This window comes from Ornithinibacillus bavariensis (assembly GCF_018333235.1).
In the GTDB taxonomy this organism is placed as follows: domain Bacteria; phylum Bacillota; class Bacilli; order Bacillales; family Amphibacillaceae; genus Ornithinibacillus; species Ornithinibacillus bavariensis.
Genome location: NZ_BORP01000005.1, coordinates 57672 through 115342 on the forward strand (window position 1 = coordinate 57672; position 57671 = coordinate 115342).

At 37.5% G+C, this 57671-nt stretch carries 51 protein-coding genes (2 of these 51 cut by a window edge); 18 read left to right on the top strand and 33 right to left on the bottom strand.

Annotation, left to right across the window (positions count from 1 at the left end):
• From KI338_RS12615 to KI338_RS12680, 14 genes are all read right to left on the bottom strand, one after another.
• Positions 1–719, bottom strand: the 5' portion of a protein-coding gene (locus KI338_RS12615; RefSeq protein WP_212921372.1) for an alpha/beta fold hydrolase. It extends 121 nt beyond the left edge of the window; the window shows 719 of its 840 coding nt (coding positions 1–719); the start codon lies at positions 717–719; its stop codon lies beyond the left edge, outside the window.
• A 3-nt stretch (positions 720–722) separates the two neighbouring features.
• Positions 723–1184, bottom strand: a complete 462-nt coding sequence (locus tag KI338_RS12620; RefSeq protein WP_212921373.1) for an NUDIX hydrolase — start codon at positions 1182–1184, stop codon at positions 723–725.
• Positions 1185–1557: 373 nt separating this feature from the next.
• Positions 1558–3216 carry a glycerol-3-phosphate dehydrogenase/oxidase gene (locus KI338_RS12625; RefSeq protein WP_212921374.1) on the bottom strand — a complete coding sequence of 553 codons (1659 nt, stop codon included), beginning with the start codon at positions 3214–3216 and terminating at the stop codon, positions 1558–1560.
• Between the two features lie 276 nt (positions 3217–3492).
• A complete protein-coding gene (gene glpK, locus KI338_RS12630) occupies positions 3493–4983 on the bottom strand; it encodes a glycerol kinase GlpK (RefSeq protein ID WP_212921375.1) in 1491 nt (496 codons plus the stop codon).
• Between the two features lie 42 nt (positions 4984–5025).
• On the bottom strand, positions 5026–5829 hold the full coding sequence (locus KI338_RS12635) for an MIP/aquaporin family protein (protein ID WP_212921376.1): 804 nt from the start codon (positions 5827–5829) through the stop codon (positions 5026–5028).
• 410 nt (positions 5830–6239) lie between these two features.
• Entirely contained in the window at positions 6240–6614 is a 375-nt protein-coding gene (gene dhaM, locus KI338_RS12640; protein ID WP_212921377.1) for a dihydroxyacetone kinase phosphoryl donor subunit DhaM, read from the bottom strand.
• 2 nt (positions 6615–6616) lie between these two features.
• Positions 6617–7237, bottom strand: coding sequence for a dihydroxyacetone kinase subunit DhaL (gene dhaL, locus KI338_RS12645; protein WP_212921378.1), 621 nt, complete (start codon positions 7235–7237; stop codon positions 6617–6619).
• Between the two features lie 15 nt (positions 7238–7252).
• Positions 7253–8248, bottom strand: coding sequence for a dihydroxyacetone kinase subunit DhaK (dhaK, locus tag KI338_RS12650; RefSeq protein ID WP_212921379.1), 996 nt, complete (start codon positions 8246–8248; stop codon positions 7253–7255).
• 181 nt (positions 8249–8429) lie between these two features.
• The gene (locus KI338_RS12655; RefSeq protein ID WP_212921380.1) at positions 8430–8753 is read right to left on the bottom strand and encodes a DUF3870 domain-containing protein; all 324 of its coding nucleotides are present in this window, start codon (positions 8751–8753) and stop codon (positions 8430–8432) included.
• 1 nt (position 8754) lies between these two features.
• A complete protein-coding gene (locus tag KI338_RS12660; RefSeq protein ID WP_212921381.1) occupies positions 8755–9522 on the bottom strand; it encodes an IclR family transcriptional regulator in 768 nt (255 codons plus the stop codon).
• A gap of 64 nt (positions 9523–9586) precedes the next feature.
• Entirely contained in the window at positions 9587–10759 is a 1173-nt protein-coding gene (locus KI338_RS12665) for a saccharopine dehydrogenase family protein (RefSeq protein WP_212921382.1), read from the bottom strand.
• Positions 10760–10857: 98 nt separating this feature from the next.
• Positions 10858–12348 (bottom strand): aldehyde dehydrogenase family protein, encoded by a 1491-nt coding sequence (locus KI338_RS12670; RefSeq protein WP_212921383.1) that lies wholly within the window; start codon positions 12346–12348, stop codon positions 10858–10860.
• 14 nt (positions 12349–12362) lie between these two features.
• Entirely contained in the window at positions 12363–14003 is a 1641-nt protein-coding gene (locus KI338_RS12675; RefSeq protein WP_212921579.1) for a thiamine pyrophosphate-binding protein, read from the bottom strand.
• A gap of 20 nt (positions 14004–14023) precedes the next feature.
• Complete coding sequence (locus KI338_RS12680) at positions 14024–15202, bottom strand: aminotransferase class I/II-fold pyridoxal phosphate-dependent enzyme (protein WP_212921384.1); 1179 nt, start codon at positions 15200–15202, stop codon at positions 14024–14026.
• Positions 15203–15361: 159 nt separating this feature from the next.
• Between KI338_RS12680 and kynU the strand changes: the two genes are divergently transcribed.
• From kynU to kynA, 3 genes are read left to right on the top strand one after another with little or no spacing between them, the layout of a single operon-like run.
• Positions 15362–16633: a kynureninase gene (gene kynU / locus KI338_RS12685; protein WP_212921385.1), complete on the top strand. Its 1272-nt coding sequence runs from the start codon at positions 15362–15364 to the stop codon at positions 16631–16633.
• Positions 16633–17268, top strand: coding sequence for an arylformamidase (kynB, locus tag KI338_RS12690; protein ID WP_212921386.1), 636 nt, complete (start codon positions 16633–16635; stop codon positions 17266–17268). The genes kynU and kynB overlap by 1 nt, the downstream gene beginning before the upstream one ends.
• Positions 17269–18117, top strand: a complete 849-nt coding sequence (kynA, locus tag KI338_RS12695; RefSeq protein WP_212921387.1) for a tryptophan 2,3-dioxygenase — start codon at positions 17269–17271, stop codon at positions 18115–18117. It begins immediately after the preceding gene.
• Between the two features lie 35 nt (positions 18118–18152).
• Here kynA and KI338_RS12700 read toward each other — a convergent pair whose 3' ends face one another.
• The 5 genes from KI338_RS12700 to KI338_RS12720 form a co-directional block, all read right to left on the bottom strand.
• Positions 18153–19238, bottom strand: a complete 1086-nt coding sequence (locus KI338_RS12700; RefSeq protein WP_212921388.1) for a DUF5667 domain-containing protein — start codon at positions 19236–19238, stop codon at positions 18153–18155.
• A 141-nt stretch (positions 19239–19379) separates the two neighbouring features.
• Positions 19380–20054 (bottom strand): hypothetical protein, encoded by a 675-nt coding sequence (locus tag KI338_RS12705; protein ID WP_212921389.1) that lies wholly within the window; start codon positions 20052–20054, stop codon positions 19380–19382.
• A 78-nt stretch (positions 20055–20132) separates the two neighbouring features.
• Entirely contained in the window at positions 20133–21185 is a 1053-nt protein-coding gene (locus tag KI338_RS12710; RefSeq protein WP_212921580.1) for a C45 family autoproteolytic acyltransferase/hydrolase, read from the bottom strand.
• A 55-nt stretch (positions 21186–21240) separates the two neighbouring features.
• On the bottom strand, positions 21241–23127 hold the full coding sequence (locus KI338_RS12715) for an ABC-F family ATP-binding cassette domain-containing protein (RefSeq protein ID WP_212921390.1): 1887 nt from the start codon (positions 23125–23127) through the stop codon (positions 21241–21243).
• A 44-nt stretch (positions 23128–23171) separates the two neighbouring features.
• Positions 23172–23351 carry a hypothetical protein gene (locus KI338_RS12720; protein WP_212921391.1) on the bottom strand — a complete coding sequence of 60 codons (180 nt, stop codon included), beginning with the start codon at positions 23349–23351 and terminating at the stop codon, positions 23172–23174.
• A gap of 186 nt (positions 23352–23537) precedes the next feature.
• Between KI338_RS12720 and KI338_RS12725 the strand changes: the two genes are divergently transcribed.
• The gene (locus KI338_RS12725; RefSeq protein WP_212921392.1) at positions 23538–24527 is read left to right on the top strand and encodes a DmpA family aminopeptidase; all 990 of its coding nucleotides are present in this window, start codon (positions 23538–23540) and stop codon (positions 24525–24527) included.
• A gap of 73 nt (positions 24528–24600) precedes the next feature.
• On the opposite strand, the gene KI338_RS12730 is transcribed toward KI338_RS12725, so the two are convergent.
• The 3 genes from KI338_RS12730 to KI338_RS12740 all read right to left on the bottom strand — a co-directional run bounded on the left by KI338_RS12730 (position 24601) and on the right by KI338_RS12740 (position 26552).
• The gene (locus KI338_RS12730; protein ID WP_212921393.1) at positions 24601–25506 is read right to left on the bottom strand and encodes an RluA family pseudouridine synthase; all 906 of its coding nucleotides are present in this window, start codon (positions 25504–25506) and stop codon (positions 24601–24603) included.
• A 10-nt stretch (positions 25507–25516) separates the two neighbouring features.
• A complete protein-coding gene (locus KI338_RS12735; protein ID WP_212921394.1) occupies positions 25517–25747 on the bottom strand; it encodes an excisionase family DNA-binding protein in 231 nt (76 codons plus the stop codon).
• 160 nt (positions 25748–25907) lie between these two features.
• Positions 25908–26552, bottom strand: coding sequence for an N-acetylmuramoyl-L-alanine amidase (locus KI338_RS12740; RefSeq protein WP_244853591.1), 645 nt, complete (start codon positions 26550–26552; stop codon positions 25908–25910).
• A 129-nt stretch (positions 26553–26681) separates the two neighbouring features.
• On the opposite strand from KI338_RS12740, the gene KI338_RS12745 reads away from it, so the two are divergent.
• The 3 genes from KI338_RS12745 to KI338_RS12755 all read left to right on the top strand — a co-directional run bounded on the left by KI338_RS12745 (position 26682) and on the right by KI338_RS12755 (position 30404).
• Entirely contained in the window at positions 26682–27554 is an 873-nt protein-coding gene (locus KI338_RS12745; protein ID WP_212921396.1) for an AAA family ATPase, read from the top strand.
• 84 nt (positions 27555–27638) lie between these two features.
• Positions 27639–29546, top strand: a complete 1908-nt coding sequence (locus tag KI338_RS12750) for a vWA domain-containing protein (RefSeq protein ID WP_212921397.1) — start codon at positions 27639–27641, stop codon at positions 29544–29546.
• 267 nt (positions 29547–29813) lie between these two features.
• Positions 29814–30404, top strand: coding sequence for a hypothetical protein (locus KI338_RS12755; RefSeq protein WP_212921581.1), 591 nt, complete (start codon positions 29814–29816; stop codon positions 30402–30404).
• Positions 30405–30453: 49 nt separating this feature from the next.
• Here the strand turns inward: KI338_RS12755 and pdxR are convergent, their stop codons facing one another.
• Positions 30454–31854 carry a MocR-like pyridoxine biosynthesis transcription factor PdxR gene (pdxR, locus tag KI338_RS12760; RefSeq protein WP_212921398.1) on the bottom strand — a complete coding sequence of 467 codons (1401 nt, stop codon included), beginning with the start codon at positions 31852–31854 and terminating at the stop codon, positions 30454–30456.
• Positions 31855–31976: 122 nt separating this feature from the next.
• Between pdxR and pdxS the strand changes: the two genes are divergently transcribed.
• The 3 genes from pdxS (at position 31977) to KI338_RS12775 (ending at position 35194) form a co-directional block, all read left to right on the top strand.
• Positions 31977–32855, top strand: a complete 879-nt coding sequence (gene pdxS, locus KI338_RS12765) for a pyridoxal 5'-phosphate synthase lyase subunit PdxS (protein ID WP_212921399.1) — start codon at positions 31977–31979, stop codon at positions 32853–32855.
• A 254-nt stretch (positions 32856–33109) separates the two neighbouring features.
• Entirely contained in the window at positions 33110–33493 is a 384-nt protein-coding gene (locus tag KI338_RS12770) for a DUF2500 domain-containing protein (protein ID WP_212921400.1), read from the top strand.
• A gap of 102 nt (positions 33494–33595) precedes the next feature.
• Positions 33596–35194 carry an amidohydrolase gene (locus KI338_RS12775; RefSeq protein WP_212921401.1) on the top strand — a complete coding sequence of 533 codons (1599 nt, stop codon included), beginning with the start codon at positions 33596–33598 and terminating at the stop codon, positions 35192–35194.
• Between the two features lie 351 nt (positions 35195–35545).
• On the opposite strand, the gene KI338_RS12780 is transcribed toward KI338_RS12775, so the two are convergent.
• The 3 genes from KI338_RS12780 to KI338_RS12790 form a co-directional block, all read right to left on the bottom strand.
• On the bottom strand, positions 35546–35965 hold the full coding sequence (locus KI338_RS12780) for a MarR family winged helix-turn-helix transcriptional regulator (protein WP_212921402.1): 420 nt from the start codon (positions 35963–35965) through the stop codon (positions 35546–35548).
• Between the two features lie 144 nt (positions 35966–36109).
• The gene (locus KI338_RS12785; protein ID WP_212921403.1) at positions 36110–36844 is read right to left on the bottom strand and encodes a sulfite exporter TauE/SafE family protein; all 735 of its coding nucleotides are present in this window, start codon (positions 36842–36844) and stop codon (positions 36110–36112) included.
• A gap of 225 nt (positions 36845–37069) precedes the next feature.
• Positions 37070–39103, bottom strand: coding sequence for a catalase (locus KI338_RS12790; RefSeq protein WP_212921404.1), 2034 nt, complete (start codon positions 39101–39103; stop codon positions 37070–37072).
• A gap of 116 nt (positions 39104–39219) precedes the next feature.
• Here KI338_RS12790 and KI338_RS12795 point away from each other — a divergent pair, with 116 nt between their 5' ends.
• The gene (locus tag KI338_RS12795; RefSeq protein WP_212921405.1) at positions 39220–39411 is read left to right on the top strand and encodes a YbxH family protein; all 192 of its coding nucleotides are present in this window, start codon (positions 39220–39222) and stop codon (positions 39409–39411) included.
• Between the two features lie 95 nt (positions 39412–39506).
• On the opposite strand, the gene KI338_RS12800 is transcribed toward KI338_RS12795, so the two are convergent.
• The 4 genes from KI338_RS12800 to KI338_RS12815 all read right to left on the bottom strand — a co-directional run bounded on the left by KI338_RS12800 (position 39507) and on the right by KI338_RS12815 (position 43824).
• Positions 39507–39695: a DUF2187 family protein gene (locus KI338_RS12800; protein ID WP_212921406.1), complete on the bottom strand. Its 189-nt coding sequence runs from the start codon at positions 39693–39695 to the stop codon at positions 39507–39509.
• An 82-nt stretch (positions 39696–39777) separates the two neighbouring features.
• On the bottom strand, positions 39778–40839 hold the full coding sequence (locus KI338_RS12805) for a permease (RefSeq protein ID WP_212921407.1): 1062 nt from the start codon (positions 40837–40839) through the stop codon (positions 39778–39780).
• Positions 40840–40915: 76 nt separating this feature from the next.
• Complete coding sequence (locus tag KI338_RS12810) at positions 40916–41524, bottom strand: cadmium resistance transporter (protein ID WP_212921408.1); 609 nt, start codon at positions 41522–41524, stop codon at positions 40916–40918.
• A 959-nt stretch (positions 41525–42483) separates the two neighbouring features.
• A complete protein-coding gene (locus KI338_RS12815; RefSeq protein ID WP_212921409.1) occupies positions 42484–43824 on the bottom strand; it encodes an amidohydrolase family protein in 1341 nt (446 codons plus the stop codon).
• A 224-nt stretch (positions 43825–44048) separates the two neighbouring features.
• On the opposite strand from KI338_RS12815, the gene KI338_RS12820 reads away from it, so the two are divergent.
• Positions 44049–45182 carry a zinc-dependent alcohol dehydrogenase gene (locus KI338_RS12820; protein WP_212921410.1) on the top strand — a complete coding sequence of 378 codons (1134 nt, stop codon included), beginning with the start codon at positions 44049–44051 and terminating at the stop codon, positions 45180–45182.
• 924 nt (positions 45183–46106) lie between these two features.
• Here KI338_RS12820 and KI338_RS12825 read toward each other — a convergent pair.
• Both KI338_RS12825 and pepV read right to left on the bottom strand, forming a co-directional pair.
• Positions 46107–47906, bottom strand: a complete 1800-nt coding sequence (locus KI338_RS12825; RefSeq protein WP_212921582.1) for a M3 family oligoendopeptidase — start codon at positions 47904–47906, stop codon at positions 46107–46109.
• A 60-nt stretch (positions 47907–47966) separates the two neighbouring features.
• Positions 47967–49376, bottom strand: a complete 1410-nt coding sequence (gene pepV, locus KI338_RS12830; protein ID WP_212921411.1) for a dipeptidase PepV — start codon at positions 49374–49376, stop codon at positions 47967–47969.
• Between the two features lie 243 nt (positions 49377–49619).
• On the opposite strand from pepV, the gene KI338_RS12835 reads away from it, so the two are divergent.
• The 6 genes from KI338_RS12835 (at position 49620) to KI338_RS12860 (ending at position 56857) form a co-directional block, all read left to right on the top strand.
• The gene (locus KI338_RS12835; RefSeq protein WP_212921412.1) at positions 49620–50309 is read left to right on the top strand and encodes a TerC family protein; all 690 of its coding nucleotides are present in this window, start codon (positions 49620–49622) and stop codon (positions 50307–50309) included.
• A 127-nt stretch (positions 50310–50436) separates the two neighbouring features.
• Positions 50437–52269, top strand: coding sequence for an ATP-dependent zinc metalloprotease FtsH (gene ftsH, locus KI338_RS12840; protein WP_212921413.1), 1833 nt, complete (start codon positions 50437–50439; stop codon positions 52267–52269).
• A gap of 129 nt (positions 52270–52398) precedes the next feature.
• Entirely contained in the window at positions 52399–52938 is a 540-nt protein-coding gene (locus tag KI338_RS12845) for a glycerol-3-phosphate responsive antiterminator (protein ID WP_212921414.1), read from the top strand.
• Positions 52939–53025: 87 nt separating this feature from the next.
• Positions 53026–53172 (top strand): hypothetical protein, encoded by a 147-nt coding sequence (locus tag KI338_RS12850; RefSeq protein WP_212921415.1) that lies wholly within the window; start codon positions 53026–53028, stop codon positions 53170–53172.
• A gap of 275 nt (positions 53173–53447) precedes the next feature.
• A complete protein-coding gene (glpK, locus tag KI338_RS12855; protein WP_212921416.1) occupies positions 53448–54938 on the top strand; it encodes a glycerol kinase GlpK in 1491 nt (496 codons plus the stop codon).
• Positions 54939–55195: 257 nt separating this feature from the next.
• Positions 55196–56857, top strand: a complete 1662-nt coding sequence (locus KI338_RS12860) for a glycerol-3-phosphate dehydrogenase/oxidase (RefSeq protein ID WP_212921417.1) — start codon at positions 55196–55198, stop codon at positions 56855–56857.
• A gap of 40 nt (positions 56858–56897) precedes the next feature.
• Here KI338_RS12860 and KI338_RS12865 read toward each other — a convergent pair whose 3' ends face one another.
• A protein-coding gene (locus tag KI338_RS12865) for a serine hydrolase domain-containing protein (RefSeq protein WP_212921418.1) crosses the window boundary here: on the bottom strand, positions 56898–57671 show its 3' portion. 267 nt of this gene lie beyond the right edge of the window; only the last 774 of its 1041 coding nucleotides appear in the window; the start codon falls outside the window, past its right edge; it ends in the stop codon at positions 56898–56900.

A 57671-nucleotide genomic window follows, 5' to 3' on the forward strand; every position in this document is an offset into this window, starting at 1 on the left:
ATTCCGAATTTCATTGGGCATTGTGCGTCATATTTACCCGTATAAATAAAGCTTGGAATTTGGATCTGTTTAATTTCTTCACGAATATCAAAAGTAGGGTATTCTACTTTTCTGAAGTAGTCTAGCCTCGGGCCAACAGTCCTGCCACTATTTGGTTTCTTGTATGCCGCTAACATTTTCTCCTCAGAATAAAAGGACATCAAATCCCATTCATAGCCTAATTTTCTACGAACCTCAAGAGGAGTATTGGGGTTATTAAGTTTATCCATTATTTCTACGATACGCTTAAAATTAGGATTTTTACTACAATAAATCGAGTCTGGATCTTGTCCGTATTTATAGCTTGCAGCCGCCCCTCCAGCAACTATTTTCGTCAATCTGGAAGGACGATTAATCGCATACTTTAAAGCGAGCATACCACCTGCAGAATGTCCCGCGAAGCCCCATTTAGAAATACTAAGGGCTTCTCTAATCGCTTCTAGGTCTAGCACAGCAGCATCCATACTGTATTCACTTTCATCACTTGCTTCTGAAGAGTTACCAGCACCCTTCAGGTTAATTAAATACACTTTATAATACTTGGTGAAGGGATTGGCAAAGGTATTCCCACGCTCATTGAAGGCACTATAATGATGTGTAACAGCAAGTGGCTCTCCTTCCCCTTTTTCAAATAACTCAAAAGTCCCTCTATCTGTCTCTATTAATCTTTTCTCCCACATTTGTTACTCCCCCTTTAATAGTTCTTGTATGTAATCATTAATAATTGGTATATCTGGTGGACTTATGTTTTTAGGAAGGTCGTCAAAACGAAAAAACCGTAAATTGTCCACTTCATTTTCATCCTTAACAAGCTCGCCTTTATAATCAATACACAAATATGCAGGTACAACATTGTATACCTCATCACCATGGGGGTATTTATAGTAGAACGCTTCCCCTGAGTATATGTTAATGAGTTCTAGGTCCTTTGCTGTTAATCCCGTTTCTTCTCTTAACTCTCTTCTTGCCACTTCTTCCAGTGATTCACCCAGCTCCATGGAACCTCCAGCTAATCCCCAGCAATGATTGTCCTTTCGCAGTTGAAGTAATATTCTATTTCGATTGTCAATTAGCAACACACAAGCACCTACCATGATAAATGGGCGTGAACCTACGATCTTTCTTAAATCCTTTATGTATCCCATTTAGATTCCCCTTTTAAGTTCACAGTAATTGGAAGTTGCAATTGATAGATTGTAATATGGTTAACAACTTCTTCAATTTGAATGATTATTTTTTCGTAACTTTTCTATCTTACTCCAATTTATCTCTTATTTTGTTTAGTCTTTCACCTGATTTTTACAATGATATTACATCTTTATATTTTGAGTAATATTCCTTTCGTCGATGTAAAGAAGGCATCATTGGAAATGAATTAATGGAATCATTTATTTTCATGACTGTTACCACCTTTTAGATTATCTATCAATTATTATAACAAAAATTCCAAAATCTCTATAAAATAAAAACGCATAGTAGCAATTACTATGCGTCGTGTATCTCAATATTTTGCTTTGACTATTTCGAATCAACTGGATGTATTGCCTCAAACAATAGCTGGTCTAGTTCCTTGGTGTATTCTGAAACTTGTTCATTCGACCAGTTGAATACTTTTGCCAAATAAGAAATTACTTGATCCTTATGTTCTTTTACCCAATTTATATTAAAAAACAATGCTCCAGTACGTCTGATGAAGAAGTCGACTGGTTTATATACTAATTCATACTCAATTCCGTAACGAAGCATAGCAACTACTACTGGGCTCATATTTTCAGATTGGACATTTTCTTTTTCACGCTGGTATATGTCAAAAATGATATCAACGTTTGAACCATATCTTTTAACTAGACCTTTAGCAAGGTTTTCATCGATTCCAAGCTGTATACCTTTAGATACCTTTTGATTTACGAACCTTTCAAAACCTGTAGAACCGCCTACATCACCTCCAGAAATACGTAATTCCTTCGTTTGTGTTCCTGGAAATGCTCTTCCTTCTTCTTGCTGAAGTTGTTTTCCAACTAAATCAACAATACTCTCGGCCATTTTTCGATATCCCGTTAACTTTCCACCAGCAATAGAAATAAAACCTGAATCAGATATAAAAATCTCATCTCTTCTAGATATTTCTGAAGGGTTCTTCCCTTCTTCGTGAATTAATGGTCGTAAACCAGCCCAACTTGATTCTACATCTTCTGACTTAATTTTAACGTTAGGAAACATATAGTCAATTGCCTTTAAGACGTAATCTCTATCCTCTACAGTCATTGTTGGGTGTGCAATCTCTCCTTTATAGACAGTATCGGTAGTACCTACATAGGTTTTTCCCTCTCGTGGAATAGCAAATACCATTCGTCCATCAGGAGTATCAAAATATATCGCTTGTCTTAATGGGAACCTTTTCCCATCAAATACAAGATGAATCCCTTTTGTAAGCTGTAGTGTCTTACCTTTTTTTGAATGATCGATTTCCCGTAACGTATCCACCCACGGTCCAGCAGCATTAACAATCTTCTTCGCGTAAATCTTTTGAGTGGAACCATCTATTTGATCTTCTACTTCCACACCTGTTACCTTTTTATTCTCATAAATTAAATTAGTAACTTTCATATAGTTTATTGCATGTGCACCTTTTTCAACTGCCTTTTTCATGACCTCGATAGTTAAACGTGCATCATCTGTTTTATACTCGACATAATATCCTGCACCTTTAAGATTTTTAAAATTCAACAGCGGTTCTCGTCTCATCGCTTCGTCTGGTGTAAGCATCTTTCTTCTTTCGCTCTTCTTAACACCTGCAAGAAAATCGTACACTCGTAAACCTATATTTGTGGTAAACGGACCAAATGTACCTCCTTTATAGAATGGAAGCATCATCCATTCTGGAGTAGTCACATGTGGGCCGTTTTCATAAACAATTGCTCGTTCCTTACCAGTCTCTGAAACGACACCAATTTCAAATTGTTTTAAATACCGAAGACCTCCATGAACAAGCTTAGTCGACCTACTAGAAGTACCTGCAGCAAAATCTTGCATCTCTACTAACGCTACCTTCATACCTCTTGTTACAGCATCCAGTGCAATACCAGCACCAGTAATTCCTCCACCAATGATAAGTAAATCAAGGGATTCATTACTAATTTTAGTCTTTAAATCATCTCGTTCTAAGCTTGAAAACATATTATTCACTCCTTTTTAATAACCAATTGGTTCACTATTGGATAGGTAAATAATTCGTCGAAAATAAATAGAGAGACCACAAATTACCCTATACTATAGAGCTCTGTGGTCTCTCAAGGAAATCCGTCCAAGCTTAACATGCCTTTAATGAAACGTTTAACCACTACTTTATGATTGACATTTTTGTGATATCTTATGCGGTAGGATACTCCCTATGGTGTGGTGGGAGAATTTGATATCATCTCAACATCTAAGCATTAATCGTAATGACATCCGTTATTTAAATGCTCTGGTTGCTGCGACAGCTTTTTTCCATCCATTATATAGATTGTCTCGTTTTTCTTCGGTTAGATTAGGTGTGAAAGTACGATCAATATTCCATTGTTTTGCAATTTCATTTTTGTCCTTCCAATAACCAACAGCTAGACCAGCTAAATATGCTGCACCTAGAGCAGTTGTCTCATTGATTACAGGACGGTCAACCGGAACACCTAATATATCGCTTTGGAATTGCATTAAGAAGTTATTTTTAACAGCACCACCATCTACTCGAAGTGACTTAACATCGATACCTGAATCTGCAACCATTACATCTACAAGGTCTTTGGACTGATAAGCTAGTGACTCAAGAGTAGCCCGAATAAAATGCTCTTTTGTTGTTCCACGAGTTAGTCCGAATACAGCCCCACGTGCTTCACTATCCCAGTATGGAGTACCTAAACCAACAAAGGCTGGAACAACATACACTCCATCGGTTGAGTCTACTCTAGTAGCATAGTCTTCACTTTCTGGTGCATTATCAATTAATTTCAAGCCATCACGTAGCCATTGAATTGCGGATCCAGAAACGAAGATGCTTCCTTCTAAGGCGTATTCTACCTTTCCATCAACACCCCAAGCAATTGTTGTTAAGAGACCATTCTGGGATTTCACACCTTCTTCTCCAGTGTTCATTAACAGAAATCCACCAGTTCCATAGGTGTTCTTTACCATTCCTTTATCAAAGCAAGCTTGCCCAAATAATGCTGCTTGTTGATCACCGGCTATACCTGCAATAGGTACTTCTTCACCGAAGAAATGATAATCAACTGTGTTTCCATATACTTCTGATGACTGTCTAACCTCTGGTAACATGCTCTTTGGTACGGTTAATATATCGAGCAGCTCATCATCCCATTTTAAATCATAAATATTAAACATTAGGGTACGAGATGCATTCGAATAATCCGTTACATGGACTTTTCCTCCAGATAATTTGTAAACTAACCAGCTATCAATAGTACCAAACTGAAGCTCTCCATTATCCGCTTTTTCTCTAGCACCTTCGACATTATCTAATATCCATTTCACCTTTGTACCAGAGAAATAAGGATCTAGAAGCAATCCTGTTTTTTCTTTGAATAAATCATTATATCCTTTTTCTCTTAGCTCTTGAACGATTCCTTCTGTTTGACGAGATTGCCATACTATTGCTCTATAAATGGGTTTTCCAGTATTTCTATCCCAAACAACGGTTGTTTCCCTTTGGTTCGTTATTCCGATACCAGCAACTTGGTCAGGTGTTATATCTGCCTTTCTAAAAACATCAGCAATACAAGATAGGACAGAAGTCCAAATTTCATTTGCGTCATGTTCTACCCAGCCTGGCTTTGGAAAGAATTGTTCAAATTCCTTTTGTGCGGTTTCAATAATCTCTCCTTCACGATTAAATAATATTGCACGTGAACTAGTTGTTCCTTGGTCTAAGGATAAAATATAATTACTCAAAACAGTCTCCTCCTTATTATTTCACCATTTCTAAAAACTCTTTCATTGATTATGTGCTTTTTTAATTTCTATTGATGCAGCTGCTACTAAAATAATAGCAACAACAGCACTAAACATCCAAAATCCTGCAGAATATACGCCGTCAAATATTGCTTTATAGAAGAACCCTCCATAAATACCACCCAATATTGGGCCAATTACTGGAATCCAAGCATATCCCCAATTCGAGCTTCCCTTTCCAGGGATAGGAAGTAAAGCGTGTGCAATTCTTGGCCCTAAATCACGAGCTGGATTAATCGCATATCCAGTAGGACCACCTAAGGACATACCAATTGCTACAATTAATAGACCTACAATAACAGGGTTTAACCCTTCAGTAAACTCATTGATTCCGATAAATAACAATCCAAAGACTAGGACAAACGTACCAATCATTTCAGTTACAAGATTTGATAGTGGACTACTTACTGCTGGATCTGTAGAGAACACAGCTAGTTTAAGCCCTGGATCTTTCGTTTCTTTCCAATGTGGTAAAAATGCAAAATAGACTACTGCGGCTCCAATGAATGCTCCTATCATTTGACCAGAAATAAACATTGGTACTTTAGACCATGGAAAATCTCCAATCGATGCAAAAGCTAATGTTACAGCAGGGTTTAGATGAGCACCAGAAATACTACCAGCGGCATATACCCCCATTGTTACAGCTAGACCCCAGCCTAATGTGACTAGTACCCAACCGCCACCTTCGCCTTTTGACTTATTTAAAATATTAGTAGCAACCACTCCACCACCGAAAATGATAAGGATCATGGTACCAATAAGTTCTGCTACAAATTCTGACATGTAAAATCCCCCATTCTATAATTGGAAACGTATTCAACAAGTTGTATACATATTGACAATACAAAAAGCCCACACTTAGTTTGTATACTCCATAACAGAATATACGAATAAGTGTGGGCTCGATGTCTCCGTCACATGAATTAACTTGTACTGTTATTCTACTCCTCCATGAAACCGTTGTCAACGAATTATTTTTTAATAATTTTAGTTTCCAACGTTTTAAATTGGAGGTGCTTACTGCTTTAGCTCCGCTTCCTAAGACATATAGAACATTTTGCTCGGACCTATTAAAGCCAGATACCCCCGTTTATTCCCAACTTATGGATAATTTTCCATCAAATGATAAAAGAATCCCTTCAAAGTAATCTTTCTCTTTGAAGGGATTCAAATAAATATGCTAAATCTAAGTCTTATTTAACAGCTTTTTCAGCTGCTTGTTTTACTTCCTCAAGCGTTTTTCCCATCCCTGATTCAACTGATGCAACAAACGCACCCTCTAGGATAGGAGCATTTGCAATTTCAATGTTTTCGTGCTCTGACAATTCAATAGCTAATTCTGCATTCATCATTGCACTTCCAATATCGTAAAATAAAAGGACACCTTTTTCACTATAAGCATTTTCAATTGCTTGCAAGATCTTCTCTACACTGGTACCTATTCCATGATCTTCAGTGCCACCAGCTGGCTCTACTACTACATTTGGAACCATTTGATTAATAATATCTTTAATTCCCTCAACCACTTTAGAACTATGTGAAATTAATACAATTCCTACATGTGACATAGTTATACACCTTCCTTTATTACTTCTGAAAGTGCAGAAAAAATGTAATAGGAAGAAACTGATCCTGGATCTAGATGGCCTACCGAGCGCTCACCTAAATATGCAGCACGTCCTTTTTTAGCTTCTATTGCTTTCGTGGCTTCCATAGAATTTTTTGCAGTTGTTTCGATAGTGACCGCTTCAAAATCACTATCCTTTTGTAATTGCTCAACAATAGGCTCCCAAACATCTACAAGTGTTTTTTCCCCTGTGCTAGCTTTTCCACGCATCTTAATTCCATTTAGCGCTTCGGATACCGCATTAACAAATAGAGAATAATCTATCTTCTCTCTACCTTTAAGCGATGTAGACATCTTTAAGAATGCTGTACCATATAATGGTCCAGATGCACCACCAACTTTTGATAATAGGGTCATAGACACATCCTTTAAAACGTCAGACACTGTAGAATAATCAGTTTCCTTAATTTTTGTCACTACTTCATTAAACCCACGTGCCATATTGATGCCATGATCCCCATCCCCAATCGCTCTGTCCAACGCGGATAAAAAATCTTTATTTGTCTGTATTTTTTCGTTGGATTTTTCCATCCAGGTGATAACATGATTGACTTGCAGTTCCATTCAAACTACTCCTCTCTATCGGCGAAATGCTGGAGCTTTTGATTCAGCATCTAAAAGGGATTTTAACTCTTCGTCTACTTTTAATAACGTTACGGAACAACCTGCCATTTCCAGAGATGTCATATACTCTCCGACAAATGTATCATATATCTTAATTCCTTTTTCAGTAAGAATATTATTTACTTCCTTATTTACAATATAGAGTTCCATTTCGGGAGTAGCACCTAATCCATTGATCATAACAGCAACCTCGTCACCACTTTTTAAATTCATATCATCAAGAACTTTCTCCATTAGTTCTGTAGCAATGTCATGTGCTGTTGTAACTTCTGTTCGCTTTATTCCTGGTTCTCCATGAATTCCGATTCCAACTTCCATTTCATTATCTTTTAGTTCAAAGCTAGGCTTCCCTGCTGCGGGTACTATACATGGAGTTAGTGCCATACCAATGGAACGAACATTGGCGACCACTTTTTCAGCTACCGCTTTTACTTCCTCCATTGAGGCACCTTGCGTAGCTTTTGCTCCAACAATTTTATGAACGAATACTGTACCGGCAATTCCTCGGCGTCCTGTTGTAAAGGAGCTATCCTCAACAGCGACATCATCATTAACAACAACCTGCTGTACATTAATTCCTTCCGCTTCAGCCAATTCAGCAGCCATCTCGAAGTTCATCACGTCACCAGTATAGTTTTTAATGATGAGTAACACACCTTCTCCACTATCAACTGCTTTAATAGCCTCTAAAACTTGATCAGGGGTAGGCGAAGTAAATACCTCTCCAGCGACAGCTGCATCTAGCATACCTTTGCCGACATAACCAGCATGTGCAGGCTCATGACCACTGCCACCGCCACTAACTAAACCAACCTTATTGGAAACTGGTGCATCTTCACGAACAACTACCGTGGTATTAGGCAATAATTTCACATCATTAGGATATGCAGCTACAAATCCTTCCAACATATCCTTTACTACAAAATTAGGGTCATTAATAATCTTTTTCATTATTATTCCTCCTCAGGATTATTGAATGTTCACACCAACATTCAATTGAAAAATAACCCTACCGCTTATCTCTATTTTAGTGCATCGATTTAATTAATTCTAGAAATTGACACTATCTATCCTAACCAAAACGCATCGTAAAATACGATGCGTTTTGGTTAGGATTTCGTACAAAATCTAATTAAATCTTATTCATTTTTTCTAAATTGATTATATACTGCTTATGTAAATCCTTTAAAGCAGACACAATCGCGTTCCCAGCTTTTCCCATATAATGTAACTTGACTGCATCTACAGGGGAATCAATTCCATCCTGCAAACTATAGCCCCTTAATAATTGCTGAACAAAATCACGTCCATGTTCAGTTGCCAATGTACAGCTTGCTGCTACAATGACACCGTACTTTCGATCAATTTCTGCTGTAATAGTGAGGGTTTCATACATATTTTGTGCTGCCATACCAGATGGCAATCTCGCATGGCCTGCAATGAAAACGGTATTCAAATTATTCCACCACCCCTTGCACGAATCCTCGAAATCCAAGCTTTCTAGAGATATTTTCGGCAGTTTCTTTTGTTTTCATTTTTATGTTGGTTAAATTTTCTCCTTCAAAATATGTCGACAACCCACTAACTGTTAAAGCAGCAATTACATGATTACGGTAGTCAAATATCGGATAAGAAATACCTGTAGTATTCTCATCCTGTTCTCCAACACTGTAGGAATAACCCTTTTTTTGAATCTCTACTAATTCTTTTTTAAATCTTTCACTGTTAATTTTCCCTTCTAATTCTGCATCACGTAATATCTCTTCTTGCTTATCCTTAGGTAAATAAGCCAACAGTAATTTCGGACCGGAACCCATATATAATGGTGCATTCTTACCTATTCTTGTATATAGACGGATTGCTTTATTACTTTCAACCTTCTCAACATATGTTGCTTCATCGTGATTTACTACAACAAGATGAACAGCTTCCTGTATGGAACTTGCTAATTCTTCCATATAGGAATAGGCAATCCTTCTAACCTCTAGCCGATCAGAAACTAGTTGGCCTAATTCCAATAGCTTTAATCCTAACCGATAGCGAGTATCATGCTCACTTTCTTTTTCTTTGTAAACATAGTTCATCGATTCTAATGTGGTTAGTAATCGATAAGCTGTTGGTTTTGGTAGATTAGCCCTTTCAGAAATTTCCTTTAAGGATAATTCATAATTATTTTCATCAAATAGATTTAATAAATGAAGTGCCTTTTTTACACTCTGATTCATTTTGATTCTCCTTGCTGTGCAACTAGAAAAAGGGCCCTCTGCCTAGACAGAGGGTTACACCTTGTTAACTTCTTACCTTTGCTTCTTCCTTCATTTCCATTTCCTTGATTACGACTCCACGCTTCGCCATTTCCTGGATATAAACATCTCCAGGTACGATTTGTTCAGGAGGATATACACCTTTTTTATCGATTGTTCCATTACCAATCATTTGAGCGACAACAGATATGGTATTTGCTGTGGCTCTAGCCATAGCGGTTACCTGATGTTTTCTGTCTTTAAAAGTAGCCATTTCATATTGGTAAGATGCTTCACTTCCATCTTTTATACCGGAAACGACAACTCTTAATAGAACCGCATCATCTTTTTCCCCTAACTCGACAATCGGGTCTAAAACCTTTAAGAATACCTCTCGCGGTTTAATCTTTTGTCCATTTAGTTCTATTTCATAATCATTTCGGGTTAAATTTAAATCCACTAATAATTTAAATTTCTCCGCATGACCTGGGTAACGGATTGTTTTATACTCCAGTGTTTCTAGATGCGGATAAGAATGCGATAGTGTTGATGTACCACCTGAAGTATGGAAAGCTTCTAATGGACCAAATTTTTCAAAATGTAGTCGTTCCACTTCAGATAATGATGGAATTTCCTGCTTAATACCATTTCGAATGATTAATGATGGATCTGTATAATGGTCAAATAATCCTTCCATTGAAAATACATGATAATATTCTAGTGGTGGCTCAGGCTTAACAGGAATTCCTCCTACATATAGCTTGATAGATTTTACTTCATCTAGTTTACTAGCTCCATAGCCTGAAAGAATGTTTATCATACCAGGTGCTACACCCAGATCAGGAATTAGAGTTACCTTTGCAACTTCTGCATCCTCATGCATTTCAATAACTTTGTCTGTTATATGACCGATATGGCCACCAAGATCAACTGAGTTTACTCCGACTTGAATTGCTGTTTTCGCTACAATCTCATTAAAGGAGTAAAATAACGCATTTATAATGACATCATATTGGCGCATAAATTCAGCTAACTCCTTTTCGTTAGATGCATCTACTTGAAAAGCAGTTAGTTTTGAGGAATCTAATTGATCAACTACCCTCTGTGCACGCTCCAAATCAATATCAGCTAATCCAATAGAGGTTACCCCTTCACTTGCTGCGAGGTCCCTAGCAGCTTCTTTCCCCATTAATCCTGATCCTAGTACTCCTACTTTCATCTAATCACTCCTTATATATATTTCGTATAATTCTCCGTTTTGCAGGCTATACCTTTTTTAGCTCCATGTCGTGCTGTACCCTATACATAAATCCTGTTTTACTCTACATCTATCTGAGCACGCTGTAATTTCCCACTATAATCTACATAAACGGATTTCCATTCTGTGAATACGTCTAATGCTTGGACTCCAGAATCACGATGTCCGTTTCCAGTTCCCTTTGTTCCACCAAATGGTAAATGAATCTCTGCACCAGTTGTTCCTGCATTAACATAAACTATTCCAGTATCTAAATCACGTTGTGCTTGGAACACTCGATTAACATCTCTTGTAAAGATGGAGCTAGATAATCCAAAGGTGACACTATTATTTACCTCAATAGCTTCTTCAAAGCTTTTTACCGGAATTAAAGAAACTACTGGACCGAAAATCTCTTCCTGAGCAATACGCATGGAATCCTTTGCATCTGTAAATAATGTAGGTGCAAAGAAGTTACCATTTGCATATTCCTCATCAGTCAATTCATATCCGCCAGCTAAAAGCTTAGCTCCTTCATCTTTTCCGATTTCGATATATTTCTTAATCTTTTCAATTCCAGCCTTGTTGATAATTGGGCCAACCTTAATGGTAGAATCTAAGCCATTTCCAATCGTCAACTTTTCCATTGCTACTAGTAAACGTTCTTCAAGTGCTTCCTTAACTTCCTCATGAACAATAACGCGACTACAAGCTGTACAACGTTGGCCACTTGTTCCAAAAGCACTCCATAAGATCCCTTCTACAGCTAAGTCGAGATCTGCATCATCCATTACGATTACGGCATTCTTGCCTCCCATTTCTAGGGAGACTTTTTTTAATTGACGACCACATTCGGAAGCTATATTACGCCCAGTCTCATTAGATCCGGTGAAGGATATTACCCGTATATCATCATGATGCACCATCGCATCTCCAACCTCTGAGCCACTACCGAATACGACGTTAATAACTCCCTTTGGCAGACCCGCATCCTCGAATACCTTCGCAAGCTCATAGGCCATAATTGGGGTTTCTGTTGCTGGCTTCCATACAACTGCATTTCCAGCGACAATAGCTGGAAAGGACTTCCAGGTTGCAATAGCTATAGGGAAGTTCCAAGGGGTAATTATTCCCACCACACCTATTGGTGCACGTACACTCATCGCAAACTTATCCTTTAGCTCGGAAGGAGTTGTTTGTCCAAAGAGGCGTCTACCCTCTGCTGCCATATAAAATGCCATGTCAATACCTTCTTGAACCTCCCCACGAGCCTCCTCCAAAACCTTACCATTTTCCATCGTCAGGAGCTGTGCGAGTTCCTCTTTTCTTTCTTTTAAAAGATATCCAACTCGATATAATACTTCCGCACGCTGTGGTGCTGGAATAAGTGCCCATTCTTTTTGTGCTTTCTTCGCCGCTTCAACTGCAGCATCTACACTTGATGCATCTGATAAAGGAACATCTAAAATCGCTTCACCTGTAGCTGGGTTAATTACTGGAGTCATTCTCTCTACCTCAACCCACTCACCGTTGATATAATTTGCTAGTTTCTTAGTTTTAACTTCTACCATTGTAGTGCCTCCTTTTATTTCCTAGGGGAAGTTCCCCGGATTGATGTGATTGTGGAAGAAACGGAAATTTGTTCAATATCAGTCAAAATTTCAATGACCGTTGGTAAACCAAGCTTTAATGCCTGATTCATTGCATTTTTAAACTCTCCTACAGTTTGCACAGTATATCCGCTTGCTCCGATTCCATTTGCTAAATGTGAAAACGAAACCTCTCCTAAATTAGTTCCAATTACTCTACGAGGATAATGAATTTCTTGATGCATTCGTATGGTGCCATAGCTATTGTTATTAAAGACCAGGGCAATGATTGGGATTTTTTCACGAACAGCGGTTTCTAGCTCCTGGAAGGTCATCATAAATCCTCCATCACCAGAAAGAGAAACTACAGTTCTATCGGGTGCACCAAGCTTTGCTCCGATTGCTGCAGGCATTCCATACCCCATAGCACCTGATGTAGGTCCAATATAGGTTTGTTTTTGCTTGAACGGATAAAAAGCATGAAGCCAGCCAGCAAAATTACCAGCATCATTAGTAATTATTGAGTTGATAGGAAGCATTTCCGCCATCATGCTTATAATATGCTTATTAATAACATCCTTCTCTGTAGCAGCAATACTACTAACCGTAAGAAATCGTCTATTGCTCGCCTCAGCCCATTCCTCCCACGAAGAAAGAACCTTTATCGAATTTATAGCTTCTAAAGCTTCCTTCATGTCAGCAATAATAGCTAGGTTAGGAGAATATACCTTTCCAATTACCTCCTGTTCAATATCAATGTGAATTAGCTTTTGCTCGCTTGTTAATAAGGAATAATCTTGTGTTGTAACCTCAGAAAGCCTAGTTCCAAAGGCGAGAATAAGATCCGATTCTCTCACCGTGTCAAGAATTTGTTTCGGTGTTCCAAGCCCTAAATGCCCTGCATATAGAGGATGATGATTAGGAAAGACATCATGGCGCCTGAATGCTGCCATTACAGGTAGCTGATATTTTTCAGCGAATGCCAGAAGCCCTTCCTCCGCTTGTGACAACTTCACCCCACCACCCGCTATAATAAGTGGTTTTCTCGCATTATTTAACAGCTCCTGAAAAGCAGTTATTTCACTTTTAGCTGGTGCTGGTCTTGGAACTTCTATTCTTGGTCCAAAATGCATATCTGCTTCTGCAGGCAATACATCTTCTGGTAAAGAGACTACTACTGGACCTGGTCGACCAGATTTTGCAATTCGAAATGCTCTACTAACTAGTTCAGGCATTCGTTCGGGATCTTTGACCTCTACTGTCCATTTTGTTATTGGTTTAAAAAACTGATCCAAATCTACCTCTTGAAACCCTTCGCGACCACGAAATTTACTATGTACCTGGCCCAAAAATACAACCATAGGCGTGGAATCTTGATAGGCAGTATGAACACCAATTGATAGATTAGCTGCCCCTACCCCACGAGTAGCAAGTACTACCCCGGGTTTAAAAGATGCCTTTGCATATCCCTCCGCCATAAAGGCTGCTCCACCTTCGTGTCTAGCAGATACTACACGAATAGAAGGTTCATCATATAATGCATCGAGTAACGGCAGATAGCTTTCTCCAGGAACACAAAAAACGTTGTCTATCATTTCTCGCTTTATGCATTCAACAATTGCTTGTGCTGCTGTCATGATAGCTTTGGCTTCTATTTTCACGATCGTTTCACGCCCTTATTCATAAATTCCTTTAATCTTATTATCACTTCATCTATACGCACTAACTCAACAGATAATGAAATTCGAATATAACCTTCACCAGATGGCCCAAATGCAGAACCAGGTGTCACGATTATTCCCGCCTCTTCAAGTAGCTTCTCAGCAAATTCTGCTGATGTGTAGCCTACTGGTATCTTTGGCCAAATAAAAATAGAACCCTTTGGTTGTTCAACGATAAATCCTGCTTCAATAAGTCCTTGATACATTCTTTCCATTCTTTCCTTAAAGACTAGACTATGCTGTTTTACTTCAGTTAAATCACTTCTTAAAGCATGTGCAGCAGCCTTTTGTATGGGGAGAAATTGACTCGTATCTATATTGCTTTTGTAGGTATGCAGAGCCTTAATTAAATCCCTATTTCCAACTACGTATCCAATTCTCCAGCCTGTCATATTAAAGCTTTTTGATAATGAGCCAAATTCAACTGCGACCTCTTTAGCATTTGGCACCTGTAAAATACTAGGGGCTTTATACTCATCAAATGTAATTAAGTCATATGCTGCATCGTGAGCAATTGCAATTTTGTTTTTGTCTCCAAATGTAATCGCTTCCATAAAGGTCTTTAATTCAACTGTTGCTGCAGTTGGATTACTAGGGTAATTCAAAAATAACAGCTTGGCATCCTCTTTTTCCTGTCGCGACAATTTCTCAAACATAGGTAAATAACCATTTTGTGAGTCCAACGGAAGATACGTGCACTTACCACCTGCTAAATGTACCGCTGTTTGATAAACTGGATAGCCTGGGTCTGGAATAATAACTGAATCGCCTGGATTAATGGCTGCTTGAATGAAATTCGCTATCCCCTCTTTTGAACCGATTAAGGCTAATATTTCTGTGTCTGGATCTAACTTCACGCCATAATGATTGAAATAAAAATACGCCACTGCCTCACGAAATTCCTTCGTTCCATCATAGGGAGAATATCGATGATTTGCTGGTTGCTGTGCTTCTTCATAGAGCTTCTCGATAATAAATTTTGGGGTTGGTAAGTCGGGAGCTCCAATCCCTAGATCAATTACATCAACACCCTTAGCTATTAGTTCTTCTTTCTTCTTTTGAAAACGTGAAAATAAGTATGGCGGTAAATCTCTTACCTTATTTGACACATACATGGCTCATCCTCCGTTTCAATATATGAAATGCCATTTCACATATCTGATATTAGTATAATAATATTAATCCAAATTTTCAATTATTATTAAGAAATTAAATTTTTCTGTTAAAATAATAATTGAAAACGTTTTCTATATAACTATTCGAGGTGAAACTTAATGAATGTAAGTAGGGAATTCGCTATATCCTTAGATAATCAGGATCCTCTCAAGCATTTTCGCGAGGAATTTTATGTACCAGATAACCAAATATATTTTGACGGAAACTCACTTGGTCTTCTATCCAAGCGATCGGAAAAGGCCGTACATACGCTATTAGAGTCTTGGAAAAAATATGCAATTGATGGGTGGACATCAGCTGAGTATCCATGGTTTTATCTTTCAGAGGAAATAGGAAGGCAATTTGCACCACTCGTAGGTGCAAAGCCAAATGAATTAATTAATACGGGATCGACTACCACGAACCTTCATCAATTAGTGGCAAGCTTCTACAAACCACAAGGGAAGAGAACCAAAATACTTGCTGACGAATTGAATTTTCCATCTGATATTTACGCATTAAGAAGTCAGCTTCAATTAAAAGGCCTCTCTCCCGATGAACATCTCATTCAGGTCAAAAGTAGTGATGGTCATACATTGAAAACGGAAGATATTATTAATGCAATGACAGATGAAATAGCACTTATCGTCTTACCAAGTGTATTGTATCGAAGCGGGCAACTATTAGAACTGGATACAATAACGAAGGCAGCAAATGAACGAGGAATTGTAATCGGTTTTGATTTATGTCACTCTATTGGTTCCATTCCGCATGAACTGTCACATTGGGGTGTTGATTTTGCTTTTTGGTGTACGTATAAACATCTAAATGGTGGACCCGGAAGTGTTGCAGGACTCTATGTGAACGAGAAACACTTAGGTAGGGAGCCTGGTCTAGCTGGGTGGTTTAGTTCTCATAAAGCAAAACAGTTTGATTTAGAAAATATTCTACCGCCAGCTCTGACAGCTGGTGCTTATCAAATTGGCACCCCTCACGTTCTAAGCCTTGCTCCACTTATCGGATCTTTAGAAATTTTTTCAGAAGCAGGGATACATGCTATTCGGGAAAAGTCATTACGCATGACCGACTTTCTTATAGATCTTATTGAAGTGGAATTAGAAGACTTCCAATTTCAAATAGCCTCACCAATAGCTCATCATGCCCGTGGGGGACATCTTTATTTAACACACGAATATGCAGCTAGTATTTGTAAGGCATTGAAGACAGAAGGGGTCATCCCAGACTTCCGAAGCCCAAATGGGATTCGCCTTGCACCAGTAGCGTTATACAACACGTATGAGGAGATTTATAGGGCTGTACACATTATTAAGCGAATCATGATAGAAGAACATTACAAAAAATTTCAAAACAAAAGAGGAGTTATTGCTTAATGAAAAAATGGCATGATATTACCCAACCATTAACAAATAACATGGCACATTGGCCAGGAGATACACCTTTTTCATTTTCTATTTCAGCAACGAAGGAACAGACTGGCTCTGCAAACGTTGGTAAAATTGTAACCAGTGTGCATATGGGAACACATGTCGATGCACCTTTTCACTTTGACAATAATGGCAAGACCATTGAACAGATTCCGATTAGTACATATGTTGGACCGGCACTAGTAATAGATGTTAGTAGATTTAGTTCAATTAATTCAACCGTATTAGAGGAATTTAATCTTGGAGGAATAAAAAGAGTGTTGCTTCGTACCTCTTTGCCAAATAATCCTTCATACTTTCCCAAGGAGCTACCTTACCTAGACCCAGAAATTGCTCCTTATTTGGCTGCAAAGGGCGTAATCTTACTTGGCGTTGATATGCCCTCTGTCGATCCAATTACTAGTAAATCGTTGGATACGCACCATGCCTTACATCACCATGGTATTCATATTTTAGAAAACATCATGCTGGATGAGGTTGAGCCGGGAAATTATGAATTAATAGCCCTTCCATTAAGGATTATTGGGGCAGATGGTAGCCCAGTTAGAGCGATATTACGTTCCATGGAGGAGAATAGTTAAATGCAAAGTAGTTTTAATTGGGAATTTTTATCAGATGACAATGGAGCATATACGGACTTTAAAGAAAAAATGACCTACGGGGATTATTTACAGCTAGAAAGCTTACTAAATAGCCAAAAAAGGCTCTCTGACCATCATGATGAAATGTTATTTATCGTCATTCATCAAGTTAGTGAGCTTTGGCTAAAGCTGATGATACATGAAATTGAATCAGCAACAACAGCTATCAAACAAGATGAATTCCAAACCGCCTTTAAAATGCTTGCCCGGGTTTCCAAAATTCAATCACAAATCATTCAGGCATGGGATGTATTATCTACCCTAACCCCCTCTGAATACATGGAATTTCGAGGATATTTGGGTAATGCATCAGGGTTTCAGTCTTACCAATACCGTTTAGTTGAATTTGTCTTAGGATATAAGACCCCACACATTTTAAAAATATATGAAAAAAACCCTGTATTACACCAACGACTAAAAGCAGCATTTGAAGCACCAGGGCTTTATGATGTTTCCATACAGGCACTTGCAAAACAGGGATTTCCTATTAATCAGCTCGTTTTAAGTCGAGACTTTTCAAAAGAATATATACAGGATTCAACCGTTGCTGATGCATGGTTAGCAGTCTATCGAGATACAGAATCCTATTGGGACCTCTATCAATTAGCGGAAAAATTAGTCGATATTGAAGATTGGTTCCAGCAATGGCGATTTCGCCATATGAAAACTGTAGAACGAATAATCGGGCATAAGACGGGAACTGGCGGAACATCAGGTGTTGGATATCTTAAAAAAGTATTAGATCATTACTTCTTCCCTGAGCTATGGGAAATTCGAACAAAATTATAGAACGCTAAGAGGGGGGCTTAGCGTTCTATAATTAACTATTTATTTTTTCCGTTCCCATGGTTACCATTATTTATATGGTTTCCATTGTTTCCGTTAACGTTTTTACCCTTATTAGCATGCTTTTCTGCCTTTTCTTTGGCTTTCTCTACTTTCTGATTTGCTTTTACAGATTGCGCTGTTTTATTTTGTTCCTTCGCTACATTAGTTACTGCAGAATCCTTAACTGGTTTTTCAGTATTTTCAACTGCTGGCTTTTTGCTATCTTTTGTAAAATCTAACGCTTTATCTGTAACCGGAGCTTCAACCGTAGTAGTAGTTTCTAGTGCTTCACCATTTTCGTCAACTGTGGGTTGTTCTTCGTTGATAGTTCCATTCTCATCTAATTCTTTATTATTTTCTTTAGCTGCTAGTTTATTAGCACGCTTCTCAATTTTTTTAGCTAATTTCGCAAAAGACTTTTCGATATTTTTCATAATAGCTGCTTGCGCTTTTGGATTCTCAATTTTTGCTAGCACGATAGACAAAGCATCAATATTATTAGCTAATTTCACCTTAATCTTTTCAGAATCAATGCTGGTATCTTGGTCTGATGTTTCCTCGCCAACCTTGTCCTCAGTAGAATGCTCTTCTTCCTTCTCTATATTGCTTTCCTCTACGGCAGATTCAGTATCTTCTGTACTTGTTTCTTCTTTATTTCCACTTATCTCTTCTTCTGCTTTTCCTTGACTATCTAGAGCTAGCTTCAATAGTTCCCCAGCCTCGTCATATTTCTCTTCCTTAATTAATTCATTAGCTTCTGCAATACGTTCAGAAGCATATTTTGCTAATAGCTCACTCTTTTTATACTCATCCATCGTTAAGGCAAGTTGAATTTTCTCTTGCATAACTTCTACAAAATAAAAGAAATCTCCAGGTATTAACCCTGCATCCTCTTTAACAATTTCATTCCCAGTTACATCTTCTATTTTTCCTTCTGCAGCATTCCCATTACCGAGGGTTTCTGTAATTATTAGGCCATTATCATTACTTTCCTCTGCAAATACAGAAATCCCTGGTGTGATGATTGTAGTAACTAGTACAGTGCTCGCTAATAGACTTGTAAGCTTTGTAGAATTCTTCATTTCGTTACCCTCCGCAATACTTAATTTTTTATTTCTCTAAAAATTTCGCTAGTCCACATCATAATATGTCTGTTTTTGTAAAAAAAATAAATATCCAACTTTATTACTACAAAAAGAAAAAGCCCCAAAAGGGACTTTATTCTAGCTGTCTTCTTCTATTCTAAATATCACTTTATATTTTTCTTCTTCGAATAAATCAGGAATTGAAACACGTTTTCCATGACCAAATATAACTTCCGAACCTGTCATGGCAACAATCATTGCCTTCGTATTGCTCTCGATATCAAGGAACACATCTCCAACTACAGGCTTTACATTATCATCATCACTGTCAGAAAGATAGGTAATCGATTCATCCTCAATCTGCTGATCCTCTGGTACTAAGCTTTTATCATAATATGCGATTTCTTGGCTAGCTTCTGCTCTGCCTGGAACCATCACCACATATTCATCATGCTTTACACCATTATCCCTAGTAGTAATAACATTTTCATTCTCTATACTAGCTACTTTTTCAATCGAGTTTAGTGAATATCGATCAAGAAAGTCTGGTGCTGGCTTTGTTATCAGGATGTAGTCACCAGGATTGGGTCTCCTAGACTCGTCTATTGTATAGCGTTTACCACTAAAGATAAAGGTATCATTATGCTTTGGTTTATAGTAGGTTATTTCATTTGCGCTCGTTAATACTTGTTTCATATCTTTTAAGCGGTATAAATGAATAGACTTCTTAAACATTGGTTTTACCCCATAAACCTTATGAAGTTCATTTTGATAAAAAACAAAGTATCCCTTTCTTACCTGAAATAGCTTCACAGAAATGCCTCCTAAGAAAATAAAATCACCATCTTTATCTTATGTATACAAACCACGAATTAAACATGGATTTATACATTACCGAACATTCTTATCCATATGCACAAAAGGTAAATCGGTATTCACTTCCCCTAAAACTTTCTTTTCCATAAACGTTTTTCCTTCCAGCCACTTGTTAAAATCAAATACGATTGGCTCACGATCCCCACCTAATGCAAACCATGCCTTTAATTCCTTCGGGAAATAAACGGATGTATGAATGGTTCCTGACCAGTTCTTATATTGCTCGGAGAATACACCTTTATCAGAATCATTCATCATACGAAAAGCTTGATAAGCATCTGTTACATTTCGCTTATGCCCTTCCATAGCCTCCATTCGTTTAAATGAATCTGCTAGATGATGACGATTCTCATGGGTTAATATTTCAAAATGATTCGTACACATATTATCTTTCCTAACCTCAACACTTCGAGGTGTTGCTTCGACAATAAATGTCTCGCCGGACTGATCTACTATAATATAGCTAAAGGAATGGCGATGGGGAATTTCCTTTAACATTTCTACAGCATCTTGTACAGTAGCACAGTTTTCCAAAACCATTCTTCCAATCATATTGCATATAAATCCATCACCAGGCTTTTTCCGGTGCATAAAGTTGTACCCCATTGCTAAGCCCTTTTCATTCATACCATCCATTCTTCCAGTTATTCGTTGAGAAGGCCCAATAGTAGCATAACCTTGGTCGCTTGGCTGATAGACCATATATCTCCCTTCATATGTTTTGGGATGGTAATCATAGTTCCGAACCATATAATCCGTATCCGTAAAAATAGAACAACCGCTTCGCATATAATGTAACCGATAACCACCAAATTCCCTTAGTACATCTTGCATATTCCACTCGAGTGCATCTGCTAGACCTAACAGCTCTTCCCAAATTCCTGAAGCAAAAGGGAGGATAGCATTCTTCACCTCTTGCTCCTCAATAACAAAATGTGGTCTCCTAATTTTCCAAATTCTTGCCCTATTTTCAAGTGTTAAGGAGCCTTTTAACAATTTTCCTTGCATATAACCAAAATCATAATGTGAGCCACGGAATTGTATAACATCACTATATATTTTCTTCATCATAGTACTCATCCCTTTAACAAAAAGAAGGATAGTTGAAATACCTATCCTTGCTTTATCCTTTATTTTCTAATTCCTCAATTAATAGAGAAAGCTCCTCCCAACGTTCCATCTTAGCATCTAGCTCAGCCTGAACCCTTTGTTGGTCAGCAAATAAGGATTGAACCTTTTCCGCATCACTTCCAGCCTCTACAATCCCCGCTTCTATCGCATTCATTTTTTCCTCTAATGCTGTAATCTGATCCTCAATTTCATTCCATTCTTTCTGTTCCATGTACGAGAGCTTCTTTTTCTGTTGAGACTGCTTTGTGATAGGTACTGCTTTCTTCTTGCTTAGCTCCTGCTTTTGGGTTAGCTGATATTTCTCATAGTATTCACTATAATTTCCAAAAAATAATTGTATATTTCCTTCTCCTGTAAAAACAAAAAGCTTCTCAGCTACACGATCTAAAAAATAGCGGTCATGGGAAACTGTAATGACAACACCTGGAAAATTATCTAAATACGCTTCTAATATTGTTAATGTCTGAATATCCAAATCATTCGTCGGTTCATCAAGAAATAGAACATTTGGTTCTGTCATCAGTATCTTTAGCAAATATAAGCGTCTACGCTCTCCACCCGAAAGCTTCCGTATATAATTATATTGTTCAGGGCGGGTAAATAGGAAACGCTCTAGCATTTGCTCTGCAGTAATCACATCGCCATCCTTTGTGTGAATTACCTCAGCAACCTCTTTAATAAAGTCAACAACACGCATACTACCATCTAATTCTTCATCACCCTGTGTATAATAACCAATTTTAACAGTTTCACCAGTAATGACTTCACCACGATCTGGGGTAATACGCTTAGCCATCAAATTTAATAATGTCGTCTTCCCTGTACCATTAGGTCCAATGATTCCAATTCGATCTCCTGGAAGGATTAGATGGCTAAAATTATGAATTAACTTTCGCCCTTCCATCGACTTATGCACTTCAACTAACTCCAAGACATTTTTCCCTAATCGCTGCGAGCCTACCTGAAGTTCAATATTTTTATTTTCTGTATGAAAGTTTTTCTCCTTCAATTCATGCACACGGTCAATTCTTGCTTTTTGTTTTGTTGTCCTTGCTTTTACACCAGCCCTTAACCAAGCTAATTCCTTTTTCAATAAGTTCGCATGCTTTTGCTGATTACTTCTCTCTAATTCTTCACGCTCTGCTTTTTTCTCAAGAAAAACCTCATAATTACCTTCATAGACATAAAGGCTTCCCTTATCTAACTCATATATTTTGTTTGTCACTCGATTTAAAAAATAGCGATCATGTGTAACTAGTAATATTGACCCTTTAAAGGTTTGTAAGTACTTTTCCAACCATTCTACTGTTTCATTATCTAGATGGTTTGTAGGCTCATCAAGAATTAATAAGTCTGCTGGCTGGATTAAGGCCTTTGCTATTGCGACACGTTTTCTCTGCCCACCAGATAGCTCTGTAATTCGTTTATTAAATTCCGTAATTCCCAGCTTTGTTAAAATTGTCTTGGCCTGTGTATTAGCCTCCCAGGCCTCTTCTTCATCCATTTTTTGTTGTAGATTCAATAATATTTGCTGTAGCTGTGCATTGTCAGGTTCCTGCTGTAGCCTTTGTAAAGCTCCTTCATATTCGCGCATGAGCTTCATGATCGTTGCATCACCATAATAAATTTGATCGATTACTGACAAAGTTGGATCTAAATCTGGATCCTGTGCTAAATATTCAATTTGATAATCCTTTGGAGCTTGGATTACTCCCGTATCAGGCGAATCTATTCCAGCAATTACCTTCAGAAAGCTCGATTTTCCTGTGCCATTAACTCCGATCAATCCGATTCGTTCATTATCGGTAATCGTACTAGTTATATCTTGAAATAAAATTTTATCCCCATAAGATTTGGATAAATTTTCGATTGTTAGCATATGTTTGCCCTTCCTTAACTTAAAAAAATCTAATACAAACGGATTTACTTAGACGCTTTCCGATTACGAATTACTTGTTTAACAAGTAAAACAAGCAATAATAATACCCAAGAAGTCACTAAATAAAAAATGAATCTACTTAAATTATTCATTTCATCATAGAAAAATATTAAGCCTATCCATAGTACTGCCATAGCCAAAAATTGATATAAAAGTGGTTTCATTCTCGTCTCTCCTATATTTATCCTTATCTTAAGTTTACATGTCTGAGAACTATTTTACCATTTGTATGAAACAGAAGAAACGAATCAATTTAAATGAAGGATTACATTTTTTATCATACAGTAGATTATGAGTAAATTTTTGTACATACTATAGTTAATAAATTTGAGATAAAGGAGAAATCGAGGATGGCCTTGCAAAAGGGAAGAAAGAATTGTATTACCGATGTCGAAGGTGTGTTAGTTGGTCATAAAACATTATATGAGAAAATAAATGATGAAGAAACTATCTGCACAGGTGTTACTGCAATCCTCCCTCACCCTGGTAATCTATTCTATGAAAAGGTTCATGCTGCCTGCCATGTAATTAATGGATTTGGAAAAACTACTGGACTTATTCAGATTGAAGAACTTGGGCTTTTGGAGTCACCTATTATGCTGTCTAACACATTAAGTATAGGACCTGTTGTTGAAGGTACGGTTACCTACATGATGGAGCAAAATAAAGAAATTGGTGATGCAGCTGGAACATTAAATGTAGTAGTGGGCGAGTGTAATGACGGCTACTTAAATTCAATGCGCTTACAAGCAGTGAGACCGGAACATGCTATCGAAGCTATTAAAAATGCCAGTAATCGCCAAGTAGAGCAAGGTGCTATAGGTGCAGGTAAGGGAATGATTTGCTTTGGGTATAAAGGTGGAATAGGAACCGCCTCTAGAATTGTAACTTCTGCAAATGAGAAATATACGGTTGGCTGCCTTGTCCTTAGCAATTTTGGTAAAGGTGAGGATGCTCTATTCGCTAACTTTCCAAAGAAAAAAAACCCTAACAGTACCGATGGTTCTATCATGATGATTATTGCGACTGATGCTCCTGTTTACGATAGGCAGTTAAAGCGCCTTGCAAAACGAACCGCAGCTGGACTTGGTCGTGTCGGCAGTCATATGGATAATGGAAGTGGCGATATTGCTATTGCATTTTCCACGGCCAATCAATATTCGCACAATGCGAACTCTCATCTAGAGACAATCGCTTATTTACGTGACGACCATAAAGCCATGAGTCAGCTGTTTCAAGCAGTAGTAGAGGCGACCGAAGAAGCTATTATTAATTCATTAAAATACGCTGAAACGACTGTCGGTCAATTTGGAAGAGTAATTGAAAAGGCACCGCTTTAATTAGCGGTGCCCTGTAAGTAGTAAAACTGCCACCGAATCATTCACAAATTCATTCATTACTCTACGAAACCATTTACTTACTCTTTATCAAAAAGGATTTCGGTACATCCGCACGGAATAACATTAACTGGCCAGTTACAGGATGTAAGAAGGATAATACTTTTGCATGCAGACCAAGTCTTCCGATATCATTCGACTTCGCTCCATATTTCTTGTCACCAACTATAGGATGCCCAAGATCACTCATATGTACACGAATTTGATTTTTCCTTCCAGTATCTAGCTTCACTTCTAAAAGAGAGAATAATGAATTAGCCTGAATCCTGCGATAATGCGTAATAGCAAGCTGTCCCTCGCCGTCTTGAATGGAATACATTTTATGTGTCTTACTTTCTTTTAATCTTGATTTAATTGTACCTTCAGTTTGATTCACTTTTCCTTCTACTAAGGCGACATATGTCCTTTCCTTCACAAGTATCTTCCAGCTCTCTTGAAGCTTTCGTTTCACTTTCTCACTTTTAGCAAACATCATAACTCCAGAAGTTTCTTTATCTAGCCGATGGACAATAAAGACTCGGTTCCTGGGATTTTCTCTTTTCACATGATCCATTAATTGATGATATGCTGTTCTTCTTTTTTCTTTTTCTGTTGCCATAGAGAGTAGTCCCGCATCTTTATTAATAATGATAATTGCTTCATCCTCATAAAGTATGTTCAACCCAATAAATGTGTTTTCTTGAATAGCTGCCTTATTTTTTAACACACTTACTATTTGACCAGGAAGAAGAGGATAATTATGCTTTGTTTCGATATGATCATCCACCTTCACCTGTCCTCTAGTTAGCATTGATTTAATCGAATTTCGACTACGGTTATTCATTTGTTGTAATAAAAACGGTAAAAGCTCTCCGTGTTCCTTCACTTCAAATTTGACTGCATGGTTACGTTCAACATTACCATTTTTTCCAAAATGTGACATTTAATATCTCCTAATCTTCGTCTTTTACATCGATATCTTCAGGAATAGGCTCATTCAAATATTCCTGAATCATTAATCTATATTTTTCAACCTGCTCAAAATGCGTTGTAAATTGATTCTTATTTATTAAATACTGCTCCCCATCATGGATAGCTCGAATTCTACCTTGTAATACGAAAGCTCTAACCTTCGCCTCATTCATAGATAAATATTCAGCTAGTTCTGGGATTGTAATATACATCAGGAACACCATCCTTATATGAGATTTAATACAAGTTAGCAACGAACTTCTCTCATACGTTTACTTTCTTTATTTACTTTCATATATAGGTGAATTATACACTAATCCAATTGTATGGAACAAAGTTTATATTCCGCTTAAATACAATCTCTACAAAAACCTATAAGCCAACATCAGACCAATTAAAAAGCCTGCCCGGATCGCTTTTTCTATTTGGAGCGTAATCCTCATGTCCAATAACATGGTACCTACTTTTTTTGATAGTCGGATAGCGTTTATATAAATACGCCAACAAATTGGAAAGGGACAAATATTGTTCTTTTGTAAATCCAATCAGCGAGATATCTAATTGATTATATAATTTCTCAGAAACTATAGGTACCATTTCCTCCTTTGTTCCAATTCCCATGAGCTCAATTCCTATGGAATAATCATTCATACGATGGTCAAAGAAAGGTGCATTTGGAAGATCGTTTCTTCCAGCATGAAAAGCAACACGATTTTCTTGAACCAGTTGAAATACCCTACCTTTACGATCTATAACATAGTGTGCGGAGACACCATGTTCCATTAATAAGAGACGAATATCATTTATTTCATAAGGAGATTCTGGTTTTGACACAAGATTACTAATAGAGTGGATCATTATATGGGTAATCGGCGTCGTTCTTGGCGTAGAGTATTTACTCGGTAATAAAACATGATGAACGTTAAAATCATGCTTAGCTATCATCTCATCAGCTACAATTTCTAGTTCCAAGAGAAATAATAAGACTATTACAAGTAAAAATGAGAAGCATCTCATAATCATAATCCCCTTTAATTATCCAAAATATATTCATTCCATACGATTAGCCTGACCACACTAATAGCTTACCCTTTGTGATTCCTGAGAAAAAAGCTTACAATGTCATGGAAAGGAGTTATCGACAACATGAATATAAACTATGAACTACCGGAAAATATACAGCACTTATTAACGGAAAATAAAAACCAAACCAATACATTTAAAGAACTTATTCGTCAAGGTGGGTATATGCCACCCAATATCGATTTATTAATAGATGCAATTACTGCTTTAAGCATGGGTAAAAATATTCTGCTCAAGGGTCCTACCGGAGCAGGCAAAACAAAGTTTGCAGAAACCTTATCCAATCTATTTAAACAGCCTATGTTTAGTGTGAACTGTTCTGTAGATTTAGATGCAGAAAGTCTCTTAGGTTTTAAAACGTTAACCTATCAGCAGGAAAAGCAAATCATCGAGTTTATTCCAGGACCAGTGATTAACGCTATGACAACTGGAACCTTTCTTTATATTGACGAGGTCAATATGGCAAAACCAGAGACATTACCACTAATTAATGGTGTTCTTGATTATCGAAGAACAATCACAAATCCTTTTACAAATGAAGTGGTTACTGCAAAGGAAGGATTTGGTGTCATCGCGGCTATAAATGAGGGTTATATAGGTACTGTTCCACTAAATGAGGCATTAAAAAATCGTTTTATAGTATTAGAGATACCGTATATAGAAGGAGAGCAGCTAAAGAAATTAATACATTCCAGTACGAAGCTTACTAATGATGCAACGATTGATTTATTCGTTAGACTATCATCTGATTTAATACAAGCTGTCTCACAGGGGAAGCTGTCTGAGGATGCTGCCTCTATACGGGCTTTACTAGATGCCTGTGACCTAAGTATGGTCATTCCACCTAAACGAGCAATCACACGGGCGATTGTAGATAAGCTAGATGAGGACAGAGAAAAAGAATTTGTCAAAAATTTAGTAGATACACTATTTTAAAAATTGCTATTCGAAAATCAGTAATGGATTAGTAAGACAATAGGAGGTTAAAACTTCCTCTCGATCAAGATAGGAGAATGTTACATGCACCGTTTTAATGATGCAAGGATAGACACAGATGTTTTTCTACAATTACAGGATCTTGCTTCCGTTTTATCCGGTGATACCAATCTTAAATTTGAATATAATTATGGCTCCTTTATCGATTTAATTGATATGAAGCTTACTGCTAGCAGATTTTGGGATAATACGCCTGAGACCGTTAAAACATCTGGATTAAAAACAGATGTTTTTCTACGGGCTATTGGGACATTAAAGTACTCTACTATCCCTGAAATGAAGTCCTATGTAAATGAAATACAGGAAAAAAGAATTCCAAAATTTGCTTATCAACTATTCGCCTTATTAGAGGATCTCCGTTTAGAAGAACTGATTAAACATGAACGACCTGGAACAAGGAAGGCATTTGCTGTTCGTAGAAGCACGTATCAACATTTTTTTGAAACACAGTTAAATGTGAATGCTACCAGAAGCTTTCCGTTGGACGAACTGTTCTGTTTAATTTATCTGCAATTGGTTTCAGAAACTCCTGACCCTTCTTTTCCAAAGGCAAGGGTAGAACAACTGCAAAAATTAGAGGAAATAAAACCATATTTATATAATGTCTTTGAAGCACGAAATACTGCGGATATTACTAAGATTACGGAGCATATCGTTTTCAAAGCAACTGATTACGAAGACACCTTGAATGAATACTTTATCTTTCCAATTAGTCATATAGACCGTTATGAGAAAAACACCCTATTTGACGAGCTAACCCGTACAGACCCATTAGCTAATTGTGATTTTGAGGAAGTGGATCAGGAAAATAGTGAGTATTTTGACCAGGAATTTTCCACTTGGCATCGGGAAAATAAAAATGAAAATCGCAAGCAAAACTTCTTACAATTCGAATTAGAGCAAGGTACCAAAACAAGTATATTAGGGGGAGGCGCTCGTGAAACAGAGGATGGTGATCAAGCTGTTGCTGCGATTCAAGGTGCCTCAGGGCAGAGCAAAAAGAACGATTACTCTCAAATGGAGGCATTAGAAAAAGAACCCTCCTCGCGTGGTGGAAATGGCACTGATGAGTATGGCGAAGAAAATAAAGCTGCAGTCAAGCTAGATAAAATGGCAATGCCACCTTCTCGTGAAGATATTGAAGCATATCAAGCATTTGTAAAGGATATTGCTCCCTATAAGCGTAAGCTTGCAAAAACAATAGAGAAGACGATTGAACATAAGAAAAATCAGCCAAGAAAGGATCTTGTTTTTGGTAGATTATCCAAGAAGCTTTTACCAATTGTAGTAGATGAGAATCCTAGAATTTTTTATAAAAAGAATACTGATTCCAACGAGTTAGATGCAGTATTTAGCTTACTAGTAGATTGTTCTGCTTCCATGCATAATAAAATGAAGGAAACTAAAAGAGGTATCGTTCTTTTTCATGAGGTTCTAAAACACTTGAAAATTCCCCACTCTATTGTAGGCTTTTGGGAGGATGCAAACGAGGTTAAAGAAGACTATCAACCAAATTATTTTCACCGGATTCATTCCTTTTCTGACTCGTTTTACCATCAGAATGGCCCCAAAATAATGCAACTAGAACCTGAAGAGGATAATCGCGATGGGTTTAGTATTCGCGAAATGGCGAAAGAGCTATTAGAACGGAGAGAAAAAAATAAATTCTTGTTAGTCTTTTCCGATGGAGAGCCGGCTGCTGCTAATTATGATCAAAACGGCATTGTTGATACTACCCTTGCCGTTTCTGAGGTACGAAAAAAAGGTATAGAAGTAATTGGTATGTTTCTAGCAAATGGGGAAATCGAAGAGAGGGAAGACCAAACCATGCAAAACATTTACGGTAGAGAACGTCTCATGATCCCTAGTGTAGCTGAGCTTCCTGCACATTTTGCCCCCTTGTTAAAAAAGTTATTATTGAAGACTATCTAAAATGTGAAAATCACAGGGCATATAAATAATGTCTTGTGATTTTTCTTTTTATTGTGCACAAACACCTATAGAAGCTTCTATGAATAGTATGTAGCAAATTTGTATTCATTAGGAGTGTAAAAGAATATGGTTTACTATCTTCGCTATATGGTTCAGCCGGAAAATGATTATTGGATATTTGCACAAAATTTCCCATCAATAGCTGAAAGAGTCTCTTCGGCACCTCCACCGATTATTCCTAATTATTGGCCTATTGCACAGTCTTACATGGCTCCCACTGTATCTCCAATGCAACAGATGAAGCAAGCGGCTCATTATATTTCCCAAAGAGAGGTTGATTATCGAAATGATATGAGAAGCCTATGGGAGGAGCATGTTGCTTGGACGAGAATGGCAATCATTAGCATCACATTTGACCTTCCCGACCTGAATGAAGTTCTTACCCGACTTTTAAAAAATGCAACAGATATGGGGAATATGATTCGTCGATTATATGGTGACACAGTTGCAGCTACCTATGGAAATTTGATAAAGGAACATTTATTAATCGCAGCAGATCTTGTTAAAGCAGCAAAAGCCGGAAATACTACTGCCGCTCAAGAAGCAGAGAAAAAATGGTATAGAAATGCAGATGAAATCGCAAAATTCTTAAGTACTGTCAATCCTTTTTTAACAGAAAAAGCGGTTAAGGATATGTTTTACACGCATCTAGACTTAACAAAACAGGAAGCAATCTATATGATTAATAAAGACTATCAAAAGGACATACAAGTATATGATGCGATTGAAAAAGAAGCACGACAAATGGCAGATGCTATATCGGATGCCATGATTCTTCACTATCCAGCTATGTTTTAGAAATGCCAGACATTCTTTTATGCTTTTCAAAATGCCTGGCACACATTGCTTAATATATCTCCCAGCATGACAATAAGCTTCCTATTGCCTCTTCTAATTCTGCTTCTGGTATCCCAGCAAACCCTAATATTATCCGCGGTTGTTGTTCATCATGCTTTTCAATGGAATAGGTAGAGAGTGGATAAATCAAAATATTAGCATGCTCCGCTCTCTGAACTAGCTCTTCCTCATTCATCCCATTTCTCACTTCCATAATCACATGAAATCCCGATATATCGCTAACGATTTTAATTTTACTCTGAAACGCACGTAATATTTCTAGCGTTTTTTCCATTTTCCTTCGATAAACCTTTCGCATCCGATTCAAATGTTTTTCAAAGTCTCCCTCTTGCATAAATCGAGCTAAAATATGCTGGTCAATTCGCGATACAGTGCATTGGAAGAAGGAGAATTCTTCCTGATAACGCTCTAGTAGTTGTTTCGGAAGGACCATATAGCTTATTCGAATGGAAGGGATTAAAGATTTCGAAAATGTACCAAGATAAATAACCTTTCCACCTTGATCCATACCCTGTAGAGAGGGGATTGACTTTCCGCTATACCGAAATTCACTATCATAGTCGTCCTCTATAATATAGCGTTCCTCTTTACCACTAGCCCAGTTTAATAGTTTAATTCTTCTATTTGCCGAGAGCACCGAACCATATGGAAAGTGGTGGGATGGTGTCACATAAACAACATTAATTCCTGTTTTATCAAGAGAATCCAATAGGACACCTCTATTGTCTACCTTTAAGGGTAAGACTGGATTGGAAAACTTTTTTAGAATATGCGAGATAACATGATAGCCTGGATCCTCCACACCATATACCATTTTATGCCCAAGCATTAATATAAGCTGCTGTAGTAATGTTTCGATTCCTGCACCGAGAAGGATGTCATCTGGAGAGCATTGTACTCCCCTTGCCTGATAAATATAATTAGCAATCTCTTTTCTAAGTTCATACTCTCCTTGTCGTTCCCCCAATAGAAGTAAAGATTGGTTTGCTTTATCCATAACATTTTTAGCATGCCTCCTCCATCTAGAAAATGGAAAATTCTCTGTGTCGATGCGACTTGGGTGAAAATCGTATCGGAAGGAATGCTTTATTTCTTTATTTTCTGTTTGTATTGGCTTAGCCGGTTGAATATATTCCAAATCCTCATATGCTAGTACAAAATATCCCTTTCTTGCTATTCCCTGTACATACCCTTCTGCAACTAACTGATCATATGCTTGCTCAACGGTGTTTTGGCTGATCTTTAGAAACTCAGCAAGTCTCCGCTTTGATGGGAGCTTTGTTTGAAATGGAATACGCCCCTCCATAATCTCCCGCTTTATATAGGTGTACAACTGCTCATATAAAGGTATTTTCTCTTCTCGATTTAAATGACAAGACAACATATCCATCGCTACTCCCCCTATCTGGCACCATTAAGATTTACAAATCTGATACTTTTAGCCATGCCAATTACTATCTATAATAAAATAAAATTCCATATTGCAAAATCAATATGATTGGAGTGTTTCATATGGGAAAGCTATTAAGTAATAAACAAGAAAAACTACAAATGCCATTAGGTGGCGTTATTATGGACGTTGTTAACGCAGAACAAGCCAAAATAGCTGAAGCATCTGGTGCGGTAGCTGTTATGGCTCTTGAACGTGTTCCTTCTGACATCCGTGCAGCGGGTGGTGTTGCTAGAATGGCAGATCCACGTATCATTGAAGAGGTTATCGATGCAGTTAAAATCCCTGTTATGGCAAAAGCCCGAATAGGTCATATCGTAGAAGCAAAAGTACTAGAAGCAATCGGAATTGACTATATTGACGAAAGTGAAGTACTAACACCAGCTGACGAGGAATTCCACATTTTAAAAAGCGATTTTACGGTACCATTTGTTTGCGGATGTCGTGACCTTGGTGAAGCAGCAAGAAGAATTGGTGAGGGAGCGACTATGCTTCGAACCAAAGGGGAACCTGGTACAGGTAACATAGTTGAAGCTGTGAGACATATGCGAAAGGTGCAGGCACAGGTTCGCAAGCTTATCCATATGAATGAGGATGAGTTAATGACAGAAGCAAAAATATTAGGTGCACCATTTGAAATCTTAAAACAAATTAAAGAACATGGAAGCTTACCAGTCATGAACTATGCTGCAGGAGGGGTAGCAACCCCAGCCGATGCTGCCTTAATGATGGAGCTAGGTGCTGACGGTGTTTTTGTTGGTTCAGGTATCTTCAAATCGGAAAACCCTGAAAAATTCGCAAGGTCTATTGTTCAGGCGACGGCTAACTACAAGGACTATGATCTAATTGGTAAACTATCTAAAGAGCTAGGAAGTCCAATGAAAGGGATAGAAATTTCCAAGCTTAGCCAAGAGGATAGAATGCAAAATCGTGGTTGGTAATCGACCATAAAAAAAATAGCATACCAGACAGATGAATTTGTTGAATTCTCTAGCTGGCTGGTATGCAATACCTCCCCAAATCCTATCAAGCTTTATTCTTGCCCTTTGAAACATAATCATGAATTTAGAAAGCTACATATTCATTGGTATAATTCACCCAAGATTCCATAGCATCTTTCCCCTTCAAGTAAACTGAAACTTTTCCTTTATAGAAACGTATTTTATTTATAACTTCTTTTAATCGGGGTATTGAAATGAATTATTCATTCGATTCAGATTTGAATACGTTTGATTTCTTTCCGATATTTTTTACTATTATTTTCATTATTGTTATCGGAGCATTCTTGATGACTGCTGTTAAAGGAATATCCCAGTGGAGAAAAAATGAGAATTCTCATACATTAACTGTATTTGCTAATGTAACAAGCAAACGAACCGATGTCACGCACATACATCATTCAAACGACCACCATCATCACTCTAGTACCTCTTATTATGCAACATTTGAATTTGAGAGTGGAGATCGCCAAGAGTTTCAAATCACAGCTAGGGATTATTCTCAAATTGCTAATCATGATCAGGGAAAACTCACCTTCCGAGGCACTCGATTTTTGGGTTTTGAGAGAGACAGAACTTAGGTTAATACCTGTTCCCATTGCTTAAATGAGCAGATTTACAAGTTCAAATAAAATGTTAAAATGATACGTGGAAGGAATCCATTTAAAGGAGAATAGAAAAATATGGCACATTCACCTGAAATCATTATCACGGGTAACAGAATTTTTACAGGCACCTCAACAGAGCCTGTACCAGCAGCTATTCTAATCGCACGAAATAAGATTATTGATGTAGTAAATAAGGATGCAATTGACCAATATAAAAATACAAATTGTACCGTCTATGACTTTGGCGATAAACTCATCATGCCTGGCTTCCATGACTTTCATATTCATTTATTATTAGGAAGTATGTTGTCCAATAGTGTTAATCTAACGAATGCAAAGTCTGCTATTGAGGTAGCCCATTTAGTTCAAAAATATGCTGATGAGCATCCTGAAGTCCCTTTTATTCTTGGTAGTGGCTGGGATGATAATACTTGGATAGAAAAAGAGGAAGTACATAGAAGTTATCTTGATGAGGTAGTTTCTGATAGACCTGTACTGCTATATCAAGCCGAATTTCATAGTGCTTGGGTAAACAGTGCAATGCTTCAATTGGCAAATATTACTCGTGATACTGTCAATCCTGATTTTGGCGAGGTCATAAAAGACAAAAGTGGTGAGCCAACAGGGTTATTATTAGAGCACGCTGTTGGTCTAGCAACTAAAGCTATGCCAATGGATTTGGCTTATAAAGAGCAATTACTTGAACAATTTTTAAAGGAAGCCAATCAATATGGGATTACATCGGCCCATGACCTTCTCAGGCTCCCTGAAATGAGCACGGAAGAAGCTGAGATATATGCAGATTTTGAACAAAGGAATAAACTGACTGCCAGGATTCACTTCGTTGCACCGTTAAATGGCAACATCGAAGAAGCAAAACGCCTACGAGCAGCATATCACTCCAACATGGTGCAGTTTACTGGTTTTAAACAATTTATCGATGGCGTGATAACTAGCTACACAGCTTATTTAGAAAAGCCTTACACAAATAAAACAGAAACCATTGGTGGAACAGTTTATCCCGAGGAACTAATAAAAAATTGGACGCTAGAAGCCGATAAGGAAAAATTCAGAGTTCGCTTCCATTGTATAGGTGATAAGGCGGTAAGACTTGCTTTAGATACATTTGAAGAGGCAGAGAAACAAAATGGGAAGAGAGATTCCAGACACTCCATTGAGCATATCGAAATGATTCTAGAGGAAGATATACCCCGATTTAAAGAATTAGGAGTATTAGCTTCTATTCAACCAGAGCATATTAATGGTTCATCCTACGAAGTCTTCCAGGATCTAATTGGAGAAGAACGGATGCAGCGATATATGCTTCAGAAAACGCTTCAGGACAATGGTGCCACTTTGGTATTCGGAAGTGACTACCCGGTAGTTGGTTTAAATCCACTCTCTGCTATATATCGTGCTGTCACCCGCTTGGATGATGAACAAGTGATATGGCATCCAGATGAGACAATTACATTGGATGAAGCATTAAAGGCATACACTTATGCCCCTGCATACGGATCGTTTCGCGAACAGGAGCTAGGTACAATTGAAGCTGGTAAATTGGCGGACATCATTGTGTTAGATCGAGATTTATTTTCCATACCTGCAGAGGAGATAAAAGATGCCTCTGTTATTTTTACAATGGTTGATGGTCGTGTAGTATTTGAAAAATAAAGGTTTAACATTAACATAAGCGAAAAAAAGTCCACACTAAAGGATTGTGCGTACCAAAGGATAAAATTTCACTTTCACTGTTGAGGTGTGCACCAAAAAGTGTGGACTCTATACGCTATAATCCAATTCAGGCCCTACTTAGATTAACGATTCATATACCAGTTGAAAATGTAGAAATAGGATTATAGATTCATAATACATTTCTTGCTAGAAAAACAACTCACAAAGTGGAAGGGACATAACTAAACAATGTTATTTAAAGACGAACAATTAATTGCTTGTCTGTCCCCCTTTTTTGTCCATTCTTATTTAAATCAAGGTGCATAATGGTAATAGGGGATAATGCTTTTATTAACGTTTAGCATTCTCAATTAACCTTTTGAGTACGTTGATAGTTATTTCATATTCCTCTTCTGAAACCCCCTCAAATAATTGCATTCTAGTTTTTTGTTGTGTGGAAAAAATATCATGAAAAACTTCCTTTCCTTCTTCCGTCATTGAAATTAAAGTCTCTGGAGCATTCAATTCGATAACCCAATTTTGCCGAATAAAATGGGTAATAATTTCGTTAAGCATAGAATCATCAATAAAATGACTTAATGAATTTAGTAAATCCTCTTTTGAGATTCTGTCCCTTTCATATACTGTATTTAACACCTGCCAGTGAGATCTTGTTAAGTTATATTTTTCTAATTTTTGGTTAACCATAGCTGAAATCGATTTATCTGCTTCTCTTAACCAATAACCAATTGGTTTTCCACCTTTATGCATGATTATCCCTCCATCAATGGTTTAAATAAAACAATTTTATTTACTGCTACCGCTTAGTGTTAATTATAATGCTATTTACTCCTTTTAAATCCGTCTTGAGGTTGATTAAATCTGTACTAAGATATCATGAACTAATCTTTTACTTTACCACATGTTCTCCACAACTACTTGAATAATAATTGCTAAAGTCACAGCTCTTAATATTGGTTTGATATAGACAGGATTTAACTTTTCAGCAAGCCGTACACCAATCTGTGCCCCTATAACGGATCCACAAAGTAAAGTAATCGTTAACCCCCAGATAATTTTCCCCGCAGAGATATACATGATAGCTGCACCTATACAGCTCGAAAACGTAGCAAGCCTCACATAGGCTACTGCCCGGATATAATCCACCTTCAAATATCCAAACAGATAAAACATCAGCGTCCCTTGACCAGGACCGAATAACCCATCATATATCCCAATACTATATAGACCAGGAATGCTTATTTTGGATGGTCTTAGTCCATTCTCACCAGTAAAATCCCGTTTTCCAATCAGTGATGTAACAAAAGCAAACAAGAGTAATATTACTGCGATGATGTATAGATAATCAGCAGAGATCAATGACGCTATAAAGCCTCCACTCCATCCTCCTAGTAGACTAATCGGAATCATCCAATAGCATTCTTTCATATTTATTTTCTTTTGTCTTAACAAGTGAATAAAACTAGAAAAAGAACTAACCGTATTTGAAACCTTATTTGCTCCTATTGCAGAATGAACTGGAATACCTAAGACTAACATTGTTGGTAGACTAATTAATCCACCACCACCCGCTATAGTACCTAATGTAGTGGAAATAATACCTGTAAAAAAGATGATAATATACTCCATACTGAACACCCCCTGTATTCAGTATAGCTGTATTTTTCGATAAGAAATAATACTATATTTATATATAAAATGATAACTAAAAATTATACCTAAACACTACTATCTTCAAATTTAAAAAGCGCCTGGATATTTCCAGGCGCTTAGATGCAGACACTAAATTAATTTATATTTTAATCCCCTTCTAATTGCCTATCGTATTATTCGCACGTATTTCCCCCTTTTCACTTACCGATACCAGTGACGATGCTGACGAACAGCTTCTACAAATTGTTTGGCAAATTCTGAAGCATTGTCACTAGAAATCACTCCAGATTTATTCGTATATTGATTCAGTTCCAACCACTGTCTTCCTTCTCCAGTTGCTCCAAGTGTCTTCTTATGTCGAAATGCTTCATCAAGAAAATGTGCCACTTTACGATTGAATTCCATATCCTTGCTACTACCTCTTACCATGTACACAGCATCATACAGCACCGAATCAGCAGTATATACATTTTGTGTAGCATTAAGAATAACTCCATTTGTTCCATGAACTGGTCCAAGATCTTCACTAATGATTTCAGGAACTAATCCTTCTGTTCTCCAACTATCAAGAACTGCTTTCACGAAAGGCCCATTAAACCCGTTCGTTATAATAACTGCTACCTTTCGTGTTCTCGCACTCTTTACCGTATTTAATTGACTTAATGCAGGAGACGACTTAGTAACTGTTGACCCACCGCTAACAGGCTCTTTTACACCAATATTTTTAGCAATAATTCGCGCCATTTCCAGATTCACATTTGCAAATAGATCCACATTCTGTTGCCTTACAGATATACTTTTCACCTTCCCAAGCTCAAAGCTAAATGCATCAATAATATGCTTTTTCTCAGGGTCACTCATACTATTCCAAAACATAGTAGCCTGAGAGAAGTGGTCCGTAAAGCTAGTACTTCTTGCACGAATTTTTCTTCCTTCGACCTTCTCCTCATAATGCGCATATCCCCCTTCCTCAGGAGGAACCGGTGATGGCGTATTGCCAGCTAATGAATTACGATGAAAATTTACCCGACCGACATTAATCGTCTGTCTGCCATATCCATCTCGTTGATTATTATAGAACTGGCGGATTGGTCTGTTGATTGGAAGCTCATGAAAGTTTGGACCGCCAAGTCGGATTAACTGTGTATCTATATACGAAAAAAGTCTAGCTTGTAACAGCGGATCATTCGTAAAATCAATACCCGGGACAACATTGCCTGGATGAAAGGCAACTTGTTCTGTTTCTGCAAAGAAATTATCAACATTTCTTGTTAAGGTCATTTTTCCTATTATCTTAACTGGAACCTCTTCTTCTGGCCATAGCTTGGTTGCATCTAATATGTCAAAATCAAATTTAAACTCATCTTCCTCATTTAAAATTTGAATCCCTAGCTCATATTCGGGATAATCCCCCCGTTCTATTGCTTCCCATAAATCATGCCGATGAAAATCTGGGTCAACTCCCATTAGCTTTTGCGACTCCTCCCAAATAAGTGAATGTGTACCGAGCTTTGGCTTCCAATGGAACTTAGCAAAAAACGCCTCCCCTTGTTGATTAACCAATCGGAATGTATTGACGCCAAAGCCCTCCATCATACGGAAGCTTCTTGGTATAGCTCGGTCTGACATAATCCACATAACCATATGAGCATTTTCTGGATTATTGGCAACAAAGTCCCAAAAGTTATCATGTGCAGTAGATGCTTGAGGGGTATCAATATGGGGTTCTGGTTTGAAGGAATGGACGACATCTGGAAATTTAATTCCATCTTGGATAAAGAAGACTGGTATATTATTTGCTACAAGGTCATAGTTCCCCTCTTCTGTATAAAATTTTGTAGCGAAACCCCTGGCATCTCTTGCGGTGTCTGCAGATCCTCTCGAACCATTAACTGTAGAAAATCGTACAAAAACAGGTACTTTTCTAGAGGTATCCGTAAATATCTTCGCTTTTGTGTATCTCTCCATGTTCTCATATAATTGAAACTCACCATGTGCAGCAAAACCACGGGCATGTACCACTCTTTCTGGAATTCTTTCATGATCAAAGTGAGTCATTTTTTCCCGAAAATGAAAGTCTTCCATCAGCGTTGGACCTCGAACACCTGCTGTTAAGGAAAGCTCATCCTCCGATATCTTAACGCCTTGATTCGTCGTCATATCCTTTCCCTTGTCTGTCACCCGAAATATTTCCAGATGCTGGTCTTTTTCATCGTTGTTCCTTTTATCTGTCATCTATATACACCTCCCCATTCATAGATATGTAGGTAACCACATAAATATCCTTCTGAATTGAAAAGGATGCGATTGAGAATTACTAAAAGTATATATAAATGAGGAGTTGTTTGTTTATGGGTGCAATTGAACGTAGCGGTTATCGGTTTGAGCCAGAATTTAGTGTGATTGAACAAAATGGTGCCATTCATGTATACCACCAAGGGGAGTTTATAGAAGAGATAAAATTTTCTTTTTCAGGGAAATATCCATTGGTCGATAAAATTGAAGAGCTTGTGGATGAATATTGTCAGGAAAGAGGTTTATAAAATAAAGAAAGCCTACCTTCATGGTAGTAGACCTAAAAAGTTATGGCTAATAATCTAACTTTTTAGGGGGCAATACCCATATGGTAGGCTTTTTCTTACTTAACTACTTTATAATTTTTATGATTAACGACTGTTTTAATTGGCTCGTCTCTAACCTTATTATGGCCTATCTCGACGATTACAGAATTTTCTCGAACAATAAGGACTTTTCCTTTCTTTCCTTTATGTTCTCCATTTACTATTTCTATTGTGTCTTCAACATTTGCTTGTGTAGAATTTGTCATTATGATTACTCCTTTTAAAACTTGTTATCCTTGCTCATAGTATTACTCATACAGTATTTTCAAATTCAACTACAGATCATTATTAAAGGATATACATCCCCACTAATCCACATAAGAATCCGATTACGACCACTGAACTAGCAACAAATAATAATACCTTTTTCGGAAACGATTTACCAACCATGATCATCGAAGGCAAACTAATAGCTGGTAATGTTACTAGTAATGCTGCGGCTGGACCACCACCTAATCCAAATGCCATAAATGTCTGTATAATTGGTATTTCAGCAGCAGTTGGAATAACAAAAAGCATACCTGCAATAGCAAAAAGAACAACCGCGATCACGCCATTTGCCATTTCAATGCCAATGGAAGGAAATAGCCATGCACGAGCTGCTCCTAAAACCAACACGGATAGTAAATATGCTGGAACGATATAGATTATCATCATCCCCATCGATTTTATCCATCTGAATAGGAACGGTTCAGACTCCTCTTGCTTTGCATCTTCCATCATTTTATTAAGTTCATCTGAATCAACCTTTGGTGCAAAGCGATTGGCTAAATAGCTTACTCCAAAGACAATGAATAGGCCGAAAATTATACGAAGTAAAGTAAATTTCCAGGAAAGGACAAACGTCATAAAAACTAATGTAGCAGGATTAAGGGTTGGGTTACCCAACCAAAATGCAAGGCTTGCACCGACCGAAACCCTCTTCTTTCGTAAACCAACAGCAACTGGTGCCGCACAGCAGGTACACATCATTCCTGGCAAAGCAGCTAGTCCACCAACTGCAGTACTACCAAAGCTTGTCTTACCAAGAACTTTTATTAACCAATTGGCCGGCAGTAAGACCTGTAACAAGGAACCAAGTAGTATACCTAGAACCGCAGCTTGCCATACCGATTTAAAATAGATGACTGCATATTCCCACGCACTTTGCCATGAAACAGGCACCGGTTTATCGCCTAGTATTGACTCACCAATAGAATGGGTTGCCCTTGCTAAATCTGCTTTATGAAAATAAGGTACCCACTTTACATATGCTAATCCAATAGCCGTGATTAAAATAAATAAAAGTGCATAAATCCAAGTCTTCTTATGACCCGCATTTGATGAAAAAGAATGAGATGTTTGAGTCATTTTTATTACCTCCAATGGATTATTATACTACTAATTTGCCTACTAATGTATAATTCCGATTGGCATCCAAGTAACCTTATAAAAATAAATCTAATAACGTTTCAATAGCATCACTTTCCAAAAGCACTTTTACTCCTATACCAATAAAAATCATAGGTATAATGAAACGCTGAAATCGTCCTACAAAGGTATATATTTGTTTCACAGAACCTAGTATATGACAAATAGCACTCCATATTGGCACCAGAAGTATAAAGGTAAGGATAGCAATTAGCACTTCTTTCACATTCAAGGAAGTAAAATATGGAATAAATATCGCTAGTTCCTCTGCCCCACCAGCAATTGCAATAATTGCGACTCTTACAGTTAAATTACTGAATATAGCCGTTTTTTGGAGAGTGGTAGAAGATTCCTCATCCTCGTCATCCCGTTCAAACAATTCCATGATTCCAATAATTATTGGCAAGAAACCAAGGAGGCCTGTCCATTCTTCCGTAATAAAAGATATCCAATAAACCACTACAACAGCTATTAGAAGGACAAATGTCATCCCTATCTGCTGACCAATATAGACTTGTCTGATTTGCTTATGGTTCCTAGCATGTGCAAATAATACTATTAAAATTAGCATTTCATCCATTCCAGTTGCAATAAATGTAATAATCATCGTAATTACAGTAGCCATTAGCAAATCTCCCCCAATAAACTAATCCTGTACTAAGAGTATAAGCCTGTCTATGTTGCAATAGACCATGTATTTAGTTGGCGGAAATAGGAATCGATAGAATTAATGGTCATTTAGAAAAGTAGAATTTATGAAGTATTTATATTTATATCAAGTTAAACCTTTTCAAAATGGGAAATGATGTTTAGAGCTCTTCTATGGTTCATTTTAATCCCAATTTACTTTCGAAATGATGTTTAGCGCTCTTCTATGATTCATTTTAATTCCAATTACTTTTGAAATGATGCTTAGCGCTCTTCTATGATTCATATTAATCCCAATTTACTTTTGAAATGATGTTTAGGGCTCTTCTATGATTCATATTAATCCCAATTTACTTTTGAAATGATGTTTAGGGCTCTTCTATGATTCATATTAATCCCAATTTACTTTTGAAATGATGTTTAGGGCTCTTCTATGATTCATTTTAATCCCAATTTACTTTTGAAATGACGTTTAGAGCACTTCTACGATTCATTTTAATCCTAATTTACTTTCGAAATGACGTTTAGCGCTCTTCTATGATTCATTTTAATCCTAATGAATTTTCGAAATGATGCTTAGAATTTAATTCCTAATATAAAAGCACTCAAAATAAATTTTATAGGCATCTTTACTCCACTTCCTCTCACTATTCAAAAAGAGATTAGTACCTCAAATCTCTTAATTCGATATAAAAATAAAAAAATGCAGGTTTGTTTTCCAAACCTGCTTGAAGCACTTCACGAAAGAATTCTATTGCCTTGTGCCTCATATAATTTTCATATACTCTTTTATTCACAAGAAATTCTTCATGGGCAACCATTTGCAATTGCAAATACACGGAAGATATCAGGATTTTGGAGTACGAACAATCGATGAAATATTCCTTCCATAGCTTTTTTATTTTTTGTACAAAATTTATCCTTTTAAGTACAAAACTAGCTCCCCATCATTTCGCTAAATTCCTTTTCAAACTTTAGATATTTCGCTTCAATCTCTTCTGGATTAGGAATGGTAGCCAATACTTCCTCTTGTGTAAAAATTCGTCCACCTTTTACAATCCGATAGATATTCTGTGTATTTCGTATATCTTCTAAAGGATTTTCATTTAGTATGAGAAGATCTGCTAATTTATGTTCACCTACTACTCCGATATCATACAAACTAATAGATTGTGCAGCACGTATAGTTGCTGCCTGTAGTGCCTGCATTTCCGTTAATCCAATATCCACAAAGATTTCCAATTCTCGATGTAAGGCCATACCAGGAAATGACCATATTCCGCCTGGAGTATCTGTTCCTGCAACAACTGTACCACCAAGGTCAACATATGTTTTTGCTACAGCTTTTGTAAAAGGTGTGATTGATCCTAATTGCTTCTTTAAAGCATCTATATGCTGTATCATGTTTTCCCAAAGCCCACCTAGAATTTCCTTATCATTTGCCGATTCTGTAACGATGTTTTTGGGGTTCCAGTAATTTGGAAATTTTTCTATTTGCTCGGTTATCACGATGGTAGGGCAGAGCTTCACTTCATATTGAAGCATTTCTTTACACAATGCCTCAATCCTCTCTTTATCTGGATTATCCCAATCAATCTTGTCCCATTCTTCTTGTTCTGCCATTGTATTCCAATTAGGATAAAGAACCTGTAAAAATCCAGAAGCATGTTCAAACCATGTAACACCTAATTTTGCCGCTTCTAGTGCATTTACTTCCTTCGAATGGATTAAATCACAGCTTACTTCAAGCCCATGTCGTTTTGCTTCTCGAACAACAGCCTTCATAACATCTGATGAAATCCATCCATACACCTTAATAAAATCTGCCCCAACCTCTACTTGTCTTTTTACTTCTTGAATTGCTTCCTCTACGTTATCGGTAACAAAGTTTCCAGAACTATTTGGCCCCCATAATCCAGGAGGTCCATCAATCATACGATCAGCACTATATACTCTTGGGATTGGTGCATCAGTTGGGGCTACTTTATAATTCTCTAACTGTAAAACATTTCCTGCAGTATTTCTTACCGTCGTAACACCAGAAGCAACATAATGCGGAGCAAAACTATCCCTAATATGACAATGCATATCAATCAATCCAGGAATAATAAATTTCCCTGTCGCATCTACTTTCTCCACCTCTTTTGGTAATCGCTCATGTTCCTTATAAATTAAATGAATCTTATCTCCTTTAATTTCAATATCTCCCTTAAATTGGAGCTCGTTCTCTACGTCAATAATCGTTGCATTTGTAATTATGTAATGTCTTTGAGCCATCTCTATTTATCCCCCTATGTAATATTTTACAGTAAATTCTTTCTTTTATAGAATATTATAACAGCTGCGGATGAAAATGTAGGGGTTGAACAGTTTTTTTCAAACCAAACAGTCTGTTGTGTCGCCTAAATAGTAGTAGAGATGATACTAGATTCCTCTCCTGCATACTATTTTACTATACCGTAAACAATAGCCTTATATAACATTATTAGGGAGGCTATTCCATGAAGGCTGTTACTTATCAAGGGAAATATGATGTTCAAGTAACAAATGTTGAAGCTCCAAAAATTCGAGACAATGAAGATATTATTGTAAAAATTACCTCCACTGCCATTTGCGGTTCCGATCTTCATTTATATCAGGGAAATCTCCCTCTGCCAATAGGCTATTCCCTAGGACATGAACCAATGGGGATCGTTGAGGAAGTTGGTCCCGATGTAACTAAGGTTAAAAAAGGGGATCGAGTAGTCATTCCTTTTACAGTTGCTTGCGGTAAATGTCACTACTGTACACATGATTTGGAAAGCCAATGTGATAATTCCAATCCCCATTATGACTCTGGTGGATACCTTGGTTATTCCGAGAAGTTTGGTGATTATCCAGGCGGACAAGCTGAATACTTACGGGTACCATTTGGTAATTACACGCCTTTTAAGGTGCCAGAGGATTGCGAGCTAGAGGACGAGTCCTTACTTTTTCTATCGGATGTTCTCCCAACCTCCTACTGGAGTGTTGATCATGCTGGCGTTAAGGAAGGAGATACCGTTATCGTGCTTGGTTGTGGGCCAATTGGGCTGATGACACAGCAATTCGCATGGAAAAAAGGAGCTGAACGTGTAATTGCTGTTGACTTCATTCAATATAGACTTGCACATTCAAAAAGAATGAATAAGACAGAAGTATATGATTTTACTCAGGATAAGGACATGGGGGAAACATTGAAGGAAATCACCAAGGGTGGGGCAGATGTGGTTATTGATTGTGTCGGAATGGACGGTAAAAAATCACCAATGGAATTCGTAGGGCAGAAATTAAAACTCCAAGGTGGGACACTCGGAGCGATTCAAATTGCTACAAAAGCTGTTAAAAAATGTGGGACCGTCCAACTAACAGGTGTTTATGGCGGCCTATACAACATGTTTCCATTAGGCCCATTTTTCTCACGTAACATTACACTAAAAATGGGACAAGCTCCAGCACGTCATTATATGCCACATCTTTACGACATGATAATCAATGGAGAGATTGATCCAACAAAAATCATCACCCACCGTCTCCCATTGGAGGATGCTACCCATGCATATAAGATTTTTAATGATAAGGAAGATAATTGTATTAAGGTTGTGCTGAAGCCGTAAATTGCACTCCTATTTAGGGAAACATGAAGAACTATAGTTCCGTCGACTATTAGAGTGCATAAATCAATTCCGCCATTGTTGCCATTTTATAGGCTGCTATGCTTCATTTCAGCCAAGCTCCCTTTTGAAAATGACGCTTAGAAGGCGGCTACGCTTCATTTCAGCCGAGCTCCCTTTTGAAAATGACGCTTAGAAGGCGGCTACGCTTCATTTCAGCCGAGCTCCCATTTGATAATGATGCTTAGAGAGCATCTATGCTTCATTTCAATCGAGTTCTCTTTTGCAAATGATGTTTAGAGAGCGGCTATGCTTCATTTCAATCGAGTTCTCTTTTGGAAATGATGTTTAGAGAGCGGCTATGCTTCATTTCAACCGAGTTTCCTTTCGCAAATGATGTTTAGAAGCTGGCTATGCTTCATTTCAACCGAGTTTTCTTTTGGAAATGATGTTTAGAAGGTGGCTATGCTTCATTTCAGGCGAGCTCCCTTTTGAAAATGATGCTTATAAAGCATCTATGCTTCATTTCAATCGAGTTTTCTTTTGGAAATGATGTTTAGAAGGTGGCTATGCTTCATTTCAGGCGAGCTCCCTTTTGAAAATGATGCTTATAGAGCATCTATGCTTCATTTCAGCCAAGCTCTCTTTTGCAAATGATGCTTATAGAGCATTTATACTTCATTTCAACCGAGCTCTCTTTTGCAAATGATGCTTATAGAGCATTTATACTTCATTTCAACCGAGCTCTCTTTTGCAAATGATGCTTATAGAGCATTTATACTTCATTTCAACCGAGCTCTCTTTTGCAAATAATGTTTAAGAGCAGTTGTACTACCGTATTCCCACCTACATTGAATAATCCACCTATTCTTCCAAAGCAAAAAAAGTGCTTGCCCGATATTTCGGACAAGCACTTTTTATATCTTATTAACCAACAACTTCATTCGTTAAACTAATAAACTCTTCAACATCTTTCATCATTAGTTGAATACCAGCAGCCCAGAAATCTTCTTTTGTAATATCTACGCCAAGATGCTTTTGAGCAAGGTCTTCTACTTTCATGGAGCCTGTATCTTGTAATAATGAAATGTATTTTTCTTCAAATCCTTCTGGTTTTTTCAGATATTCCGCATAAATCCCTAAGCTGAATAAGAAGCCAAAGGTGTATGGGAAGTTATAGAATGGCACACTGTCAATGAAGAAGTGTAGCTTACTGCACCAGAAATGCGGGTGGTAGCTTGATAAGCTATCTACATAAGCTTCCTTCTGTGCTTGTTCCATTAACTCGTTTAATCGTTTTTCTGAAACAATTCCTTTTGCACGCTCTTCGTAGAATGCATTCTCAAATAAGAATCGTGCATGAATGTTAAAGAACATCGCAGTTGCATTCTCCAGCTTGGAATTTAATAAAGAGATTTTTTCTTCTTTTGTTTTTGCATTTGCTACCGTTGCATTTCCAATTATAGTTTCAGCAAATGTACTAGCAGTTTCGGCAACATTCATAGCATAGTTGCGATTTAGTGTTGGTAGATCCTTCATAACATGACTATGGAACGCATGACCTAGCTCATGAGCGAGCGTGCTTGTATCAGAGGAAGAACCTGTAAATGTCATAAAAATACGCGATTCACCAAACTCTGGAAGGCTGGTACAATATCCGCCTGGACGCTTATTTGGTCTGTCTTCTGCCTCAACCCAACGGTTCTCCAATGCATGCTTCGCAAAGCTAGATAATTTTTCGCCAAAAGAAGCGAAGTTTTCAATGACAAAATCACAAGCTTCATCATACGTAAAACGAGTTGGCTTGATATCACCAACAGCAACTGGTGCATCAACATCCTGCCAGCCAAGCTTTTCCATGCCAAGCACCTTAGCCTTTTGATTTAAAAAGTCTACAAATGGTTGCTTGTTATTGGATACAGCTGTCCACATTGCATCTAGCGTCTCTTTAGACATCCGATTATACTCTAAAGGCTCTTCCAGATGGTCTTTGTAATCATGATTTTTTTGTAATGTGATACGGTACCCATCTAGGTGGTTGATTGTATCAGCAAAAATCGGACCATATTTTGTCCAAGCAGCTTCCCAGTTTTCGAAAATTTGCTTCCGAACCTCTGGATCTGGATCAGCATACATTCTATTCATGGCTTGCCCAACGGATAATTCGGTAGTCTTTCCTTCCTTATCTGTATACGGAATTGTCATAATAGAAACAACCGTATCATACAACTGACTCCATGCTTGTATGCCATCCTTATTTAATTCAGCAATTAATTTTTCTTCCTCTTCGGATAATAGGCGTTTTCCCTCATCCCGAATTTCATTCAATGCAAAATTTAGTTCCTGTAAATCCTTATCATTTAATAGACTTTGCCAGTCTGTGTCCGGAATGTTGACCAATTTCTTCGTGAAGGTGTTGTATAGCTTTTGTACGTCACTATATAAATTAATAATTTGACCCATCACAACATTCGCATGCTCATCATTCATATAAGCATCATGCCACATTTGGACAAAGGTTCTAGATTGACCTAGTCCCTTACTAATTTTCTCTTGTTTTTGTAAAATCGTTTTAAAAGCATTAACTGACTTTAAATCCCAGCTATTCAGTAGCTCTCCATATTCTTCAATATCAGCTTTTACCTCATTTAGTTTCTCCTGAAGCTCCTTCGAATTCGTTCCCCCAGGAAAAATAGTTTCTAAATCCCATGTATCAACATACTTCATGTTCATCCAATCTCCTCTTTCCCTTTAAATTGTGTAAATTATTAGGTGTATTGCACCCATTTATTTTGCTAATTCATAGATGGCTTGTGCATATATTGCTGTAGCTTTTAATAGATCATCTACTATGGCGTATTCGTCTTTCTGGTGCATGACATCTTCACGACCTGGGAATAAGGCTCCAAAAGCAACCCCATGATCTAATGCTCGAGCATAGGTTCCTCCTCCAATAGCTAGGAGCTCAGCTTTTTCTCCAGTATGTTCCTCATATACTTTTTGTAAGGTTTTAATCAATGGATCGTCTTTCTTCACATAAGCAGGCTTCGAATCAGAAAAGTTCGCAAGCTGAAGTCCTTTATTTTCTAATACAGCTTCAATCTGCTTCTTGCCTTCCTCTATATCAAATGTCACTGGATAGCGCATGTTTAGACCAATTCGGCCACCATTTTCTATCCTATAGCTCATGACACCTACATTGATAGTTAAATCACCAGATTCTTCATCTGCATATTCAATACCGAATACCTCACCACGTGATTTATCCTTAAATTCAGCGACAGTACGGACATATTCCTTACCAGCTTCATCTAATTCCAGTTTTTGCAAAAAGTTCGCTAAAAGAATCCCAGCGTTCTTACCACTTCTTGGTTCTGCACCATGTGCACTCTTCCCAACTAATGTGAACACTACTTCCGTTTCAACAGTCTTAGCATCGCCTTCTACTTTCATTTCAGTAAGATAAGCTAGATAGTCCTGGATTAGGCTTGTTGCATCCTTCTGAACATTCACATGTGCTTCCGCGAAGTCTGGTACCATATTATAACGGCGACCAGATTGAAAGGATTCTAACGAAAGAACAGCAGGCTCATTTTCCGTTTGGGATGCTTGAACAATGTCATAATCCGAAATACCCTTCTCGGCAAATATGATTGGAAAATCAGCATCTGGTACAAATCCCGTTGTCGGCATTTCCTCATGTTCAAAATAATGATCCACACAGCGCCAATCGCTTTCCTCATCGGTTCCGATAATTAAGCGAACCCGTTTGGAAAGTGGTAGACCTAATTCCTTTACAATCTTCATACCATAATAGGCTGCAATGGTTGGCCCTTTATCATCACTTGAACCACGGGCATATATTTTCCCATCCTTTACAACGCCACTATATGGATCAACACTCCAACCGTCACCTTCAGGCACAACATCGACATGTCCTAGAATACCGACAAGTTCGTCACCCTTCCCTATTTCAAGATGACCAGCTAAGTTTCCAACATTTTTCGTAGTGAAGCCATCTTGTTCCCCTAAATCAAGCATGAATTGCAATGCATCCTTAATTCCTTGTCCTAGAGGAGCATCTTCAGTTGCATTTTCTTCATCTAAGACACTTTTGATCTGCAGAAGCCCTTGTAAATCTTTCAAAAAATCATCCTTCCGCTTCTGCACTTCATCCATCCAATTAACAGAACTCATATGTATGGTCACTCCTTACAAAGTTATAAAACGTTTGATTATTACTATCTTTCTAAATCTACTTTCCATTTTACACCTTTTCTCTATTTTATTCCTAATGCTAAGTCTCTAATCCATAAAAAGCGATACTGGCACCTCTAATAAAATGATGATTTTCAGATGAAAGACTTGGCAAGTGATTTTTAAAATGGGTATACTATTTACTGTCATTCAACAAAGTCATACAAAAAAGAAGGAATAAAATTGGATTTTTTTAGTGCTGATACCATTCTTACGTTACTAAAGGTTGTTGCAATCGACCTAATACTATCCGGTGATAATGCTGTTGTCATTGCGATGGCAACAAGAAAATTACCTGAAAAAAATAGAAATAAAGCAATTTATTTAGGGACAGGCTTTGCTATTGTCTTACGGATTCTATTTGCCGTTGTCATTGCTATGCTATTAAAAATACCACTTGTCCATTTCTTTGGAGGTCTTCTACTATTATTTATTGCCTACAAGGTGCTTGTTAATCATGATGGTGAAGGCAATTCTGTCGCAGCCAAGGATTCGATTGTAGGAGCTGTTGGAACAATTATTGCCGCAGATGCCGTCATGAGCTTAGACAATGTAGTTGCTGTTGCGGGTGCATCAGGTGGTAATCTTTTCATCCTAGCGCTTGGTGTGTTAATAAGTATTCCAATCATGGTTTTCGGTTCTAAATTAATTGTTAAAGTAATGGAAAACTATCCATGGATCGCTTATATTGGATCTGGAATTCTAGCTTGGACAGCCGGAGAAATGATTATAGGCGATGAAAAAATCATGGACTGGCTTAATATTAAAGAGGGGCTAATTAACTATATTTTTGCAATTATTGTTACAGTACTACTCTTAACAATTGCCTATTGGAAGAATAAAAAAATGGAAGAAGCTGTTATTACGAAATAAAAAACAATAATCGGTGCTACCTATTTAATTAGGTAGCATCTTTTTACTTTACGTAAAAGAATAATCGACTAACGTCAGGGAAAACTAAAGATTATTATACGTATACATACAATATGGAGGATAGTTTATGAAAGAAGTTAAACCACCAAAGAAGCCGTTAATTTATTTCTACGGCATCATCTTACTAGTCATTATTTTGTTAAATGCCTTTATCTTCCCGTCACTATTAAACCTTTCCGTGAAGGAGGTTGATTATGGCACATTTCTAGATATGGTAGAAGCAGGAAAAGTTTCAGAAGTAGAAATTCAAGAAAATTATATAATGTTTAAGCCTGTGAAAGAAAATAAGGTCTCCGCATATAAAACTGGGCTTGTGGATGATCCCAAGCTCGTGGATCGGTTACATGATGCGAATGTAAAATTTACAAGGATTGTTCCAAGACATATGTCACCGCTCGTATCCTTCTTACTATCCTGGATACTACCACTAATTATCTTTATTGCAATTGGGCAATGGTTTATGAAAAGACTTCAAACAAAAATGGGGGGTGGGAACGCCTTATCCTTTGGAAAAAGTAATGCAAAGGTATATGTGGAAGCACAAACCGGTATAACCTTTAAGGATGTAGCTGGCCAGGATGAAGCAAAGGAAGCATTACAGGAAATCGTTGACTTTTTACACAATCCGGAAAAGTACAGAAAAATTGGTGCTAATATACCTAAGGGGGCACTCTTAGTTGGACCGCCTGGTACAGGTAAAACCCTGCTTGCAAAAGCTGTTGCTGGTGAGTCAAAGGTTCCTTTCTTCTCTATTTCTGGCTCTGAATTCGTAGAAATGTTTGTTGGTATGGGAGCTGCAAGGGTTAGAGATTTATTCAAGCAAGCACAGGAGAAAGCGCCATGTATTGTTTTTATCGATGAAATAGATGCTATTGGTAAGAGTCGTAATTCTGGGATGCCTGGCGGGAATGATGAAAGAGAGCAGACATTAAACCAGCTTTTAACCGAAATGGATGGTTTTGATGCAGACAAAGGAGTTGTCATCCTCGGTGCAAGCAATAGACCGGAATCACTTGATAAAGCACTATTACGACCTGGACGTTTTGACCGAAGAGTACCAGTAGAATTACCTGACCTACGAGGACGTGAAGCTATCCTAAAGGTTCATGCAGAACACGTTCAAATGGAGGATAACATTAACTTTAATGTGATTGCTAGAGCAACACCAGGTGCATCTGGTGCAGATTTAGCAAACATTGTGAACGAGGCGGCATTAAGAGCCGTAAAGTTTGGTCGTAGTAAAGTAGCACAGGTTGACCTCGAAGAGTCTGTTGAAGTCGTTATTGCTGGATACCAGCGTAAAAATGCAGTCATAAGTATGAATGATAAATTAACCATCTCGTATCACGAAATTGGTCATGCTTTAGTCGCTGCAAAACAAACCAATTCCGCTCCTGTTCATAAAATTACCATTATCCCGAGAACTTCAGGAGCACTTGGCTATACGATGCAAATTGATGAGCAAGAAATGGTTTTAATGTCAAAAGAACAAGCACTAGACAAAATCACAACATTAATGGGTGGTCGTGCTGCAGAAGAGGTTATTTTTAACCGTATCACATCTGGTGCTTCCAATGATATTGAACAAGCTACCAAGCTAGCACGGGCAATGGTAACAAGATATGGAATGAGTGAGGAATTTGATATGATGGCATTAGAAACGGTAAATAATGCCTATCTTGGTGGTGATACTACACTAAGTGTATCAGCAGAAACCGCTTCTAGAATTGATAATGAAGTACTGAAAATTATTAAAACCTGTCATCAAAAAGCTATAGAAATTTTGGAGAATAATAAAGAAAAGTTACATGAACTAACAAAGTACTTATTAGAAAAAGAAACGATAAGTGGCGAGGAATTTATGGATGTTTTATCAGGCAAAATGAAAGTAGAAATGTAACTGATTTGCCTTCCATTGTCATGAAATAGACTTCCGTTATGGTAAAGTCTATTTCTTTTTTTACAACGACCAATCCGATATAATGGATTTTACTCCATGACAACAATGAATAGAAACAGGTGATTTTATATGCTTAAACTAGAAGGTGTGTTACCCGCTGTACGTAGCATGAAGGAGTTTGAAAAAGTCTTAAAAAGCCCTCATGAAAATATTATATATCTTGAGACAAGGCTATCCCAATTAAAAAACATTGCAAACTACACTAGAAAAATGGGTAAGAAAATCATTATGCATGTTGATCTTATTCAAGGAATAAAGGTTGATGAGTATGGTCTAGAGTATATTATTAACGATGTTAAAGTAGATGGTATTATATCTACTAGAACGAATGTCATCTCCATTGCAAAAAAATATAAAATAACGGTAATACAGCGACTATTTGCACTGGATAGCCATGCACTAGAACATAACTTAAGGCTAATTAATAATATTCAACCTGACTACATAGAAGTATTACCTGGAGTAGTACCTGGAATACTAAAGGAAATCAATGACGAAACTGGCATACCTCTAATTGCAGGTGGGCTCATTCGAACGGAAGAAGATATACAAAATGCATTAAACGGTGGAGCAATCGCTGTCACAACCTCTAATGAAAAACTTTGGTAAGCTAAAATCTACCTATGTTGCTTTGGATTTCCATTGTTGAATTATACCAAAATTGAAAAAAGTAGAACCTCCACTAGGATAACCAGATTGCAGCAACAAAGCGCTTTGACGCCTAATTATCAATCCCTTTATTTATTGGCAATTAAAGCAGAAATTGGCATACCGTTGATGATACAGTGGCAATTCGGTAAATATCAATACTACTTTGAAGAACATGAGGCATTCAAAGAATAGATTTTCTCCATTCTGCATTATTTTGGTTGTTAAATACTTTACTTGGTGTATCCATATGGATTATTATTTACTACTGGAACAGTAGGATATCCAGAACAAGCAATTTTCAATTCCGGTAATTAGACTAGCACCAATGTTCCTAATAACATGAATTACCTTGGCTTATCGAGCGCATGAAAAATATTTATTAACAAATGAATAGAGCGAGGGACGCAGATCCTTAGCTCTTTTTTCAATTCAAAGCTCCATACCTAGTCAGTTAGAAGGGAGAAACAATGGAAAAATATATTTTATCTCTAGATCAAGGAACTACAAGTTCTCGAGCAATACTATTTAATCATAAAGGTGATATCGTCGAAACCGCCCAAAAGGAATTCGAACAATTTTTCCCAAAGCCTGGCTGGGTAGAACACGATGCAAATGAGATTTGGACGTCTATTCTGTCTTGTATTGCTGAGGTGCTTAGCAAATCTTGTATAACACCAAACCAAATTTCTGGTATCGGTATAACAAATCAACGTGAAACAGCGGTTGTTTGGGACAAACATACAGGCAAACCCATTTACAAAGCAATTGTATGGCAATCACGACAAACAGAAACAATTTGTAAGGATTTACGGGATGAAGGCTACCATGATCTTTTTCGTGAAAAAACGGGTTTACTGCTCGATCCTTATTTTTCAGGAACAAAAGTGAAATGGATTCTCGATCATGTAGATGGTGCAAGAGAAAAAGCTGAAAAAGGTGATTTACTATTTGGAACTATTGATAGCTGGTTAGTCTATAAGTTATCTGGTGGAAGGAAGCACGTAACAGATTATTCAAATGCTTCTAGAACATTGATGTACAACATTTATGATTTAAAATGGGATGATGAGTTGCTTGAGATCTTAACTATTCCAAAAAGCATGCTGCCAGAAGTGCGTCCTTCTTCAGAGATTTATGCCTATACGGTTGATTACCACTTTTTTGGAGCTGAGGTACCAATTGCAGGAATTGCTGGTGATCAACAAGCTGCCCTCTTCGGTCAAGCTTGCTTTGAAAAAGGAATGGCTAAAAACACCTATGGAACTGGTTGTTTTATGCTAATGAATACCGGTTTAGAAGGTGTAAAGTCGAAGAACGGCTTACTAACAACGTTAGCATGGGGCGTAGATGGAAAAGTAGAATACGCTTTGGAAGGTAGTATTTTTGTAGCTGGATCAGCAATCCAATGGCTGCGTGACGGATTACGTCTCATCAATGATGCCAAAGAAAGCGAAGACTTTGCATCAAAAATTGATTCCACCGAGGGAGTTTATGTTGTTCCAGCCTTTGTCGGACTTGGAACTCCATATTGGGATAGTGATGCTCGAGGGGCTGTATTTGGTCTTACACGAGGAACAACAAACGAGCACTTTATTCGGGCAACCCTTGAATCATTAGCCTATCAAGCAAAAGATGTACTAGAAGCGATGGTTACTGATTCTGGCATTGAATTAAAATCTTTACGAGTCGATGGTGGTGCCGTTAAAAATAACTTCCTTATGCAATTCCAAAGTGATATGTTAGGTGTTCCGGTTGATCGACCTGTGGTTAACGAGACTACTGCTCTCGGAGCTGCATACCTTGCTGGTTTAGCTGTCGGATACTGGAAGGATAAAGAAGAAATTGCAAAGCAATGGCAAAACGAACGAACTTTTATTGCCCAGCTAGATGAAGCAAAACGGAATGATTTATACGATGGTTGGAAAAAAGCTGTAGCAGCAACTAGAGTATATAAGTAATAGGCATTTTATTCAAAAGAACTTGCTCTCATAAAATAATATCATTACATCTATTTATCTATAAAGAAAAACGTGATATAATAAACTTAAGTTAATATGTAGATGGAGAATTTTGGAGATTACTGTAACTCTATGAAGGAATAGGGTTAATTTGTGGTCTCTTTTTGTTTTTCTGATGGGGATGATGTGATTAATAAAGAAAAACAATCTATTATCAAACATTTTTCATACCATTTTTTAGGAAGGGAACGAAGAAAATGCAATTTTCAAATTTGCAAAGGGAAGAAATTAAACAAAATATCAAGGGGGAAGAATTGGATCTTCTTGTTATCGGTGGCGGTATTACAGGAGCAGGTATTGCCTTAGATGCTATCACAAGAGGGATGAAGGTTGCAGTTGTAGAAATGCAAGACTTTGCAGCTGGTACCTCTAGCCGTTCTACAAAATTAGTTCACGGGGGGCTTCGATATTTAAAACAATTTGAAATCAAAGTTGTTTCTGAAGTAGGAAAAGAAAGAGCTATTGTTTATGAAAATGGTCCCCATGTTACAACTCCAGAATGGATGATGCTACCATTCTATAAAGGTGGAACCTTTGGCCCGTTTACAACAAATATCGGCTTAATGGTTTATGATTTTCTTGCTGGTGTGAAGAAATCAGAGCGTAGAACAATGTTTAAGCCAGAAGAAGCAATGAAAAGAGAACCACTCTTAAAAAGACAGGGTATGAAAGGTGCAGGCTATTATGTTGAATATAAGACAGATGATGCACGCTTAACACTCGAAGTCATGAAAAAAGCAGTAGAAAAAGGGGCATTAGCCCTAAATTATATGAAAGTAACTGATTTAATTTATAAGAATGGAAAAGTTGTTGGTGTCCATGCAGAAGATTTAACAAATGGCACAATGAACGAGTTTTATGCTAAAAAAATTGTAAATGCTGCTGGTCCATGGGTGGATACATTGCGTGAAAAGGACGGTTCAAAGAAAGGCAAAACCTTACAATTAACTAAAGGTATTCATCTTGTTTTCGATGAAAAACGATTCCCATTAAAACAAGCAATCTACTTTGATACACCAGATGGCCGTATGGTATTCGCAATTCCTAGGGATGGAAAAACTTATGTTGGTACAACAGACACCGTATATAAAGGCGACATCGCCCATCCAAAAATGACGATTGCTGATCGGGATTACGTGTTAAAAGCAATTGATTTCATGTTCCCAGATGTAAAAATTAAACCAGAAGATGTAGAATCAAGCTGGACTGGGTTAAGACCATTAATTTTAGAAGAAGGAAAATCTCCTTCTGAAATTTCTCGTAAGGATGAAATCTTTGTTTCTGACTCTGGATTTATTTCAATTGCAGGTGGTAAGCTTACAGGCTATCGAAAAATGGCAGAAAGCATTGTCGATCTTGTTGCAAAACAACTTCATACAGAAACAGGAAGAAACTTCCCAGGTACGCAAACAATGCATCTACCAATTTCAGGTGGGGATGTAGGCGGTTCAGAAGGATTCAAACTATTTATGAACCAAAAGGTTAGAGATGGTATCGAGCTAGGATTAACAGAAGATGAAGCTAGACTATTAATCAAACGTTATGGCTCTAACGTCGATACAGTATTTCATATTTATAAGGATGAAAAAGAACAAGCACAAGCAGAAAATCTTGATCCTATCGTCTACGCTATGCTACGTTACGCTATTGATTATGAGCTAGCGTACAAACCAATTGACTTCTTCATTCGTCGTACTGGAGCATTATTTTTTGATATAAACTGGGTACGTAATCATAAGGATTCCGTTATTGCATATATGGCAAAAGTATTTAATTGGACAAATGATCAAACCAAGACTTATACCGATGAACTCGATGTGCTAATGCATGATGCTACTCATCCAATTGAAAAAGAATAGAAAAAAACGGTCCTCTGTACGAACAGAGGGCCATTTTTTATTATCCAGCTCCCGCAATCAAATTACGTACTTCCCTAGTTAAAGCTGCCCCACCGCCATCATCATTAGCAAGAGCGACAAAAATAAATTCTTTATCAGGATAAATATCAAGGCGATTACTTACCCCAGGAAATCCCCCATCATGACCAATAATTTTACATCCACTTATACTTTCAACAAAGAAACCATACCCATAGCCTAATGTAGAATTTTCATCCGAATATATCGCTTCTTGTTCTGTAAAAAGCTTATCTGTCATTTCCTTACTAACTAACACATTACCAAGTAAAGCTTTGGAGAAACACCATAAATCTTCTACCGTGGCGTAGCCTCCACCCGCTGGAGAACCTTTTGTACACATCGATGAATTATCTGTCTTTTTCTCCTGGAAAGAGCCATCAAACTGAAAATTAGTGTATCCAATAGCCAAACTGCTATCTTCTGTATCTATCTCATAGTTGTCCGTGTTCTTCATCCCCAATGGGGAGAATATGTGCCTTTGGACAAATTCAAAATAGCTTATATTGGAAGCTTTTTCAATAATTATCCCAAGGATGATATACCCTCCATTGCTATATTGGAAGCGGGTACCAGGTTCAAATAAGAGTCTATCTTCAATAAATAGGTTTAAATAATCCGCTACACTTTTCAAGTACTCTCTCTTTTTTAAATATTTCTCATTAAAGAAATCTCCTAGTCCAGAAGAATGAGATAACAATTGATGTATGGTTATATTCTGATGAGGAAATTCGGGAATATATCGCGTCACTAAATC

Coding starts and splice junctions, on each gene's coding strand:
- KI338_RS12620 (WP_212921373.1), bottom strand. CDS start 1,184: ATGGGATACATAAAGGATTTAAGAAAGATCGTAGGTTCACGCCCATTT.
- KI338_RS12625 (WP_212921374.1), bottom strand. CDS start 3,216: ATGTTTTCAAGCTTAGAACGAGATGATTTAAAGACTAAAATTAGTAAT.
- KI338_RS12635 (WP_212921376.1), bottom strand. CDS start 5,829: ATGTCAGAATTTGTAGCAGAACTTATTGGTACCATGATCCTTATCATT.
- dhaM (WP_212921377.1), bottom strand. CDS start 6,614: ATGTCACATGTAGGAATTGTATTAATTTCACATAGTTCTAAAGTGGTT.
- dhaL (WP_212921378.1), bottom strand. CDS start 7,237: ATGGAACTGCAAGTCAATCATGTTATCACCTGGATGGAAAAATCCAAC.
- dhaK (WP_212921379.1), bottom strand. CDS start 8,248: ATGAAAAAGATTATTAATGACCCTAATTTTGTAGTAAAGGATATGTTG.
- KI338_RS12660 (WP_212921381.1), bottom strand. CDS start 9,522: ATGAATCAGAGTGTAAAAAAGGCACTTCATTTATTAAATCTATTTGAT.
- KI338_RS12665 (WP_212921382.1), bottom strand. CDS start 10,759: ATGAAAGTAGGAGTACTAGGATCAGGATTAATGGGGAAAGAAGCTGCT.
- KI338_RS12670 (WP_212921383.1), bottom strand. CDS start 12,348: ATGGTAGAAGTTAAAACTAAGAAACTAGCAAATTATATCAACGGTGAG.
- KI338_RS12675 (WP_212921579.1), bottom strand. CDS start 14,003: ATGACAGCAGCACAAGCAATTGTTGAATGCATAAAGCGAGAAATGATA.
- KI338_RS12680 (WP_212921384.1), bottom strand. CDS start 15,202: ATGTATGTGTCAAATAAGGTAAGAGATTTACCGCCATACTTATTTTCA.
- kynU (WP_212921385.1), top strand. CDS start 15,362: ATGAATGTAAGTAGGGAATTCGCTATATCCTTAGATAATCAGGATCCT.
- kynB (WP_212921386.1), top strand. CDS start 16,633: ATGAAAAAATGGCATGATATTACCCAACCATTAACAAATAACATGGCA.
- kynA (WP_212921387.1), top strand. CDS start 17,269: ATGCAAAGTAGTTTTAATTGGGAATTTTTATCAGATGACAATGGAGCA.
- KI338_RS12700 (WP_212921388.1), bottom strand. CDS start 19,238: ATGAAGAATTCTACAAAGCTTACAAGTCTATTAGCGAGCACTGTACTA.
- KI338_RS12710 (WP_212921580.1), bottom strand. CDS start 21,185: ATGAAGAAAATATATAGTGATGTTATACAATTCCGTGGCTCACATTAT.
- KI338_RS12715 (WP_212921390.1), bottom strand. CDS start 23,127: ATGCTAACAATCGAAAATTTATCCAAATCTTATGGGGATAAAATTTTA.
- KI338_RS12720 (WP_212921391.1), bottom strand. CDS start 23,351: ATGAAACCACTTTTATATCAATTTTTGGCTATGGCAGTACTATGGATA.
- KI338_RS12725 (WP_212921392.1), top strand. CDS start 23,538: ATGGCCTTGCAAAAGGGAAGAAAGAATTGTATTACCGATGTCGAAGGT.
- KI338_RS12730 (WP_212921393.1), bottom strand. CDS start 25,506: ATGTCACATTTTGGAAAAAATGGTAATGTTGAACGTAACCATGCAGTC.
- KI338_RS12735 (WP_212921394.1), bottom strand. CDS start 25,747: ATGTATATTACAATCCCAGAACTAGCTGAATATTTATCTATGAATGAG.
- KI338_RS12740 (WP_244853591.1), bottom strand. CDS start 26,552: ATGAGATGCTTCTCATTTTTACTTGTAATAGTCTTATTATTTCTCTTG.
- KI338_RS12745 (WP_212921396.1), top strand. CDS start 26,682: ATGAATATAAACTATGAACTACCGGAAAATATACAGCACTTATTAACG.
- KI338_RS12750 (WP_212921397.1), top strand. CDS start 27,639: ATGCACCGTTTTAATGATGCAAGGATAGACACAGATGTTTTTCTACAA.
- KI338_RS12755 (WP_212921581.1), top strand. CDS start 29,814: ATGGCTCCCACTGTATCTCCAATGCAACAGATGAAGCAAGCGGCTCAT.
- pdxR (WP_212921398.1), bottom strand. CDS start 31,854: ATGGATATGTTGTCTTGTCATTTAAATCGAGAAGAGAAAATACCTTTA.
- pdxS (WP_212921399.1), top strand. CDS start 31,977: ATGGGAAAGCTATTAAGTAATAAACAAGAAAAACTACAAATGCCATTA.
- KI338_RS12770 (WP_212921400.1), top strand. CDS start 33,110: ATGAATTATTCATTCGATTCAGATTTGAATACGTTTGATTTCTTTCCG.
- KI338_RS12775 (WP_212921401.1), top strand. CDS start 33,596: ATGGCACATTCACCTGAAATCATTATCACGGGTAACAGAATTTTTACA.
- KI338_RS12780 (WP_212921402.1), bottom strand. CDS start 35,965: ATGCATAAAGGTGGAAAACCAATTGGTTATTGGTTAAGAGAAGCAGAT.
- KI338_RS12785 (WP_212921403.1), bottom strand. CDS start 36,844: ATGGAGTATATTATCATCTTTTTTACAGGTATTATTTCCACTACATTA.
- KI338_RS12790 (WP_212921404.1), bottom strand. CDS start 39,103: ATGACAGATAAAAGGAACAACGATGAAAAAGACCAGCATCTGGAAATA.
- KI338_RS12795 (WP_212921405.1), top strand. CDS start 39,220: ATGGGTGCAATTGAACGTAGCGGTTATCGGTTTGAGCCAGAATTTAGT.
- KI338_RS12800 (WP_212921406.1), bottom strand. CDS start 39,695: ATGACAAATTCTACACAAGCAAATGTTGAAGACACAATAGAAATAGTA.
- KI338_RS12805 (WP_212921407.1), bottom strand. CDS start 40,839: ATGACTCAAACATCTCATTCTTTTTCATCAAATGCGGGTCATAAGAAG.
- KI338_RS12810 (WP_212921408.1), bottom strand. CDS start 41,524: ATGGCTACTGTAATTACGATGATTATTACATTTATTGCAACTGGAATG.
- KI338_RS12815 (WP_212921409.1), bottom strand. CDS start 43,824: ATGGCTCAAAGACATTACATAATTACAAATGCAACGATTATTGACGTA.
- KI338_RS12820 (WP_212921410.1), top strand. CDS start 44,049: ATGAAGGCTGTTACTTATCAAGGGAAATATGATGTTCAAGTAACAAAT.
- KI338_RS12825 (WP_212921582.1), bottom strand. CDS start 47,906: ATGAAGTATGTTGATACATGGGATTTAGAAACTATTTTTCCTGGGGGA.
- pepV (WP_212921411.1), bottom strand. CDS start 49,376: ATGAGTTCTGTTAATTGGATGGATGAAGTGCAGAAGCGGAAGGATGAT.
- ftsH (WP_212921413.1), top strand. CDS start 50,437: ATGAAAGAAGTTAAACCACCAAAGAAGCCGTTAATTTATTTCTACGGC.
- KI338_RS12845 (WP_212921414.1), top strand. CDS start 52,399: ATGCTTAAACTAGAAGGTGTGTTACCCGCTGTACGTAGCATGAAGGAG.
- glpK (WP_212921416.1), top strand. CDS start 53,448: ATGGAAAAATATATTTTATCTCTAGATCAAGGAACTACAAGTTCTCGA.
- KI338_RS12860 (WP_212921417.1), top strand. CDS start 55,196: ATGCAATTTTCAAATTTGCAAAGGGAAGAAATTAAACAAAATATCAAG.